Annotated in this window: 51 protein-coding genes and 2 pseudogenes (1 of these 53 only partly in view); 25 read left to right on the top strand and 28 right to left on the bottom strand. The window is 43.4% G+C overall.

Features of this window, described 5'->3' with window-relative positions; all coding sequences use genetic code 11:
- Positions 1-23 precede the first annotated feature (23 nt).
- Positions 24-1,532, top strand: coding sequence for a carboxylesterase/lipase family protein (locus ACQKC9_RS12725; protein WP_427622118.1), 1,509 nt, complete (start codon positions 24-26; stop codon positions 1,530-1,532).
- Between the two features lie 319 nt (positions 1,533-1,851).
- Here ACQKC9_RS12725 and nirD read toward each other — a convergent pair whose 3' ends face one another.
- On the bottom strand, positions 1,852-2,202 hold the full coding sequence (gene nirD, locus ACQKC9_RS12730) for a nitrite reductase small subunit NirD (protein WP_427622120.1): 351 nt from the start codon (positions 2,200-2,202) through the stop codon (positions 1,852-1,854).
- 136 nt (positions 2,203-2,338) lie between these two features.
- Positions 2,339-4,939 carry a nitrite reductase large subunit NirB gene (gene nirB / locus ACQKC9_RS12735; protein WP_427622122.1) on the bottom strand — a complete coding sequence of 867 codons (2,601 nt, stop codon included), beginning with the start codon at positions 4,937-4,939 and terminating at the stop codon, positions 2,339-2,341.
- A gap of 641 nt (positions 4,940-5,580) precedes the next feature.
- Here nirB and ACQKC9_RS12740 point away from each other — a divergent pair.
- The 5 genes from ACQKC9_RS12740 (at position 5,581) to cobA (ending at position 15,344) form a co-directional block, all read left to right on the top strand.
- Entirely contained in the window at positions 5,581-7,089 is a 1,509-nt protein-coding gene (locus ACQKC9_RS12740) for a NarK family nitrate/nitrite MFS transporter (RefSeq protein ID WP_427622124.1), read from the top strand.
- 16 nt (positions 7,090-7,105) lie between these two features.
- Positions 7,106-9,241 (top strand): protein kinase domain-containing protein, encoded by a 2,136-nt coding sequence (locus ACQKC9_RS12745; protein WP_427622126.1) that lies wholly within the window; start codon positions 7,106-7,108, stop codon positions 9,239-9,241.
- 52 nt (positions 9,242-9,293) lie between these two features.
- Positions 9,294-10,772 (top strand): NAD(P)/FAD-dependent oxidoreductase, encoded by a 1,479-nt coding sequence (locus ACQKC9_RS12750; RefSeq protein ID WP_427622128.1) that lies wholly within the window; start codon positions 9,294-9,296, stop codon positions 10,770-10,772.
- A complete protein-coding gene (locus ACQKC9_RS12755) occupies positions 10,769-14,275 on the top strand; it encodes a molybdopterin-dependent oxidoreductase (RefSeq protein ID WP_427622130.1) in 3,507 nt (1,168 codons plus the stop codon). The genes ACQKC9_RS12750 and ACQKC9_RS12755 overlap by 4 nt, the downstream gene beginning before the upstream one ends.
- Positions 14,276-14,432: 157 nt before the next feature.
- Positions 14,433-15,344: a uroporphyrinogen-III C-methyltransferase gene (cobA, locus tag ACQKC9_RS12760; RefSeq protein ID WP_427622132.1), complete on the top strand. Its 912-nt coding sequence runs from the start codon at positions 14,433-14,435 to the stop codon at positions 15,342-15,344.
- Positions 15,345-15,492: 148 nt separating this feature from the next.
- Here the strand turns inward: cobA and ACQKC9_RS12765 are convergent.
- A pseudogene (locus ACQKC9_RS12765) lies at positions 15,493-15,726 on the bottom strand (LysR family transcriptional regulator); the annotation flags it as partial.
- Between the two features lie 138 nt (positions 15,727-15,864).
- On the opposite strand from ACQKC9_RS12765, the gene ACQKC9_RS12770 reads away from it, so the two are divergent.
- Positions 15,865-16,077, top strand: a complete 213-nt coding sequence (locus ACQKC9_RS12770; protein ID WP_427622134.1) for a hypothetical protein — start codon at positions 15,865-15,867, stop codon at positions 16,075-16,077.
- Positions 16,078-16,112: 35 nt separating this feature from the next.
- Here the strand turns inward: ACQKC9_RS12770 and ACQKC9_RS12775 are convergent, their stop codons facing one another.
- The 7 genes from ACQKC9_RS12775 to ACQKC9_RS12805 all read right to left on the bottom strand — a co-directional run bounded on the left by ACQKC9_RS12775 (position 16,113) and on the right by ACQKC9_RS12805 (position 21,905).
- Complete coding sequence (locus ACQKC9_RS12775) at positions 16,113-16,580, bottom strand: DUF305 domain-containing protein (protein WP_427622136.1); 468 nt, start codon at positions 16,578-16,580, stop codon at positions 16,113-16,115.
- Between the two features lie 43 nt (positions 16,581-16,623).
- Entirely contained in the window at positions 16,624-17,733 is a 1,110-nt protein-coding gene (locus ACQKC9_RS12780; RefSeq protein ID WP_427622138.1) for a copper resistance protein B, read from the bottom strand.
- A 25-nt stretch (positions 17,734-17,758) separates the two neighbouring features.
- Entirely contained in the window at positions 17,759-19,459 is a 1,701-nt protein-coding gene (locus tag ACQKC9_RS12785) for a copper resistance system multicopper oxidase (protein ID WP_427622140.1), read from the bottom strand.
- A 123-nt stretch (positions 19,460-19,582) separates the two neighbouring features.
- Complete coding sequence (locus ACQKC9_RS12790) at positions 19,583-20,236, bottom strand: DUF411 domain-containing protein (protein WP_427622142.1); 654 nt, start codon at positions 20,234-20,236, stop codon at positions 19,583-19,585.
- A 140-nt stretch (positions 20,237-20,376) separates the two neighbouring features.
- On the bottom strand, positions 20,377-20,970 hold the full coding sequence (locus ACQKC9_RS12795) for a c-type cytochrome (protein WP_427622143.1): 594 nt from the start codon (positions 20,968-20,970) through the stop codon (positions 20,377-20,379).
- Between the two features lie 194 nt (positions 20,971-21,164).
- Entirely contained in the window at positions 21,165-21,443 is a 279-nt protein-coding gene (locus ACQKC9_RS12800) for a hypothetical protein (protein WP_180958077.1), read from the bottom strand.
- Between the two features lie 177 nt (positions 21,444-21,620).
- Positions 21,621-21,905, bottom strand: a complete 285-nt coding sequence (locus ACQKC9_RS12805; protein WP_427622146.1) for a hypothetical protein — start codon at positions 21,903-21,905, stop codon at positions 21,621-21,623.
- Between the two features lie 220 nt (positions 21,906-22,125).
- Between ACQKC9_RS12805 and ACQKC9_RS12810 the strand changes: the two genes are divergently transcribed.
- The 3 genes from ACQKC9_RS12810 (at position 22,126) to ACQKC9_RS12820 (ending at position 25,733) form a co-directional block, all read left to right on the top strand.
- Positions 22,126-22,848, top strand: a complete 723-nt coding sequence (locus ACQKC9_RS12810; RefSeq protein WP_427622148.1) for a heavy metal response regulator transcription factor — start codon at positions 22,126-22,128, stop codon at positions 22,846-22,848.
- A gap of 1 nt (position 22,849) precedes the next feature.
- Positions 22,850-24,397, top strand: a complete 1,548-nt coding sequence (locus tag ACQKC9_RS12815) for an ATP-binding protein (protein ID WP_427622150.1) — start codon at positions 22,850-22,852, stop codon at positions 24,395-24,397.
- A gap of 208 nt (positions 24,398-24,605) precedes the next feature.
- Positions 24,606-25,733, top strand: a complete 1,128-nt coding sequence (locus ACQKC9_RS12820; RefSeq protein ID WP_427622152.1) for a M14 family metallopeptidase — start codon at positions 24,606-24,608, stop codon at positions 25,731-25,733.
- A gap of 191 nt (positions 25,734-25,924) precedes the next feature.
- On the opposite strand, the gene ACQKC9_RS12825 is transcribed toward ACQKC9_RS12820, so the two are convergent.
- The 4 genes from ACQKC9_RS12825 to ACQKC9_RS12840 form a co-directional block, all read right to left on the bottom strand.
- Positions 25,925-26,356: a DUF6789 family protein gene (locus tag ACQKC9_RS12825; protein WP_427622154.1), complete on the bottom strand. Its 432-nt coding sequence runs from the start codon at positions 26,354-26,356 to the stop codon at positions 25,925-25,927.
- A 421-nt stretch (positions 26,357-26,777) separates the two neighbouring features.
- Positions 26,778-28,208 (bottom strand): patatin-like phospholipase family protein, encoded by a 1,431-nt coding sequence (locus tag ACQKC9_RS12830; RefSeq protein WP_427622156.1) that lies wholly within the window; start codon positions 28,206-28,208, stop codon positions 26,778-26,780.
- 277 nt (positions 28,209-28,485) lie between these two features.
- Positions 28,486-29,472, bottom strand: a complete 987-nt coding sequence (locus tag ACQKC9_RS12835; protein WP_427622158.1) for an EamA family transporter — start codon at positions 29,470-29,472, stop codon at positions 28,486-28,488.
- A gap of 255 nt (positions 29,473-29,727) precedes the next feature.
- Positions 29,728-31,107, bottom strand: coding sequence for a PLP-dependent aminotransferase family protein (locus tag ACQKC9_RS12840; protein WP_427622160.1), 1,380 nt, complete (start codon positions 31,105-31,107; stop codon positions 29,728-29,730).
- Between the two features lie 265 nt (positions 31,108-31,372).
- Between ACQKC9_RS12840 and ACQKC9_RS12845 the strand changes: the two genes are divergently transcribed.
- Positions 31,373-32,554, top strand: a complete 1,182-nt coding sequence (locus ACQKC9_RS12845; RefSeq protein WP_427622162.1) for an MFS transporter — start codon at positions 31,373-31,375, stop codon at positions 32,552-32,554.
- A gap of 96 nt (positions 32,555-32,650) precedes the next feature.
- Positions 32,651-32,959: pseudogene (locus ACQKC9_RS12850) on the top strand (acetamidase/formamidase family protein); the annotation flags it as partial.
- A 133-nt stretch (positions 32,960-33,092) separates the two neighbouring features.
- On the opposite strand, the gene ampC reads toward ACQKC9_RS12850, so the two are convergent.
- On the bottom strand, positions 33,093-34,268 hold the full coding sequence (gene ampC, locus ACQKC9_RS12855) for a class C beta-lactamase (RefSeq protein ID WP_427622164.1): 1,176 nt from the start codon (positions 34,266-34,268) through the stop codon (positions 33,093-33,095).
- 608 nt (positions 34,269-34,876) lie between these two features.
- On the opposite strand from ampC, the gene ACQKC9_RS12860 reads away from it, so the two are divergent.
- Both ACQKC9_RS12860 and ACQKC9_RS12865 read left to right on the top strand, forming a co-directional pair.
- Positions 34,877-37,234, top strand: coding sequence for a sensor histidine kinase (locus ACQKC9_RS12860; protein WP_427622166.1), 2,358 nt, complete (start codon positions 34,877-34,879; stop codon positions 37,232-37,234).
- Positions 37,235-37,267: 33 nt separating this feature from the next.
- Positions 37,268-38,206: a response regulator gene (locus ACQKC9_RS12865; RefSeq protein WP_427622168.1), complete on the top strand. Its 939-nt coding sequence runs from the start codon at positions 37,268-37,270 to the stop codon at positions 38,204-38,206.
- Between the two features lie 99 nt (positions 38,207-38,305).
- Here ACQKC9_RS12865 and ACQKC9_RS12870 read toward each other — a convergent pair whose 3' ends face one another.
- Complete coding sequence (locus ACQKC9_RS12870) at positions 38,306-38,611, bottom strand: hypothetical protein (protein WP_427622170.1); 306 nt, start codon at positions 38,609-38,611, stop codon at positions 38,306-38,308.
- Positions 38,612-39,077: 466 nt separating this feature from the next.
- Between ACQKC9_RS12870 and ACQKC9_RS12875 the strand changes: the two genes are divergently transcribed.
- The 3 genes from ACQKC9_RS12875 to ACQKC9_RS12885 all read left to right on the top strand — a co-directional run bounded on the left by ACQKC9_RS12875 (position 39,078) and on the right by ACQKC9_RS12885 (position 41,519).
- Positions 39,078-39,941: an SDR family NAD(P)-dependent oxidoreductase gene (locus ACQKC9_RS12875; protein ID WP_427622172.1), complete on the top strand. Its 864-nt coding sequence runs from the start codon at positions 39,078-39,080 to the stop codon at positions 39,939-39,941.
- A 130-nt stretch (positions 39,942-40,071) separates the two neighbouring features.
- Entirely contained in the window at positions 40,072-41,121 is a 1,050-nt protein-coding gene (locus ACQKC9_RS12880; protein ID WP_427622209.1) for a zinc-binding alcohol dehydrogenase family protein, read from the top strand.
- Positions 41,122-41,213: 92 nt separating this feature from the next.
- Positions 41,214-41,519, top strand: coding sequence for a putative quinol monooxygenase (locus ACQKC9_RS12885; protein ID WP_427622174.1), 306 nt, complete (start codon positions 41,214-41,216; stop codon positions 41,517-41,519).
- 166 nt (positions 41,520-41,685) lie between these two features.
- On the opposite strand, the gene ACQKC9_RS12890 is transcribed toward ACQKC9_RS12885, so the two are convergent.
- A complete protein-coding gene (locus ACQKC9_RS12890) occupies positions 41,686-41,853 on the bottom strand; it encodes a zinc-binding dehydrogenase (RefSeq protein WP_427622176.1) in 168 nt (55 codons plus the stop codon).
- 79 nt (positions 41,854-41,932) lie between these two features.
- Complete coding sequence (locus tag ACQKC9_RS12895; RefSeq protein ID WP_427622178.1) at positions 41,933-42,406, bottom strand: winged helix-turn-helix transcriptional regulator; 474 nt, start codon at positions 42,404-42,406, stop codon at positions 41,933-41,935.
- 102 nt (positions 42,407-42,508) lie between these two features.
- Between ACQKC9_RS12895 and ACQKC9_RS12900 the strand changes: the two genes are divergently transcribed.
- Positions 42,509-43,237 carry an SDR family oxidoreductase gene (locus ACQKC9_RS12900; RefSeq protein WP_427622180.1) on the top strand — a complete coding sequence of 243 codons (729 nt, stop codon included), beginning with the start codon at positions 42,509-42,511 and terminating at the stop codon, positions 43,235-43,237.
- A gap of 64 nt (positions 43,238-43,301) precedes the next feature.
- Complete coding sequence (locus tag ACQKC9_RS12905) at positions 43,302-43,889, top strand: 2-hydroxychromene-2-carboxylate isomerase (RefSeq protein ID WP_427622182.1); 588 nt, start codon at positions 43,302-43,304, stop codon at positions 43,887-43,889.
- Positions 43,890-44,007: 118 nt separating this feature from the next.
- Here ACQKC9_RS12905 and ACQKC9_RS12910 read toward each other — a convergent pair whose 3' ends face one another.
- A complete protein-coding gene (locus tag ACQKC9_RS12910; protein ID WP_290177275.1) occupies positions 44,008-44,883 on the bottom strand; it encodes an MBL fold metallo-hydrolase in 876 nt (291 codons plus the stop codon).
- Between the two features lie 147 nt (positions 44,884-45,030).
- Here ACQKC9_RS12910 and ACQKC9_RS12915 point away from each other — a divergent pair, with 147 nt between their 5' ends.
- Positions 45,031-45,924, top strand: a complete 894-nt coding sequence (locus tag ACQKC9_RS12915) for a LysR family transcriptional regulator (protein WP_427622184.1) — start codon at positions 45,031-45,033, stop codon at positions 45,922-45,924.
- A gap of 253 nt (positions 45,925-46,177) precedes the next feature.
- On the opposite strand, the gene ACQKC9_RS12920 is transcribed toward ACQKC9_RS12915, so the two are convergent.
- The gene (locus tag ACQKC9_RS12920; RefSeq protein WP_427622185.1) at positions 46,178-47,326 is read right to left on the bottom strand and encodes a DUF1624 domain-containing protein; all 1,149 of its coding nucleotides are present in this window, start codon (positions 47,324-47,326) and stop codon (positions 46,178-46,180) included.
- Between the two features lie 160 nt (positions 47,327-47,486).
- Entirely contained in the window at positions 47,487-48,461 is a 975-nt protein-coding gene (locus tag ACQKC9_RS12925) for a hypothetical protein (protein ID WP_427622187.1), read from the bottom strand.
- 175 nt (positions 48,462-48,636) lie between these two features.
- On the opposite strand from ACQKC9_RS12925, the gene ACQKC9_RS12930 reads away from it, so the two are divergent.
- A complete protein-coding gene (locus ACQKC9_RS12930; protein ID WP_427622189.1) occupies positions 48,637-49,551 on the top strand; it encodes a LysR family transcriptional regulator in 915 nt (304 codons plus the stop codon).
- Positions 49,552-49,630: 79 nt separating this feature from the next.
- Here ACQKC9_RS12930 and ACQKC9_RS12935 read toward each other — a convergent pair whose 3' ends face one another.
- The 6 genes from ACQKC9_RS12935 to pqqA form a co-directional block, all read right to left on the bottom strand.
- A complete protein-coding gene (locus tag ACQKC9_RS12935; RefSeq protein WP_427622190.1) occupies positions 49,631-50,686 on the bottom strand; it encodes a dipeptidase in 1,056 nt (351 codons plus the stop codon).
- The gene (gene pqqE / locus ACQKC9_RS12940; protein ID WP_427622192.1) at positions 50,683-51,855 is read right to left on the bottom strand and encodes a pyrroloquinoline quinone biosynthesis protein PqqE; all 1,173 of its coding nucleotides are present in this window, start codon (positions 51,853-51,855) and stop codon (positions 50,683-50,685) included. Before pqqE ends, ACQKC9_RS12935 begins: the two co-directional genes overlap by 4 nt.
- Positions 51,852-52,148, bottom strand: a complete 297-nt coding sequence (pqqD, locus tag ACQKC9_RS12945) for a pyrroloquinoline quinone biosynthesis peptide chaperone PqqD (RefSeq protein WP_427622194.1) — start codon at positions 52,146-52,148, stop codon at positions 51,852-51,854. Before pqqD ends, pqqE begins: the two co-directional genes overlap by 4 nt.
- Positions 52,145-52,903 (bottom strand): pyrroloquinoline-quinone synthase PqqC, encoded by a 759-nt coding sequence (gene pqqC / locus ACQKC9_RS12950; RefSeq protein ID WP_427622196.1) that lies wholly within the window; start codon positions 52,901-52,903, stop codon positions 52,145-52,147. The genes pqqD and pqqC overlap by 4 nt, the downstream gene beginning before the upstream one ends.
- 44 nt (positions 52,904-52,947) lie before the next feature.
- Complete coding sequence (gene pqqB, locus ACQKC9_RS12955; protein ID WP_427622198.1) at positions 52,948-53,859, bottom strand: pyrroloquinoline quinone biosynthesis protein PqqB; 912 nt, start codon at positions 53,857-53,859, stop codon at positions 52,948-52,950.
- A 71-nt stretch (positions 53,860-53,930) separates the two neighbouring features.
- Positions 53,931-54,005, bottom strand: a complete 75-nt coding sequence (gene pqqA, locus ACQKC9_RS12960; protein WP_082894360.1) for a pyrroloquinoline quinone precursor peptide PqqA — start codon at positions 54,003-54,005, stop codon at positions 53,931-53,933.
- A 364-nt stretch (positions 54,006-54,369) separates the two neighbouring features.
- On the opposite strand from pqqA, the gene ACQKC9_RS12965 reads away from it, so the two are divergent.
- Both ACQKC9_RS12965 and ACQKC9_RS12970 read left to right on the top strand, forming a co-directional pair.
- Positions 54,370-54,621: a hypothetical protein gene (locus ACQKC9_RS12965; protein ID WP_427622200.1), complete on the top strand. Its 252-nt coding sequence runs from the start codon at positions 54,370-54,372 to the stop codon at positions 54,619-54,621.
- A 260-nt stretch (positions 54,622-54,881) separates the two neighbouring features.
- A complete protein-coding gene (locus ACQKC9_RS12970; protein WP_427622202.1) occupies positions 54,882-55,127 on the top strand; it encodes a hypothetical protein in 246 nt (81 codons plus the stop codon).
- A 164-nt stretch (positions 55,128-55,291) separates the two neighbouring features.
- Here the strand turns inward: ACQKC9_RS12970 and ACQKC9_RS12975 are convergent, their stop codons facing one another.
- Entirely contained in the window at positions 55,292-56,188 is an 897-nt protein-coding gene (locus ACQKC9_RS12975) for a 3-hydroxyacyl-CoA dehydrogenase (RefSeq protein ID WP_290176895.1), read from the bottom strand.
- Between the two features lie 677 nt (positions 56,189-56,865).
- Here ACQKC9_RS12975 and ACQKC9_RS12980 point away from each other — a divergent pair.
- Together ACQKC9_RS12980 and ACQKC9_RS12985 are read left to right on the top strand one after the other, a co-directional pair.
- Positions 56,866-57,066: a glutathione S-transferase family protein gene (locus tag ACQKC9_RS12980; protein WP_347162403.1), complete on the top strand. Its 201-nt coding sequence runs from the start codon at positions 56,866-56,868 to the stop codon at positions 57,064-57,066.
- Positions 57,067-57,642: 576 nt separating this feature from the next.
- Positions 57,643-57,671, top strand: the 5' end (the start) of a protein-coding gene (locus ACQKC9_RS12985; RefSeq protein WP_427622204.1) for an OmpA family protein. It continues 934 nt past the right edge of the window; the window shows 29 of its 963 coding nt (coding positions 1-29); its start codon is at positions 57,643-57,645; its stop codon lies off the right edge, out of view.

The following is a 57,671-nucleotide window of genomic DNA, read 5'->3' on the forward strand; positions in this document are numbered from 1 at the left end:
CAGTCATAATTTTAAGCTTTAATATGGCGTCTTCATTTGCAGCGAATAACGATATAGAAGGACAACAGATGACGGTTTCTGTTCATCAAGGCGAAGTCCAAGGTAAAGTGAATGCCGACGTTACGTCATTTTATGGTATTCCTTATGCTCATGATCCTTTTACAAAAGCGCGTAGGTTTAAAGCTCCTCAGGCGTATGAAAAGTGGGAAGGAGTCTTGGACGCCACAAAAAAAACAGCGCCAGTTCCGCAGCCAGGCAGAGAGCAGACGGTTGAGCTTGTCGGTGCTGCAGGAGACCTTACCTTAAACATATGGGCGCCAACGGCTGCTCTACAATCAAATAAGCAGCTACCTGTGATGGTTTGGATACCTGGCGGCGCTTTTATTCGGGCAGATGCAGGAGAAGAGGCGTACAACGGTACTGGCTTTGCAAGAAACGACGCGATTGTCGTCACTGTGAATTATCGAGTTGGTGTTGATGGGTTTATGCATTTAGATGGTGCGCCAGATAATAGAGGTATTCTCGATCAAATTGCGGCATTACAATGGGTACAGAAAAACATTGCCAATTTTGGCGGTAATCCAGAGAACGTTACTCTGTTCGGTCAATCGGCAGGTGCTGAAAGCGTCGCCATACTGTTGGGCACAGATAAAGCAAAAGGTCTCTTTCAACAAGCAATCATGCAAAGCCCACCAATGCAATTCATGACCATGGAGCAAGCAGATCGAGTTAGCCAAACTTTTGCCAAAGAGCTGGGTGTATCAGCAACGATAAGCGATATCTCTCAAATTCCTCTTGAAACGTTAGTCACTGAAGTTATTGATATTGGTAACACTATAAAGAATCGAGACCAGTGGGGCATGATGTCTTGGGGCGGCACAGCGTTTTTGCCTGTCGCTGATGGAGATGTCATCAAAGAGTCACCTATGAGAGATCTGGCGAACAATACAGATCCAGCCATTCCCGTTATCGTGGGTAGTACGGATCAAGAAGCCAGACTGTATTATGTTCCAGGCGGTGCTATCGACCAAATTCCTGCAACACAAAGATCGCAGTTGTTGAGTGATTTATCTTTGAGTGGTGCATCGCGTGATGTTTACGCGCCAATTAAGAATGAAAAATCTATTGGCGATAGCTTTGCTGACATTCAGTCTGATTACACCTTTCGGATGCCTGCAGTCCATATTGCTGAGCACTTGGTTAACAACGGCAATAAAGTCTGGCATTATAACTTTTCGTGGTTTTCACCAGCTTTTGATGGAAAGTTAGGCGCCGCGCATTTTGTGGATGTACCTTTTACCTTTAATGCTCTTGATAGTGAGCAAGCCAAAAGCTTTATTGGCGATCAACCATCGCAAAAGCTTGCCGATACCATGCATCAGAACTGGATCGAGTTTGCTCGTTCTGGACAAGCACCATGGGATAACTATCGACTAGCAGATCGAGCAACGATGGTATTTGATACTGATTCTAAAATTGTTAACGACCCTGAGCGAGACGTTAGAGTATTATGGAAAGATTATTCGTTCTAGAACGATGATGCCAAGTATATAGCCTGAAGCGCAACTCACAAGCATAAAGCTCTATACGCGGCATGAGCTATCATAACAGCCACTTATGATAGCCATGGATGCATAAGGATTGAAATAAGGCGTAAAGTCTACTTCTAATAAAACTAAAAACGCAAATATCAGCCTTTCAGTTTGGTAGAATATATTGAAACGTTTAATGCGTGGTATTTCAGCGTAGTTGTCAAAAATAAAACATCCTTTGAATCTCAGATTCAAAGGATGTTTTAGATTAATACAGCAATTATTAATGGCATATCAAAATAAGAGATAACGCCGCTTATTATTCGTAGTTTGCCACCACATTGTTTCCATCAAGTTTGAATTTATAAGTATTGAGCACAATACTCTCATCATCTAAACACTGACCAGTAGCTAGGTTAAAGCGTTGCTTATAGATGGGCGAGGCCACATAAAGGACCTCTTTTGCTGTTCCTGTATCATCTGTAATCGTGGTGCCACCAATCAACCCTCGAGACAATACATTGGCTTGACTGAATGGATCGTAGTTATCAAGAGCAAATAAATCGTTTTGTTTGGTGCGAAAAATAGCAATTTGTTTACCATTTATCAGTGCACACACACCAGTTTCAGGAATGATATCGTCAAGTGTACAAATAGTCTGTTGGTTCATGAGGCGGTATCCTTAGTGATGATAATATTGCTCTGTATGAGTGGTAAGTCATGAGTAACAAGTTACGAGTTGCAAAACATGATTCGAAAAACAGCGCCTTGCTTTTTGTGATAACTAACAAGGCACTCATCATTGGCTAGGCCAATTCAACCAGGTTGATGGTTGCTTTTTCCGCATCAGTCGCTGGGCGAATCTGCTCACGATCGGTCACGAAAACGACATTGTCATCGCCTTTCTCACTGTTTACAAAATGACGGAAACGTTTGAGTTTTTCGGTGTCATTAATCGTCGCTGCCCACTCACACACGTAATTGTCGACCAATAACTGCATTTGTGCTTCGAGCTCATCTGCTATGCCCAAACTGTCTTCAATAATGACGGCTTTCAGATAATCAAGCCCGCCATCTAAGCTTTCACGCCACTTTGAGGTGCGCTGTAGCTTGTCCGCTGTTTTGATATAAAACATAATGATGCGGTCGATATATTTGACCATAGTTTCGGTGTCCAGATCGGTGGCGAACAGCTCGCCATGACGTGGGGTGATACCACCATTACCGCAGACAAATAGATTCCAGCCGTTTTCAGTCGCAATCATGCCAAAGTCTTTACTTTGCGCTTCCGCACATTCGCGCATACAGCCTGACACACCCATTTTGATTTTGTGCGGTGAGCGCACGCCTTTATAACGATCTTCTAATCTCAAGGCGAGACCAATACTGTCATCGACGCCGTAGCGGCACCAGTTGTTACCGATACAAGATTTCACGGTACGTAAAGATTTACCATAGGCATGGCCAGTCTCAAAGCCTGCTTGTACCAGTTGCGTCCAAATATCAGGTAATTGCTCCATGCGCGCGCCAAATAGATCGACTCGCATCCCACCAGTGATTTTGGTGTACAAATTAAACTGCTTCGCCACTTGACCCAGTACGATGAGCTTGTCTGCAGTGATTTCACCGCCCGGCACACGCGGTACGACGGAATAAGTACCGTCTTTTTGGATATTACCTAAGTAGTAATCGTTACTGTCTTGTAGTGGTGTCAGCTCGGTTTTGAGTACGTAGTCATTCCAGCACGATGCCAAAATAGAGGCGACTGTCGGTTTACATATCTCACAGCCATGGCCGCTTCCATGTTCAGTCAATAATTCATCAAAGGTTTTGATACCGTGCACGCGAATTAGGCTATATAAATCTTGACGAGAGTAAGCAAAGTGCTCACACAAGTCATTGTTTACTTCAAAGCCCATGGCAGTGAGTTGATAGCTGACCGTATCTTTGACCATAGGGGCACAGCCGCCACAGCCACTACCAGCACTGGTCATGGTTTTTACATCGCTGACGGAGTATGCGCCGTTTTCGACGGCGGAGCAGATAGCGCCTTTGGTCACGTTATAACAAGAGCAGATCGTGGCGGTATCTGGCAGATTGTCGATGCCCATCACGGGTTTTTCAACATTGGGTAGTATCAGGCTTTCTGGGTGTGCGGGTAGGTCAATGTCATTTAAATACAATTGCAATAGGTTGTTATAGTCTTCGGTGTCGCCTACCAATACGGCACCAAGCAAGCGTTTGTTATCAGGTGTGGTGACCAGTTTTTTGTAGATGCCTTCAGCAGGATTTTGATACAGATAGCTTAAACTGCCGTCACTTGTGCCATGTGCATCGCCAATACTGCCCACATCCACACCCATCAGTTTTAACTTGGTACTCATGTCGGCGCCTGTAAATATTTGCTTGCTATCACCAGCGATTTGCGCGGCACAGATACTGGCCATGTTGTAACCGGGAGCCACCAGACCAAATACTTTATTGTCCCATACGGCGCACTCGCCTACGGCATAAACATGATCGGCATTGGTGCGACATTGCTCATTAATCAAGATGCCACCGCGCCCGCCCATTTCGATACCGCATTCGGGGTTGTTTTTGATGAGGCCATCTTGCGGTCTAATACCAGCGCTAAACACAATCATATCAGTCGTTAGAGAGGTGCCATCTGTAAACTCCATGGTTAAATGTTGTTCATCACCGCTGGTGTCATCAGAGTTCGGCGCAGTATTAGACAGAATCTCTTTGGTGTTTTTCCCCGTCAGTACTTTGACACCAAGTGCTTCTATTTTTCGCTTTAAAATCTCACCGCCAGCGGCATCAAGCTGAACGCCCATCAATTGCGGCGCAAACTCGACCACATAGGTATCCAGCCCTAGCGTCACGAGCGCTTTTGCGGCCTCAAGCCCCAGTAGACCACCACCAACCACTACGCCTTTTTTGACAGTGGGCAGCTCCGCAATCGCTAAAATCTCATCTAAATCCGCAATGGTTCGGTATACGTGGCAATGCGGATGCTCGCAGCCTGGGATGGGCGGCACAAAAGGATATGAGCCAGTTGCTAGCACCAACTCAGAGTACTCAATAATCTCGCCTGCCTCAGTAGTAATACGCTGCCTGGCCGAATCGATATCTACAATGCACTGATTCAAATGCAAATTAACTTTTGATAATTCGTAAGCCGTTAAATCTACTAGGTTCAGCTTACTGGCATCTTTATGTTCAAAGTAGCTCGACAAATAAACACGGTCATAAGCAGGGCGGTCTTCTTCAGCAAATACATGAATGTCAAATTGCTGGTGCAGTCCTTGCTCAATTGCTCGTTCAATAAAGTGATGACCGACCATACCGTTGCCAATCACCACTAAATTGCCTTTGTTTTCTGTGTTCAATGCAGTGCTAATCATGCGTCTGTCCTTAGTAATGGGGCTGGTTGAATGCGGACATCGTTTATTTTTTTATCACGCTATAAACGGCTCCGTCTCTCAACAACAGCTGATAAACAGCATTTAATACCTACTATTACAGAGTATTCAATAATCATGCCAGAGCACTTCGATTAGCTAGGTTTTTGCGCGTTGCTATTAGGCATAAAGGTATGCCGTATCGAGACCAGTCGCTTATATACTAAGGTTTTTATGTCAGCATGATTAGCGTTGCTATTTGCCAAAAATCAGGGTGAGCACGATTGTTAATGACAGCGATATCAAAAATTAATGCACCAAAATAGTTACTGCTGTGCCCCAAGTTGGATGTTATTGCTGTTTATAAGGGAGGCTGATGGAGTGTTTTAAATCTGCTTTATTAATGCTTTATTAGCATAAGTGTCAGGTGTGGTGATGGTTATAGACCCACCAGTAAAGGCGCTTGGATAATTAACGAGTGCTGATCTTTATATGGATCTGGCAGCGTACACAAATAACTGGCATAACCATTGCACTGCTTGAAACATTGCTACTTATCATATTTGAATACTGCATTTTTTGAACACTTAGTACCTTTAGTACGTTGTCAGAACCCTGAAGTTAATCATTTGAGGAAGTTGCCTATGTCATCATCAGCCCCCGTTGCATCTAGTAAAGACAAACTTAATGTTTTGTCATTTACGGGTAAAAATAAAATCCTTCATTTAGGTTGGATGGCATTTTTCCTTACCTTTTTTGTATGGTTTAACCATGCACCATTTTTATCAGCGATTGGAGAAACGCTCAATCTGAGTAAAGACCAAATCAAAACGTTACTCATTTTAAACGTGGCATTGACTATTCCGGCCCGCGTGATTATCGGGATGCTGACAGACCGTTTTGGCCCTCGTATTGTTTATACTGCCATTTTAGCCATTGGTGCTATTCCTTGTTTTACCTTTGCGTTCGCGCAGGATTACAACACCTTGGCACTGTCTCGGTTTTTACTGGGTTTTGTGGGTGCAGGCTTTGTGGTGGGTATCCGTTTGATGAGTGATTGGTTTCCAACCAATGAATTAGGGACGGCTGAGGGTATTTATGGGGGGTGGGGTAATTTCGGCTCAGCAGCAGCGGCACTGTTATTGCCGACTATCGCGATTGGTGCCGCAGCAGTGTTCGGTGGTGATGAAGGGTGGCGTTATGCAACAGCCACGTCAGGGGTAGTGATGGCGATTTATAGCATCATTTTTTATAAGATGGCGCGTAATACACCCAAAGGGGCTACTTATTTTAAACCCAAAAAATCAGGTGCCATGATGGTGACGTCATCAGGTGATTTTTGGTTAATGATGGTTTTTAAATTGCCTATGTATTTGGCATTGGCTCTATTGGCGTGGAAACTATCACCTGATGGTGTGAGCTTGCTGAGCCAGTCTAGTGTCATCATGGTCTATATTGGCCTTGCGATACTGTATGTTTACGAGTTCATCAGTAGTTACCGTTTTAATAAAGAGGTTTTCACCACGCCTGTACCAGTAGCGCATCGTTATGATTTTAAGCAAGTAGGTATCTTAAATATTTTGTATTTTGCCACGTTCGGCTCAGAGCTTGCTGTCGTGTCGATGCTTCCTTTGTTTTACCAAGAAACTTTTAGTTTATCGATTGTGATGGCAGGGGTATTGGCATCGAGCTATGCCTTTATGAATCTCATGTCACGCCCAGGTGGCGGTTGGCTAAGTGATAAGTTTGGTCGCAAAATTACTTTGTTGATTTTGACAGCTGGATTGGCCATCGGGTATCTATTAATGGGCTTACTTGACTCAACATGGCCACTTGCACTGGCATTGTTAATTACGATGTTTTGCTCGTTCTTTGTACAGGCAGGTGAAGGCGCTGTTTTTGCGGTGATTCCTCTGATCAAACGCAGTATGACAGGGCAGTTTGCAGGGATGACAGGTGCGTATGGCAATGTTGGATCAGTGGTGTATTTAACGGTGCTAAGCCTGGTGTCTTATCAAGTGTTTTTCTTTGTAATTGCCGCGACAGCAGTGGCTGGATTCTTTGCATTGTTTCTCTTAAAAGAGCCAGAAGGCATCATTATTGAAGAGATGCCAGATGGCACATTTGCCGAAATACAAGTGAGTCATAGATAGTATGGGGTGACGACAGATGACGATAACACATGCAGCAAATGCCAATAGAAACAATAGTCAAAATGCGGATGAGATGGCTGCTCATTTCAACACTTCGTCATCTTTGATAGAGTCAAGTCAGTTTGTTGCTATTGATGAGACTAATGAAAGTAAGAGTATAGATGATGGCAGCACTGCATTATGGTGGCTTGATTTTTTCACTATGGCAGGTCGCAAGACGGAAAATCAAGACAGTGTACTTATTACCACCTGCTTGCCCTATCAATATTCAGGTACAGAATCATCTAGTGCCAATCGCCCAATGCCTCATGCAGTATCTCACCCGCCATCATCAGCCCCATTATTGGTGTTGATGGCAGATGGGGTCAGCGCTTGTCAGTTTCCAAAACAGGCAAGTAGGCTGGTGGTGAATACCATTGCTCACAAAATCACATTGGGGTTGACCGCACTGGCACAATCACAAGATGAGACGTCATCCATCAGTTTTGACGATGATCAAGTCGCTAGTCTCATCAAAACAGCAGTCAATAAAGCCAACGATATCTTATATTTTCCTCAATCGTATCAACGGGTGCCGCCGTTGTTGTCTACGTTATCAGGCTTGCTCTGTATCGGTGACCGTATTCACCTGTTTCACACAGGCGATTCTCGAATATACCGCATTGGGGTAGATTGTCTGACAGTATTGAGCAAAGATCACCGCGTGCACCGCGGCCAAGATAAAGGAGCGCTTGCTGCAGCTATCGGCGCAGATAGCCAGTTAGAGCTACAACAATCAGTATTTACCCTTCATCAAAACGAGTGTTTGGCCATCATGACAGATGGGGTTTATGAGCATATAGAGCCCACAGAGTTGCAGTTTGAGCTGTGCAGCAGTGCGACTGATATATTTCAGTTGATGGCTACTACACACAAATTACCGCTAGGGTTTAACACCAGTCAAGCCGTGTGCGAGCAAGCCTTTAGTGCAGGCAGTCATGATAATCTAAGCATGGTCATGCTGAGTATGAACACACGCTTAGCCCATTTTACTTCTATCAATGGCTCAAAGGGTATTGGTCATTTTGATGGTATTGACTTTGATAATCTGGATACAGTCATACGTGATGTGAATCGCTACCAGCTGCCAACTGGTTTACAGATAGGCGATCATATTGATGGCTTTACTGTGATTGGTATCATTGCTCGTACTGCTCGCAGTCACGTGTACTGGGTACAAGATGAATACAACCATGACTTTGTTTTAAAATCACCCAGTTTAGACTCTGTGGATGATGGTCACTATCTGCGTGATTTTTTAAAAGAACGTAAAATTGGTTTGAGCCTATCAAAACATCGCCGCGCGGGCGAGTCGGCTTACAATCAAGCTGATCCCAATCGATTGTCTGTCAATCCTGCATCCAACAATATTGGTCATAACGTGGGTTCTGGGCTCAGTGAGTCGGGGCTGCTACGTTACTATCCAGTACCAGCAAGTACCACATACTTATATCATTTGACTGAATATATCGCCGGTGAGAGTTTACGGGACTTTATGGATCGTCATGCGCCTTGTGATGTGTGGCAAACCTTTGATTTGCTCACCAAAATTGGCATGGCGGTTCGGGTCATGCATCGCAACTATCTGCTGCATCAGGACATCAAACCCGAAAACATTCTTTTAACCAAATCAGGTGCCGTCAAACTGATTGATTTTGGTTCCGCCAGTTCCTCTATCTTAAAAGACAGCACTCGACCACCAAATGGTGATTTGCACTATGCTGCACCAGAATATTACACCGATGCACCAAAAGGCGTGCATTCTGACTTGTTCTCGATTGCAGTGATTGGCTATGAATTGCTGACGGGGCAATTGCCATTTAATACTCAAACACTAATGATGCCAAACCAAACACTAATGATGCCCGCGCAGCCACTACGGCAACAGAACGTACCTGACGCCAGCCAACAGGCACTCATGCGTGCGCTGCATGTCAACACTAACGCGCGCTATCAAGCCATTGGTGAGTTTTTACAAGATTTTAACCCCGATAATAAGGCGCACAGCCGCGACCCAGAACCCCTCATTAAGCGTAACCCTCTATTGGTATGGCATGGCATTTGCTTCATAGAGTTTGTCATCATTTTATTGTTGTTGGCGTACTTTTCATGACACGCTGTTTTGCATTCAATGCTGCTCCGCGCGGCTAAGGAATTTTCTGTTTATGTCGCTATCTATGTCGCAAGCCTCCACTAGGGTAGATACTCATACCAACACTCACGCCTTAGCATCAGACCATCAAAAAAACGCTGGTATCGTTATTATCGGGGCGGGTATGGCAGGCAGTCGTTTTGCTATTGAGCTTGCTCGCACGCAATCAAATGATGACACCGCCCGTTTGCCAATTACGTTAATCAGTAAAGAGCCGCACGTGGGCTATAACCGAATTATGTTGTCACCTGTATTGGCTGGCGACACAGCGTTTGAAGATACTTATTTATATGATAACTCAGAGTATGAGCAGCTGGGTATTACCGTGTTGGCTGGGGTTGCGGTAGAGACAATAGATACCAAGTGCCAGTGTATTGAATTGGATGATGGGCAAACACTCAACTATGCCAAGTTAGTAATGGCTACAGGGTCAATTGCCCGAGTCATTCCGTTCCCCAACCACACGGCTAAAGGCGTGCATGTGTTTCGAGACCTTGCTGATGTGACCGCGCTGATGGACTATGCTAGCCAAGGAAAAACGGGTTTGGTGATTGGCGGTGGCGTACTGGGATTGGAGGCTGCCTGCGCATTGGCGGCACAGGGCGCGAGCACGACGGTCATTCATATGGATGGTTATGTACTCAATCGTCAACTAGATCTGCCAGCGGCCGAGCTTTTGCAAGCTGAGCTCAGTCGCCGAGGGGTTGGTCTCGCGGTTTCTGCACATACTGAGGCCATTGAGATGAATGATGAAGGAGAAGTATGCGGCTTGTCTTTAAAGGACGGGCGCACGTTAGTAGCCGATTTTATCGTGATGGCAGTGGGTGTGATACCCAATACAGCGCTTGCCAAGCAAAGTGGGATCGAGGTTAATCGCGGTATTGTGGTCGATGGTTTTATGCACACCAGTTGTCCCAATGTTTATGCCATTGGTGAGTGTATAGAGCGAGAGGGCGAGCTATTTGGAATGGTGGCGCCAGTCAATCAGCAAGTGGATACACTGGTCACAGTTTTAAAATATGCTTTGATAGAAAACGATACAAATGTGATAGATGGCAAAGCCACCGTGCCAGATCACTGGGTTCCTTTTGTGAGTAAACCGTTGTCATTAAAATTGAAAGTATCTGGTATGTCGGCATTTTCTGCAGGACAAATCGCTTTTGATGACGAAGCCGCTGATACTGTTGAGACCCTCGTATATCGTCAGCCTGACTTAAACCATTATCATTGTCTGTACCTCAAAGAAAACAAACTCATTGGCGCTGTACTTTATGGGGACACCAGCGATGGCAGCTTTTACAGTCAGTTGATTATAGATAACGTTGATATTACGCCTATCAAAGACACACTCATATTTGGCGAGGCATATTGTCATTTGGATGAAATCACGCTTAACAATTCGCCAACTACGGAAGTAGATATAGAGCTTGATGATACGGACAAGAACATCAACCATCATAAAGTGGCCGAACTGTTAGAGGATGCATTATGAATGATGCTACCGCCAATCAATCTGCTGCTAGCAAAGTAGTGTCAGCTAATAGCCTACTTAATGCCGTGCAAAAAAAAACAGACCGCGTCATTGAAACACATGATATAAGTGCTGCCAAAAATACAGAAAAAGCACCGTTGTCATCTGATGGTGATTTGATTAATAGCTCGATTGATGATTCGATTGATAGCTCGATCACTACCATCCGCACGACGTGCCCTTATTGCGGAGTGGGGTGTGGTGTTTTGGCGAGCGTGAATGAGACAGAGGTTCTGAGTGTCAAAGGAGATCCTGAGCATCCGGCTAACTTTGGTAAATTGTGCTCCAAAGGGAGTGCACTGGCACAAACATTGGGCACCGCGCGCCGCTTGACCGAGCCATATTATCAAAACAAGCAAGCAGTCATGCAACAGCATCAGCCTATACAATTGGGTAATGATTTCAATGCCAAATGTAAATCTGACAAGCCACTTATAGAGCAGACAGACTGGGACACCGTTTTAGATGACGTGGCCAGTCGTTTAAATAACACTATCGCCAAACACGGGCGAGATAGCATTATGTTTTATGTCTCAGGTCAATTGCTGACTGAAGACTATTACGTCGCCAATAAATTTATAAAAGGATTTATTGGTAATAATAACATCGACTCCAACTCTCGGCTGTGTATGTCATCTGCAGTAGCTGGGCACAAACGTGCGTTTGGTGCAGACCTTGTGCCGGGTAATTACGAGGATTTGGAGGCTTGTGATTTATTGGTACTGGTAGGCTCTAATATGGCGTGGTGCCATCCTATTTTGTTTGGTCGATTTTTAGCAGCCAAAAAAACCAATCCTAATAAAAAACTGATTGTGATAGACCCACGCCATACGGACTCTTGTGAATTTGCCGATTTGCATTTGCCAATTGCTGCGGGTACGGATACACATTTATATAATGGGTTGCTACATTACCTAGATCAACAAGGTTGCCAAGATGATGAATATGTTAGCCAAAGCTTGGGCGTTGATGATGCGGTGAATGCGGCCAAAGCATGGAGCATTGACGAAGTCGCTAGCGCCTGCCAAGTGTCTACGGACAGTATCCGCCAGTTCTATGAATGCGTTGCCGCCACTGATAAAACAGTCACTGCCTTTAGTATGGGCGTTAATCAATCACAAAGCGGAACCGATAAGGTCAATGCTATTATCAATACCCATTTGTTCACAGGCCGTGTGGGCAAAGTAGGGTCCAGTCCGTTTTCACTCACTGGACAGCCTAATGCAATGGGTGGACGAGAAGTCGGCGCCCTTGCTAATCTGTTGGCGGCGCATTTAGAACTAGACAATACCGATCACCGACAGCTCGTGGCAGATTTTTGGCAGTCACCTCAACCTATATCGCCCAACGTGGGTGTCAAAGCCTGCGATGCTGCCGCTGCCATATTGGATGGTCGTATCAAGGCCATTTGGATTATGGCCACCAACCCTGTGGTCAGCTTGCCAGATGCGGATAATTTTCGCCAAGCGCTTGCTGAATGTGATTTGGTGATTGTCTCTGATTGCTCGGTAGATAGTGACACGGTGAAGTGTGCTGATATTGTACTGCCTGCTCAGGGGTGGGGTGAAAAATCTGGAACGGTTACCAACTCTGAACGGCGCATCTCTCGGCAGCGGACATTAACACCTGCGGTGGGCGTTGCCAGACCAGATTGGTGGATACTGTCTCAGGTTGCCACACGCATGGGGTTAACAGGATTTGATTACCAACACCCAAGCGAGATATTTAATGAGCATGTAGCATTGACCGCTTATGGTAATACGCATAACCATAGCGCATCTCACTCCAATAAGTACTATCCTCGCTACCTCAATCTTAGCAAAGACTTGTCTGCTTTAATGACAGATGAGGTACCAGCTGATAAATCTGCTCAACAATATATTAGCCAACATGTTAACCAGAATGGCAATCAAACATATCAGCCAATCGCACTCAGTCAGCAAGCATACGAAGAGATGTTACCGTTTCAATGGGGTGGCACGCGTATCTCCATGGTTGATAAGATAAAGCCTTTAGAAAATGAGATCATTAATTCCACTGCTACTATTACTAAGTCACAGTTAATCGCTATTACACCCTCTGATGAAGCGAGCGTAGCCAATGTACATCGACGTCAAAGAAGGCAAAAATCCCAACTGATTGGTGAGAAACGACCACCCTCTAAACACGAGTTTGAGCATGATATTCAACCTGAAAACCAAGTGGTTCATTTACGCCTGATTACGGGCAGGCTTCGCGATCAATGGCATACCATGACTCGTACTGGCCTTGCACCGCAATTAAATCAACATCAGCCGATACCAACACTGACCATACACGCTAACGATGCACAGCAACTGGGCGTTCAAGACAATGACTTTGTGCAACTGCATCGCAGGTATAAAAACTACGAAAAGTATGAAAGCTATGAGAACGGCGTGACCAGTGATGGCATAGTCAGTGATACCGCGATGAGTACGGCTAGGAATGGCAACGAGCCCGCAAGTACCGTGATGGCGCAAGTTACCATTAGCGATACGTTGCGCGTTGGTGATGCATTTATGCCCATGCATTGGAGCGATGCTTTTGCTAGCTTCGCTCGTGTAGGTCCCCTTATTCCAACAGTCGTCGATCCGCATTCAGGGCAGCCAGAGCTCAAAAACTCGGCGATCAGTGTCACGCCCGTTCCTATGCAATCATTTGGCAAGATTTTGGTGCATCCTGAGTGGCAAGACGCCGTTATAGTGCAATTACGTACTATTTTGGCCAATTTTTCTGCCCAAGCGTCAGAGGAAGAATTGTCTGAGACAAAATGCGAAGCACGTTCAAATAATATTGTGCCAGAGGCATTACCTGCACTTACTTGGAGTTTGAGTCATCAAAATAATAGTGTATTGATTAATCTCGCTAGCCCGATGGTGGAGGCTAGCAGTACCTTAGCGTGCCCTGAGTTTTGGCAGCAGTTTATGGCCTCTATGCAATCATTATCACAGCCAAACTCTCAAGAGCGTGTCATGCATACAGCGTTTACGGTCGATAATGTACAGAATCAATTACGTTTTATTGTGACGCAATCTGCGCCTGAGACAGACTCAAATAACACTGCTATAAATCGTCAAGTATCTGATGATGAAAGGCTTAGTGCACAACTGATTATGGCTGTTTATGTTGCCCCAACGCAAAAGCTATTACCAAGTGTACGCTGGCTCGATAGCTGCTTTACGGATACTAGCCAAATACCTGTCAATCAACGATATAAATGGTTGCTAGCGGGGCGGCCTGCCAGTGGTTATGTTGATTCAGGCCCCTTGGTATGTTCATGTATGTCAGTTGGAAAAAATATCATTCTCAACGCTATCACACAGCATGGTTGTACTAGTGCGACGGCAGTGGGTAAGCAGTGCCGAGCAGGTACTAATTGTGGCTCTTGCGTGGGGCAAATCAATGCATTAATCGCAGAATGTGCCCCCTTGGCGCAAGCTTAGATAGTCGTGTGGCACGTCGCTTGCAACCTTTCATATGCAATTACTGGTTGAGTGTTGTGTTATGAACAATAAGCCATTTTAGATTAGGGGTTTATTGACAACTTTGCTTTTGGTTGCCCATTTTTCTGTATTCACGCTATTATCAGGAGTCACCATCATGACCAATATATCTGCCGCTACCTCAACGCATGAGACCTATCAGCTAATGGGCCAACACTGCGCAGAAAACGTGCAAACTTGCACCAAAAGAGGCACCGTGCATCTTATAGGCGCAGGATCTGGTGACCCTGAGTTATTAACCTTAAAAGCATGGCGAGTGATGCAGCGTGCAGAGGTAGTGTTGTATGACAGTCTGGTGTCTGAAGATATTTTGGATATGTGCGCGACTACGGCTGAAAAAATATTCGTTGGTAAGCGCCGCGCCAACCATGCATTGCCACAAGAGAGTATTAACGAGCTACTGGTCAAACACGCGCTGGCAGGTAAAATAGTGGTTCGCTTAAAAGGTGGCGACCCTTTTATTTTTGGACGCGGCGGCGAAGAGCTACAGGAAGTGGTACGTCATGGCATTCATTTTGAGTCTATTCCAGGTATTACTGCCGCCAGTGCCGCTGCTAGCCGTACAGGAATTCCACTAACGCACCGTGACCATGCTCAATCGGTCAAGTTTGTCACTGCTTGCAAAAAAAATGGCGCGCCTAATAACGATTATAGTGAGCTAATGGACAGCAGCCAGACAGTTGTGTTTTACATGGGTTTGCACCGTTTGCATGAGATGACACAAGGGTTGATAGCAGCGGGGCGCGACAGCGAAACGCCTTTTGCTATCATTAGTCATGCCAGTATGCCAACGCAGCAAGTACTTATCGGCACATTAAGTGATATCGCTGATCAGCAAGCTGAAGCAAAACTGCCAACCCCTGCACTATTGATTATGGGTGATGTGGTCACTTTATATCATGAGTTTGCAGACTATAATCTTGGCGCCATGGGTGAAGGTGAGTTTGTTGATGTTGATAAAGTGATAAGCAGTAATGAGTTAATACCCAATTTGGAAAGTATTGCGTAGGATAATTACTTTTAAGAAACTGTTACTAAGGTGATTATGTGCACCCGTCCAGAATTTTGTGTAGGACCATGTTTAGTCTAGATAATACTTACATCAAGTTTAAGAATGTTCGATGTCGTTTCAAAGTTGGCTATAGCTAAGTCAATTATTATAGATTTCGTAATTGCTCGATTAACCAACGATGTATGCCACTGTCAGCAGTACGTGGATGCCATGCTGCGATCACCTTAAAAGTAGGCGGCAATGCTTCAACCTTAAGCTCTTTGACCTTACTGCTCGGCAATAATCGCGAAGGATAAAACGCAATCATGTCAGTCGTGTGCAAAACATCTGGTACAGCCGAAAAGCTAGGAACCGACATCACAATATTTCGTTTTAGACCTTTTTCTGCAAACTATTGATCATGAAAGCCACGTAAGTTAGCACGCGAAGGTGACACGACGAGCTGCGCGTGTGCAGCCACTTGCGCCAGCGTTAATGGCTCTGTGGCAAAAATATTTTCACAACCCGTCACGCATAAATGTTGCTCTTCAAACTTATACGCATATTGGTAGGGTATGTTGGACTTTATCCAACGCTCCTAATCGTATTGACGTTATTGAAGCCTGTGACCCAAGGATTAAGCCTGCCAGTGGTGGTATTAATTGAAACGATAATACTTGTTCCACTGACACAGTTGGTGTCTTTCCCACTAGCAGGCTGGGTCATTGAGCGTCTGAGCAGAAAAGAGTGATCACTTTTCGCAGCGTTCACTGGTACACCATTCTCTTATTCAAGCTCGTCAATCAACTGCTTCATTTCATCAATTTCACGTTTTTGTGCTTTTATAATATCATCAGCAAGCTGTTGCACACGCGGATCTTTAATATCAGCGCGGCTACTGGTGAGAATGGCAATCGAGTGATGCGGTATCATCGCCTGCATCCAATCGACTTGATCGACAGTCGCTTGAGATCTAACGCCCCAGATACCAACTGCAAACATCAATACACTTAGACCATAGATCATCAAATTGACCTTGGTCTTCTTATACATATTGGTCATAAATACCAACATGACGACTGCCATACCGGCACCCATGTAGAGTGCCATATACGCTCGGGTTTCACTAAAGTAAATATGATCCCACTGGTAGGTATTAAAATACATCATGATATACATGACGACAGTCGATGTCAGAATCATTAAGGTAAATTTTACATAAGGGTTCATATTTTTTTGCTTAGCAGCTTCCATGATATGACCTCCATTGTTTTGTTAAATTAAAATGGGTAGACAGTTAAAACCAGAATTTAACGCCCGCAGTCAAACTACTGCTATCAACCGATTCATTTTCTTGACGTCGTTGACCACGAGCCTTGCCAAGCGCTGTCTCATAACTAACCCCCACATAAGGGGCTAGCTGGCGACTGAATGTCTCGTAAGTCAGCCTGACCTCAGTTTCCATCTCATTAAAGCCTTTGGTAATACCATTATCATGGTCATCTTTACTAAAGGCAGTCAGTCCAACCTCCGGTATGACTACCCAATGCTGATCCAAACGCCATTCGTACTCTGCGCCCAGATCAAGACGAAGTTGACCATCGGTATATAAGTAGGCTCTCGCATCCGTTTCTATAAAATAAGGCGCGGTACCGACAATACCTGCCATTACGGCAGCGTTGTCGTTTTCAGTATCGTAAGCGACACCAGCTTCACCATTCCAAAAAATACTTAGTGGTTTCCAATAAGCAAGGGAGCTTAAGCTAACGATTTCTTTATCATCTTTAGTCTGAGCACTACCTTCCGTGCGTAGTCTTAAACGATTGCTATCAGTACCGTACCAACCCGTCGCTTCGAAGTTGATTTGATCTTCGTCAAACTGATAGCCCAAGTCGTCTACTGAGACTCCCCATAATGGCATGCTGCCCATCATCATGGGCTTACCATACTGCCCGTATGGAACCCCATTTGAATAGTCTGGACTGCGAGCATCAGCTGGTGGCTGCCCACCTTGCATGCCCGACATATCCATACTGCCATGATCCATGCTACTGTGATCCATATCGGACATATCGCCTGATATGTCCATGCCGCTATGAGCCATACCTGACATATCGCCTGACATGTCCATGCCGCTATGAGCCATACCTGACATATCGCCTGACATGTCCATGCCGCTATGATCCATACCAGACATATCATCCGACATATCCATGCCGCTGTGGTCCATATCAGACATATTGCCTGACATATCCATGCCGCTGTGGTCCATATCAGACATATCACCTGACATGTCCATGCCGCTGTGATCCATATTCGACATCTCAGCAGCTGTTGCAAAAGAGGATGTGAGCAAGACTAGCGATGACAAACCAATGAATGACAGATTTTTCTTAGATGTTTTCATAATAAGCCTCATATTCGAAGGTTTGTTAAACGACGGCAACTTCTCTGAACATGCCGGCTTCCATGTGATACAGCAGATGACAGTGCCATGCCCATCGTCCAACTTCTCCCGTCACATCGAAGCTAATCTTTTGCGCTGGCTGAACCACAATCGTATGTTTACGTACCTGAAAGTCTCCAGATGGCGTGCGCAAGTCGCTCCACATACCATGCAGATGCATAGGATGATTCATCATCGTGTCATTGACTAAGGTGATACGCACGCGTTCGTTAGGTTTAATATTGACAGGCTTTGCATCCTTAAACATGACACCATCTAACGCCCAAATATAGCGCTCCATGTTACCCGTTAAATGTAGCTCGATCTCTCGGGTAGGCTTACGCTGCTCTGCAAATATGGCCTCATCGACAGAGTGCAGCTGACTATAATTCAGCACGTCACGATTGATATTACGCAGGTTAATACCGGGATCATCTAGGTTCATACGTGGACTGTCGACACGCATATCAGATTTAAAGTCATACTCGGTCTTGGCGTGTTTTGCTTTGTAGCCTTTATCACCCATCGCACCCATCATATCTGCCATGGTTAGCCATTCGATCTTGTTCATAGCAGGTATGGCAGCTCGTGCGCCTTTTTTAGTTGCAAGTGTGGTCGCGACATAGCCTGAACGATCGATGTTTTGGGCAAATATGGTATGTGCGTCTTGAGTAGGCGTGACGATGACATCATAGGTCTCAGCCACGCCAATGCGGAAATCATCAATCGCAACGGGTGCGACATCAATACCATCTGTTGCTACCACAGTCATCTTGAGACCCGGTATACGCACATCAAAAATGGTTTGCGCTGAAGCATTGATAAATCGTAATTTAACGGGCTGTCCTGCTTTCACTAGCTGCGTCCAATTGGCTGCTGTGGTCTTACCATTCATCAGATAGGTAAAGGTCTTTTCGCCAGATAAATCAGTAAAATCCGTTGGCATCATGCGCATCTGATTCCACATTTTGCGCTTGTCATAAGCGGCTTCTAGATCTGTTGCGGCAATATCAGACAATAGTTTTTTGAAGTCTGGCAAATGATAATTATCAAAGTCAGCACGCTGTTTGAGCAACTTCAAGAGGTTGTGTGGATCGCGGTGCGTCCAATCACTCAGCACGATTACATGGTCTTCCTCGACTGGATGACGCTCACGCCCTTTTGGTTCAATGACAATAGCACCGAGCATGCCGGTTTGCTCTTGAAAGCCACTGTGTGAGTGATACCAATAGGTGCCTGATTGCACCAGTTTGAATGTGTAGGTAAAGGTACTATTTGCGGGAATGCCATCGAAGCTAATACCTGGCACCCCATCCATCTCAAACGGAACGAGCAAACCATGCCAATGAATAGAGGTCGATTCATTCATCTGATTATGGACGCGGATGGTTACCGTATCGCCTTCTTGCATCTTTAGCGTTGGCGCTGGCAGTGAGTCATTAATCAGTGTCGCCATGCTCGAATTGCCATCGACGATAATGGGCTTCTTACTGACATAAAGGTCAAACTCGTTACCAGTTAGGATGGGTACGATATGGTCAGACTTATCACTGTTGACGGCTACATTTTGCTGCCCTTTACCGAGCGCACTATTCGCAATAGACGGTAGTGTGGATAGCATGGACGCGCCTAACAGAGTAGAAGACCCTGTCAAAAAACGTCTGCGATTAAGCATGTTCTGGTTCATAATGAGGTACCTACTGTCATCCATAAAATAGGCGTTGAGCCTAATATCGTATCTAGCCACCGAGCCTAGGGCCTATAAACTGCTCATTGATAAAACGGATAAGCTATTTAAACGTCAATCAAACTATAATTGCTGCTGCGGTGATTCAATGGTTGCATAAATGGCTGTTGAGCCATCTTTGTTAAGCTGCATCACTTTATATGGCATAAATTTATCTTGGTATTCCATACCTGGGCTACCGACTGGCATGCTCGGTACGGCAAGACCAATCGCATCACTTGGCGGGTTTTTTAGGAACTGCGCCATATATTTGGCAGGGACATGACCTTCAAATACGTAGCCATCAGTGGTAACAGTGGTATGGCAAGAGCGCATTTGCTGCGGTACGCTGTATCGCTCTTTAAATAAGGACACGTCTTCGACATTCTGTGCAGTTGCGTTTAGACCATGACCTTCGGCATAACCGACCCATTCTTTGCAACAGCCACAATTGGCATCTTTATAGACAGTGGCTGAGATGTTTTTTAGGATAGTTGATTGGGTATCTGAAGAAGCGCTGATAGGTGTCATTTCAGCTGTTGATTGCTCCGTGTACGTAGTTTGCACGTTTTGCGTAGCAATAGTTGGCTCATTTACTGGTGTTGAGTCAGCAGCAGCGGAGTTAGGTTGACTACAAGCGGCAATCGTTAACGATAATGGCAATACCACGATCGCCGAGAGCACACGGCCAGATATCTGATGATGATCATTAATAAATCTATTAGTATAGCGTCTCATAAAACCACTCCCGAGCGTCTGTATGACAATTAAATATTATAAAAATTAAAACTACATCACTGGATAAAATAGTGCTAGCAAAGCTTAAAACTCAAATCGCAAAAAGCAGCACTCCTTAGCACTGCATTTTTGACGAAGAATCAATGTTGCATTTCGGATCCATCACCAGACATATCCATCTCACCATCAAATGACATATCCAACATACTATCGTCTAACCGAGTCGTTAGCATGGTGTACTGGTTTTCATTTAAGTCAGGTAACGATCTAATAAAAGCGACCATCGCCCATATCCTGTCATCATCGTGAGTAGCGCCCCAAGCGGGCATGCCAGACGCCATAATGCCATGTTTAATCGCCCAAAAGCTTTGTCTGGCACCAGCTTCGGTTTGATAGCGCTTAACGATATCCGCCTGAGTAAAGTTAGGAGGCTTTGGGTACATACCGCTATTTAAATCTGTGCTGTTGACGCCGGGAGACAAATGACAGCCTGCACACATATCTTTGTAATCGGCACCGCCCGAGCTGATCATCTCCGCCTTCTTTAAATTGGGAACCAAAATATTCTTGCTGGCATGTTCAATTGAGCGTGTGCGGGCAGTTTCTAAAAAATCGTAAACCAGTGGGCTATGAGCTCGATCAGCACCGATATTTATCATGCCACTAGTCACCACAATAAAAACACCCGTAATAGCGACAAAGACAGTAAAAAGTATTCCTAACAAGAACTTCATAGGTTTGTCCTAAAAATCCATTTTCTTTAATGTCCCATTACTGCTTGATCAGCTTCTCTGACAATATAGTCAAGTCTATATAAATCCGCTACATCGTCATCCTCGCTAAGCATACTAATGTATAACTTGCACTCGGTTGCCTTGTAACGAAATTATATTGAACTGACTATAGTATTGAACTTATAAATTGATATTTAAGAGTCGCTATCGCTGCTCACACAGTGCTTTTGGTACATTGCTTTCATTTTGCTCATGTTAGCCATCATGGCTTTCATAGCAGGATCATTCATATCCATTTTGCTATGATCCATTTTTTGCATCATCTGCATATGCTTTTCCATTTTCTCACAGTTCATTTGGTCTTTTTCAGCATGCATTTTTGGGTCGTGTGCCAACGCAGAGGTTGAAACAACTAAGGCTATAGCAGTTGCTACGATTGATTTAGACAGTGGCATTGATTTGAGCAGTGGCATGGTAAATCCTTATTTGATTTAGTATGTAGTCGAAAAGACTTTAATATATTAAGTTACTTTAAAGCATACTTTAGTGATTCTGACAGAGAGATGACGGTAAGATTACAATTCTGTCATCTTAGTATTTATGGTTTTTAATGTTGTCAGTAATCCTTTAGTATGACATCAGAGCTGATATTACTTATCGCTACCATATTTATTGATAAAGTATTTTTCAGACTGTAGATGCTGATCTTTGTGTTCAATCTCACAAGCCACTCTTGCATCGATATAGCTTTTCATTTGTGAATTTGAGAGCTGAGCATCGTTATGATCCAAGTTTTTTGCAAACTCAGTCACAGCGTCGCAGTTATTGATGATTGAAGTGCTTAGATCCGTCGTATGCGCATTGGCAGTGGTAGTACCGATAAGTACAGATACCGACAGCAGTGCTACTTTTTTGAATGAACCGTGAATTTTCATATAAAACCTCTTTTGTAAGTTGTTTACATTGATTACCGATAAAAATAATTCATCGTAGCTAGGTATCGAAAACGAGCAGCTATGTACCGTTTATATAGATTAGCAAAATAAAACTGATAGTCTGATTACGAGCACATGACATCTTTGTCAGTTACCCCTCAATGTTGTCACCTGTGCTGGTTAGAACGTTAAACAATCATGACCGTATTGAGGAATTACAATGAAAGTACTACTGGTAGAAGATGAATTGAAGCTTGGCGAGTATATAAAAAAAGGCTTAACCGAAGCTGGGTTTATCGTGGATCATCAGCTAACAGGATTAGATGGCTATCATGCATTGATGACGGAAGAGTTTAGCGTGATATTGATGGATGTGATGCTACCTGATGTTAGTGGCTTTGAGCTGGTGCGTAATTACCGAGCGGCTGGCAAGCATACACCTGTGTTATTTCTAACCGCAAAAGATGACTTGAGTGACAAGATAAAGGGGATTGAGATTGGTGGTGATGATTATTTGACCAAACCTTTCGCCTTTGCAGAATTAATCGTCAGAATGAAAAGCTTATTACGACGTGCCAATCAAGCCGACTATCAAAGTACGATTATACAAATAGCGGATCTCAAGATGGACATTGCCAAACGCACGGTGCATAGAGGAGATAAGCCTATTAAGCTCACGGCAAAAGAGTTTTCCTTACTACAGTTTTTATTAGAGCGCCGCGGTGAAGTGCTTCCACGCTCAATCATCGCCTCCCAAGTATGGGATATGAACTTTGAAAATGATACCAATGTGATTGATGTGGCGATAAGGCGTCTGCGTATAAAAATAGACGATGATCATGACGCAAAGCTGATTCATACGGTGCGCGGGATGGGCTATCGGTTAGAAGCTGTTGATACAGCGCTTGATAGCAAACCATCTCACGAAGCTGGCAATGTCTAATATGAAATATAGGTTTGATAATCGGCGCTTGCCACTATTATGGCGTACTGTGTTGTTGCTCACGATATTTGTTGTTATATCGCAGGTTATTATTTATATATGGATACAGCGTTCTGTTAAAGGTCATTTCGAGCAAATGGACGCTGAGATTATGACACATGCTGCGTTTAACCTACGTAAACGAGTGATAGAACCTAGTAGCCCTATAACTTCTCAAACCCTACCTAGCTCTCAAAATCCATTGAATAGTCAACAGCTGCTAAGAGCGGCACCTGACATAAAGCTTGATGGAAATACTTCTACCGCAGCGATATCAGATGAAACTGATCATCAACATTCTTCTTGGCTAGATTACGATCTAAAAACCATTATCGCTAATAAAGAAGGGCAGATACTGTCTAGTACACCCAATAACTTTGCTCAAGAACTAGGAGAAGGATTTAATCTGTCATCACTGAAACAAGATAATGATAAGCAACAGTTTGTGATGAATATCAACAGCCGATACTATCGAGCAATGGTCATTGAAGACGACAAAATGCTCGCGCTTATCGCATTGCCTATAGATGTGCATCATCAGTATTTATTACAGTTCAATCGTCAGCTTAGTATGATTTTGTTCGCGATCACCTTGTTGCTCGTCTCAGTAGCGGCGGTGGGTGTGTACTGGGGTTTTGCACCTTTGGCGACCATCGTCCAAAAAATGAAAACAATGAATCCTGACAGATTGGATGATAGAGTCACAGTCAGTGATATGCCGTTAGAGCTGCGACCGCTAGCAGAGTCGTACAACTCAATGATGGCCAAGCTCGAGAGCAACGTTGAGTCGTTGTCTCGGTTTTCGGACAATATCGCCCATGAGCTGCGCACTCCAATAGCGACACTCAGCACGCAAACGCAAGTCATGTTAAACAAACCAAGAGCGGGCGATGAATATATTGAGCAGCTACACCATCAACATGACACGTTAGAGCAGCTGTCGGCCATGATAAATAATATGCTGCTGCTGGCAAAAACCCAAAAAGGATTGAGTGACTCGCAAATCAGTCATGTGGATACGGACCGTTTAATCACCAATCTCGTTGATTACTACGAAATGATTGCAGAAGATCGAAACATTAGTATTGAGACCAAAGGTGAGTTCAGCGCTGTCTTAGGAGATAAAAGTTTATTACAAAGGCTCTTTGCTAACCTGATATCGAACGCGATTTATTATGCTGCTCAAGATAGCGTTATAACCATTAGGGCAGATAGAATAAACTCAGATGAGATAGTGGACACAACAATAACCAGTCTTCAACAATTAAAACAAGATATTCTACGAATGACCATCACCAACCAATTAGATGAGCCATTGGCACAAAGTGAGGCGGATAAACTGTTTGAGCGTTTTTATCGACATGATAAGACCAGTAGTAAGCATTCAGGTACAGGGTTGGGGTTATCCATTGTTCAGGCTATCGTTGGGGCACATAACGGACATGTCAGTATTACTATAAAAGACGATTATCACTTTCAAGTGGCAGTCGAGCTATTGGCGGAAGTTTAACCTTTTATTAGTCAATGATAGATATTCAATCTGAATAGATAGATTTGGCAAGTGATTGCCTTGAAAACGAGCTGGTAATGACCAAGTAAATGTATATCTAATGCCCCATACAAAGTTAGAGATTATTAAAAGGCAATAGGTAAAAGAGTAAGTCGATAACGAACATAATACTTAAAACACAATCATAAAAACCAATTAGGGAATGACTATGCATATCACGGCTAATTTCGATGCAGGCAACATTGACATTATTAATGCAGATGACAAAAACGACATTCAATTAGCGATTCGTCCAGACGTTGGCGGCGAGTTTTTTCAGTGGTTTAACTTTCGTCTGTCAGGTCAAATAGGGAAGCAGTATGTTCTCAATATTCTGAATGCAGGAGAGGCCTCTTATCTGGAGGGTTGGGAGAACTACCAAGCGGTGGCTTCTTATGATCGTCAGCATTGGTTCCGTCTGCCAACGTCTTATAAAGATGGCAAGTTGACCATCGTGGCAGAGTTAGAATGCGAGACCATTCAGATTGCGTATTTTGCGCCTTATAGCTATGAGCGTCAGCAAGATTTATTGGCTGCCGTGCAAGTACATCCGCTAGTGACGTTGGAGCATCTAGGCGAAACGCTTGATAAACGTGACTTGACCCTAGTCAAAATAGGTGACGGTGCTGTTCACAAGCGTAATATATGGATTACTGCTCGTCAGCATCCAGGTGAGACGATGGCTGAATGGCTGATCGAGGGTTTGTTGTATAGCTTGTTAGATAGCGATAATGCGACTGGCAAACAGTTATTAGACAAGGCCAATTTTTATATTGTCCCTAATATGAACCCTGATGGCAGTGTGCGTGGACACTTGCGTACTAACGCTGTCGGAACCAATTTAAACCGTGAATGGCAAAATCCAAGCTTAGACAAAAGCCCTGAAGTATTTCATGTGATTAATAAAATGGAAGCGACAGGCGTCGATCTATTTTATGATGTGCATGGCGATGAAGCATTGCCATACGTATTCCTCGCTGGGTCACAAGGGACGCCAAGCTACAGTGACCGTCTTGCTAGACTACGTGATAAGTTTTCAGACGTATTAAAGTTAGCCAGTGCTGATTTTCAGTCTGAGATTGGCTATGAGATCGATGCGCCGGGTGCTGCCAATATGACCGTTGCCACCAATTGGGTAGCAGAGCGTTTTGATTGCCTCGCTAATACGTTAGAGATGCCATTCAAAGACAATGATAATCTGCCCGATGAAGAGATGGGTTGGTCACCCGAGCGTTCTATCAAATTAGGCGAAGCATCACTGGTAGCAATGCTAGCTGTCGTGGATGATTTACGATAACTATAGAAAAAAAGCTGCAGAAAATAAAAAGCTGCTATTGATGGCCAAGTGTTTTAGTGGTCATCGTTAGCAGCTTATTTCAAATACTTATAAAAGCACTTAAGTTTATACTTTTGATGTCATTTTCTAATGTTGATTTTTGATATCGAACTTCAATCAAATATTCTTATAGCTAATTGGTTTTCAAGTGTTTAGTGTGCGGCAACCAGTTTGACATAAACTTTGCCCAATACTACACCAAATACGAGATGTAGCATAAGAGTGGCGATTGGAATCATAATGCCGCTTGGCATAGATAAACCAAATAAGCCATTGCCCATCATAGGCATAATAGCAATCATCATCATAAACCAACCAATTGCACCTACCATTGCGCCAGTCAGCGTAAAGTTCTTACTTCTATCCGTACCTGCTATCAATGCCATGACGATACCATAGCCGATCGACCCGACCATAAAGTGAGCGATCCACGCTATTATGTGACTGCCACCCATCATCGATGCGAGCATCGCAATAATATCTAAATCAGGCATGAGACCTATTGCACTTTTTAGCATGAGAAGTAGCGACATAACGATGGTCGCGATAAAAGCAGCTATTATTCCAGCCATATATTTGTTCATAGTAGTCATTCCTTTTTCAGGTTTGAATCGTTATTATTTTTTTGATGTTTTTAATTTTGGTTATTATCCAGTCGTAATACATTGGAGGTAGATAGCTGTTTATATGTGCAGTAGAGATACGAAAGAGTATAGGTGCTTTTTAAAATTATTGTGTACTACCTGCCAATATTAAACACCCCAATATGTATCGTTTCTACGATAAAAGGTCTTGAACAGTCATTCAAGTAATTTTGAGTAATCGTTCAAAATTACTTGTAACCACAAGCACGTTATGAATGTTCAGTTCGAGAAGAAATGAGGCGGATATAGCAGGCAGAGATAGAAAAATGCGATAAATATAGGCTGGCATGCTATCAGTTATGATGCTGCTAAGGAATTTTGACAGTCACGCATACTTGATTATTGGCAAGCACGATGACGGTCATTGAAGGGCATTGCGGAAATTTTGAAACTCTTTAGATTGTTCAAGTAAATCACTGCCCAAATAGCGTAAGTCATCTACTTGTTCAGGTTGTAAATGAAAGGTGGTCGGCATGGCATCGAACTTTGCACGCTCTGTTTTATCTTCGACTTGATCGAAGGTTAATACGGAGAAATGCACTTCTACCTGAGGCGCATTTGCAGGTCGCTGAGCATTTACATGCTCTCCCCATTGTAAAAATTCTTTTTTGGCCAATGAGACAGTTTCGTTATTTAGTGTGCCTAGTGCGACTTCACTCGCCGCTGAAATGGTATCAAGAAAACTCGGGTCTTTATTTTCTACTGACCACTCATGCTCTGAATAGGTCTGAGCATTGGCTACAACGACCAGTACTTGTCTGACTTGGCGCAATTTCGCAGGACTGAAAGCGCCTGCCATGTTGGGCACATCACCATATTGGGTCACAGGACTCATCATTGAGCCGCGCACGCCAAGATTATCGGTTACCCCGCCATCTACCAAGCGCACTACTGGCATTCGATCTGGCTGCGAATACCTATCTAGTGCGCGAGCTATCGCATAACTACGCGGCAAATGACTGTCTTGATTTAGTGCGTCATTGACCCAAGGCTGCGAGCGCTGCGAACAATCAGAAAAGTTGTGTAGGGCAATAGGGGCAAAGATGCCAGGGACTGAGGAAGAGGCCATCACCGCATTGGCAACTGGGTAGCTTGATAAATCCGAACACAAAAAGTCAAACTGCTGCTGAGTAAATGAAAAAGTCATCGCGTTGTTTAGATCACTTGCATTTAGGATAACGTAAGGCAATTTTCCACGGCTCATATCAGCAAAGGTCTTTTGTTGAAATAGACTGTTGTCTAAATTGTCAGCCACCAAATCCCCACGATTGTATTCAGAACTGCTCATCGCTATTAGGCTTTGCGGACGTATCGCAAGTCTAATCAGTCGTGATTGCCAATCTTCATACAAGAATTCTGGAGCAAATTTCTCAAAAATGTCATCGCCAAATAGTCCGTAATATGCTGCCGTGTAGCTCCCGCCAGATACCGAAGAGATGACATCTACCTCATCTAATAATCGGCGCTCTACGCCATTGATAGTTACTGGTGTATCACGTAGCTTTTCTAGCACCCCGTAGCTGAGTGCTGCTGCCCGTGTACCACCACCAGAAAAGGCAAGTACAACAAAAACTTCGTCTGAGTTTTTTGGGAGGTTGTTATGAAAATCATAGCGAGCAGTGCTCTTCTCTACAATGGGCTTGTTCCAGACTCGTTTTGCGCAACCAGTGAATAACAGCGAGATAACAATGATGATGAATAGAAAAAACGCAAAGCATAATCGAGGTGAAACCATCAGTTTTGAGAGTTTCTGCAGCAGACGATCATAGTAAGTCGGTATGTCTATACGCATGCAAATCACCTCAAAGTTTGTAGACTACGGTGCGCTCTGTACTTTTTACTAATGACAGAGCAAACCACGTCAGTTTTCGACTTCCATGTCGGTTGTGACTTAACACTTAAGAGCAGTAAACTTAAGAGCAGGGGCCACCTTCTAAATATGACGTATATAAAACAAAGCTGATATAGATTGATTTCTTACTAGTATCAGTCACGGTGGGCAATTTAATTACTATGAATAAACCTTAACTGGACGGTAATAGCGAGTCAAGATAAAACTGAGTAACCATTCAAATAGCCTTTCTTTTCATTTTTATCTTCACATTCGCCAATAACAGCCCTGATAAGATCAACATCATGGCCAGCATCTTCCACCACGTCACTACTTCTCCTGTGAGTAGTACTGAGGTCACCATACCGAATACGGGCACCAATAGTGCAAACGGCATAACCTTGGAGGCGGTGTTTTGACTGAGTAAGTGTGCCCACAGGCCAAAACCAATTAAGGTTGAGATATAGACGATAAACCCAAGTGAGAGCCAAGACTTGAGTGATGCTTCAGTAAACGTCGCCAACTGCCATGCATCAGTCTCAAATGTAAGAGAAGATATCGTTAACATCACGCAAGCAATGAGACCGCCCCAGACTACCAGCGCTAGCGCAGACAAAGCAGAGGCTTTATTTTTTCCAGTGCTAGATGTGGCAACAGATACTCTTGTTCCTTGCTGCGTCGCTTTTAGAGCCGTTTGCTCTGACGCTTTTTCTGAGGCCTGTTTTGATGCTTGCTTGGAGGCTTGCTTGGATGCAATGTTACCAAAGCTCCAACCGATGGCCGCAATCAAAATACAGATGAACCCTGCCAAAGGCATATCACCGCCAAGGTTTAACGCAATCACGCTAAGTCCTAGCACACCGACCAACATACCGACGATTTGCATACGGCTGACTGCTTCACCCAATATAAAGTACGCTAGCAATACCGTGATAAAAATCTGAATTTGTAGCAGTAGTGCCGTCAGCCCCGGGGATGAACCCAGATGCATCGCCGTGAATACAAAGGCGTACTGCATGACAAATGTACCGATGGCATAAATAAACAAGGTACGGTTAAATTTAGGCGGCTTTAGAAACAATACCAGTGGTACAGCAGTAAAGAAAAAACGCAGGGCGGTAAGCATCAGTGGCGGAAAGCTCTCAAGACCCCACGCAATAAAAGTAAAATTTACGCCCCAGATAAAGGTAACCAGTACAGCCAATGCAGTATATATAGGGGACATATGAGCTATCCTAGAGAAATAGTATCCGTTGTCGGAAGTGATTAGATTTGATTGTGTTTGACTTATACTTGGCTGATATTTAGGCTTAGAATTATAGTCGAAAGGTCACTATATAATAGGACGGTACTAGCACTATAGTCGATTCAATTTAAAAGTAGTACAAGGCAACCGAGTGTAGATGTACATGTGATACTTCAAGCGAGGTTAACGCTGTAATACTTATATAGTGGAATGACTATATAAGTCTCTGATTGGTTAGTCTAACGATTGAGCCAATACCTCGAAAACTTTTGAATGACTCATCTGCGCCACATTGAACCGCATAAAGTTCTCAGCATTGTCCGATTGGCTAAAAACATTGCCCGGCGCCAATACCACACCTTTGGATAAACAGCGATTGGCCAATTCGGTCGCATTATTATTCTCAGGTAATCGGCACCATAGGAACATACCTGCTTGTGGGAGCAGCCACGGTACGATGCCTAATTTAGCCAATCGTGGTAGCGTATGAGTACGCGCGCTTGCCAGCCGAGTATGGATATCATTCATATGCTTACGGTAGCCGCTATCAGTCAATGCTGAGAACACAACCGCCGCTGCTAACTGACTGCCACCAAAGCCAGTCGCTATCTTTAAATCTACCAAACTCTCAACCCACTCTGTAGGCGCTGCAATATAACCACAGCGTAGGGATGCGGATAACGTTTTAGAAAAACTGCCGATATAGAATACGCGTGATAACCCATCCAAAGCCGCCAATCTCGCTGCAGGCTTGACTTCAAAATCTGCAAAAATATCGTCTTCGATAATGTACAAACCAGCCGCTTGAGCCAATTGTAATACACAGTATGCCGTGGCAGGTGATAACGTGGCGCCCGTAGGATTATGAATGGCAGCATTGGTGATGTACAGGCGCGGCTTATGCTCATCTAAAATCGCTGCAAAGGCCTCTACATCTGGCCCATTGGGCGTATAAGGGACACCAACCACTTTGACCCGATGGGCAAGCAGCTGTGCTCGAAAATTAAAGTAACAAGGATCATCGACGACAACCGTATCACCCGGCGTTAGTAAAAATCGAAAAATCAAATCTATCGCCTGAGTGCCTGAATCCGTCAATATGACCTGTGACGGTTCTGCATTGATACTCAATCCTGCCATACGCCGTGTGAGTAATTGGCGCAATGCTAACAGCCCTAACGGCGTTGCATACTCACTGATAATGGACGCGTCAGCTTTTGCCACATTTCGCAGACCACGGCGTATACCTGCCTCAAATAGCCAGTCCGCTGGCAACCACCCACAGCCTGGCTTTAGCGCACCATCGGGTGGCTCCAGCGACTGCCGTGATACCCACAATGGATCTACCACTCGATCAATTTTTGGTGCTATATCTGTCAATGATAGCGGCGCTGTCGTCTCTGCCACATAAAACCCTGCACCAGGACGGGAGTAGATGATTCCCTCAGTTTGCAGGCGTTCATAGGCTTCAACCACGGTCGATGGTGAGAATCCATAATCTTTGGCAGCGGCACGGACAGACGGTAGTCGCGACTCTGGCATGTAGATAACGGTTGCTATTTTCTCTTTTACGTCAGCCATGACAACTTCGATGCGTGTTAGCTTCTTATTCATATTTTTTACAATTTTTGGTAAGGCGAATTTTGTGAAGGTTTTATCTTAAGGTTATAGCTAGGACAATATATGGGTAGGATATCCCAACTGTATGGGTTTTATAGACCAAACAGTTCTGTCTAATTGTACTGTATTGTATATAGATAACCTACTGTACTTTTGTTTTAATCATTGGACGTAAACGATGTAGAGGTTAGTGTCATTCTACTGTGAATCACACTAACCTCAGTCAATTCAACGATTATTATTCAAAAAGCAGCGATATATGACCACTAAAAAATATAATAAATATCTGGCCTTTGCCTTATGTGTGATAACGACAAGCGTCAATATCCAAGGGCCGCTTTATGCCGTTTATGCGCACAATGATGGCTATGGCGTGCTAGCAACTACGATAGCGTTTTCCTTTTATGTATTGGGTGTCATACCTGTATTGTTAGCTTTTGGCGGATTATCTGATCGCATCGGACGGCGCAAGGTGATTTTAATCTCTCTAGCCCTATCGGTAGCAGCGACGGCTCTTATGTTGTTTTATCCATATACGCGCGCGTTAGCAATAGCGCGATTCGTACTGGGTGTGGGAACGGCTCTGATGGCTGCTACGGCGACGGCCTATATGATTGAGCTGCTCGGCTCAACAGATACGATGCGTGCGACAGCGTGGGTGACGGCCAGTACAACGATAGGTTTTGGTCTTGGCCCTGTATTGACGACGGTTTCTTTGATGTTTTATGAAACTGATCAACCAGCCAGTTTTTTCTTACTGCTAGCGAGCGAGATATTCGCTATGTTTTTGTTATATCAATTACCAGAGACGGCACCTAAACGCACTAATTTTCCCACCTCTATGCTACGGCTACCTTATTTTAATCGTGAGGTCATCTGGTATGGCAGCGGTATCTTGATCTGTTGGGCGACGACCGGATTGGTGTTGTCAGTTATTCCCTCAGTACTGGCCACGCATGGACTGGCTAAATATGCAGGGGTATCCTCTATGTTAGCCATCAGTTGTGGATTGATCGTTCAGCCAATCGCCCGAAAGCTTGACCCTCAAGTTTCAAGCAAGCTAGGTCTTCTGATCTTACTACCAGCTTATGCTTTATTGGCTTGGGGGACGTTGAATGCCAATCTACCAGTGATTCTTTTGGCGGCATTTTTGGCCAGTACTAGTTGCTATGGTTTTGTCTATTTGGGCGGTATGTTAGGAGTCGCAAAATCTGCTAGAAATGAGCAGGCACGTGCAAGTGCAGGCTATTTTCTGATGGCATATATAGGGCTTAGTGTACCCGTCATCTTTACTGGTTTGATTGTGGATCGGTATGGTGCTGCTACTGCGTTCTACGCCTTTGGTGTGTTTTCTTTAGTTGGTGTGATTGTCTTATTTGCCAGCCAGCCTATGTTGAAAGTTAGGCGTCATTCGAACGCCAATTTGCATAGCGTGACTTAGAATAAAATTGATAGTACAGTTTTCTATCAATCATCTTTTCATTCAATATTTTTTAATTCAGTACCTTTGCATGCAGCATCTATGCTCTAAAATGACGCCACTTTTAAGTTGACACTGCTAAAAGCAGGTAAGGATAAGATCCCGGGTAAAGAGATTGTGCAACCTTTGGCAGAGAATGCTGAATTTTGGATCACGCCAGGGCTAGATGAAGATTTGGATGAGGCGATGAAGAAGTCTACTCGTGAAGCGATTCGTTTCTTAAATCAAGAGTATGGTATTGATGAGGCAATCGCTTATGCTTACCTAAGTGCAGCGACAGATTTTGAAGTATCGCAAGTCGTGGATAAGACCAAAGGTATCCATGCCAAAATTCGTAAAGCAGATTTCAAAGAGTTTGAAAAATAGTAAGAACTAACACTCTCAAGTTTAGAAAAAAAGTCCTTTATACTGATATAAAGGACTTTTTTTACATTCATTATATTAGTTTAAAAAAGGTGAATATCACTAGAGACACAGCAACGTTCTGTTTTCTTCTACTTCAATTAGCCATCGCACTTTGCAGGATGGTGTAAGCCGCTTTGACCCTCTCTGCGTTGGGGTAGTTCTTATTTGCCAAAATGACAATACCAGATTTTTTTGCGGGAATATAAGCGATATATCCACCGAAAGCATTGGTAGCGCCTGTCTTGTTCACCCATACATCGTTTAAAACAGGTGTCGGCTGATTGTTCGCTATGATGGGCTGTGGCTTGAGTACCACATCCGTTGAATTACCTTCAAGCAGTGTGTCTAGCTGAGTGGGGAATGGATACATCTCCCACGCCAATCCCTGTGTAACAGTGCTCGCTTGATAGTATCCCTTTCTAGTGTTTTGCAATGACTGTTGAATATTTTTATCCAAAGGGATTAACCCCATGTTAGCCGCCATGTAATGGGTCATATCCGCGCTGGTTGATTTAATACCATAAGCTTCGGCGTCCAAAATCCCAGGGTTAACTCTTATCGGCTCTCCAGCAGCGTTATAACCAAACGCATAATCGTCCATTTTGTCGTTAGGAACATTGACAAAGGTACTAGGCATATTGAGTAAGGGCAGTATTTTATCTTCCATCACCTGTGTGTAATCCGCGCCCATACTCAAGGCTGATATATGGCCGAATAGTCCTATACTGGCGTTAGAGTATAGACGTTTTGAGTTGATAGGGAAGGCAGGTTGCCACGACTTATAGTAGCGGAACAATTCCTTATTGTTTTTGACATCGTTAGGTACTTGAAGTGGTAGACCACCTGCCGAATAGGTGGCTAGGTTGATAAGCTTGGTGTTACCAATGGCGCTGTCTTGTAGATAAGGAATGTATTTATCAGCGGTATCCTCCAAGTCGAGTGTGCCATTGAGTTCGGAGTAACTGGCCAAAGTCGCGGCAAAGGTCTTACTGATAGAGCCCAACTCAAAGATAGTGTTTTCTGAAACAGCCTTGCCAGATTGTTTGTCAGCCAAACCGTAGTTATAAAAAGACGACTTTCCATCGACAATAATACCAAATGCCATACCTGGAATATCATGTGCTTTCATTAGCGACTTGGCTTGTGCATCTACTGTGCTTTTCAGATGACTGTCGCTGTCTGCTGCTTGCACTTGTCCAGATATCAATAAGGCGGCAACGACAGCAGTCAGACCAACTCGGCTAAAAAGTGTTCGCACTGATTTTTTCATGATTATATTACTTGTCCGTTTTGTTAGAAGTAGCGGAGGTCTATTCCTTTAGCGAGTCTGCAAATAGGTTACTGACTTCGAGAATGTCATTTCGTGTTTTCCTATTTTATTTTTACAGAACCTCCGTATTTTTACAGAATACCAATATTCCGGCAAGCTGAAATCGGTTTATTGAATATAGATTAAGGGCTAATTCATACTTCTACTATAAGTATTTAAGTGTATTTATCTCTCATTTATTGAGGAATTGTCGTGTGCGGGACAAACTTCTAAGCGCTGTTATGAAATTATAGTCTACAGGCAAGGGATGTCGTCAATGATAAACCTTAACTTATCACTAAATAAATTAATCAGGGATGAATGATGAATAGTAATAAAAATACTTATGGTATTGTCTACGCTGTTTTTTTGTTTGACGGCAAATTGGCGCATTTTTTTTGTTATGTTTAAAATGAGGACAAACCCTAAAAACACGACTTTTGTCATTATCTTGTCATAACCGCATCGTATCCTTGAGCTCACTATGAATGGTGGCTGCGTATGGCTGATGTCTTGACTTATTGTATGAGTCATTGATAACAGTAGGCGCATCAATACAAGGTTTGTTTATGAGTGTGACTAATCGGCTTGGTAGTATTTCCACGCGCATGCTGATTATTTTGGCATTGGCTTTTTCATTGATTATTCTGATAGTGTACTGGGTTATTGAAACCCAAGCGAAGCCGCGCCTACTAGAGATGACTTCAGAAACAGTGGTTGAAACGGGTAATGAAGCAATCAATAGCATTATGGCGAGTATCAGCCATGTCGATGGATTGGCAAAGGCGACCAGTACGATGGCTGGTGGCTTGCCAAAAGAAGACGTTCTTTATAAAGAAACCTTTGGAAATCTCATGCAGCAGACGGACCTGCGAATCGTGGGCGGCGGTGTATGGTTTGACCCCAATATGTATGAGCAAGGTCGAGAGCGTCAGTCGTTTGTGTGGGCGCGTGATGAGGCAGGCAACATGCAACCATCAGAACGCTATAATCAAGTGAGCCAAACGCCCAATCCTTATTATCGAGATTGGTGGTACATTCCAGCGATGTATGCGCGTCATGACCACTGTGTCTGGAGCCGTGCGTATGTGGATCCCGTGAGCAATCAGCCGATGATGACGTGTGCAAAGTCATTATATGACAGTCGTAACCAAGCTTTTGATGGCGTGGTGAGTTTTAATTTGTTATTGGATAATCTCGATGATGCCATGAAAAAATGGCAAGATAAGGTAGGTGGCTACGTCTTTTTGGTAGACTTGGACAATCGGTTTTTGACCTTTCCTGATCAGTCGATGGTCACTCAGGTGACGGAAGATAATCCTCAGGGCGAAATGGTAACCGCACATCAATTGGCCAAGAAAAACCCTAGCTTTGCACCTATTGCTGATCGCCTAGATAGTATCAATCGCACACTGATCGATGAAGCGACTGCTAAAGATGAAGGCCGTTTCACGCTCGCCGCCCGTAGTATTTTGAGCACGACCAATTTGGACAAAATCAGCGAACAAGAATCCCAATTACTCTCCGCATTATTGCTGTTGAACATCGATCAGACGTTTAACTTAGTCGGCAGTCATTTGGTCGATACCATCGCTGTGCCCAATGATTTTGTGTTGCAGCAGTCTGCCACCGCTTTTGTGTTTCGTATGCCATTTACGTATTGGAAGATGGTCATCGTTAAGCCTGATAATGACATGATGAGCGTGGCAAATGCACTGTCAAACCAGCTGATTCAAGCCATGCTATTGGGGTTTATTCCGATTTTATTACTGACTGCATGGGTATTTCGTCGCTACTTTACGCGTCCATTGAAGCACATGGCAATGGCCGTGGCTGATATGGGCACATTGATTGAGCAAAAACAATATCAAAAATTAAGCATGCATAAATTGCCACACTCAAATGTCAGTGAAATCCAAGTCATCAGCGAGCAGACCAATCAACTGATTGATCGTGTCGTCGAAAACGAAGGCGCGCTTGCTGAAATAAATGTCCATCTAGAGAGCCAAGTGACCGCCCGTACGAAAGATTTGCAGCAAGCCATGGACGAATTAAAAGCCTCACAAGTGCACCTAGTACGCTCCGAAAAAATGGCCACACTCGGTCAGATGGTGGCAGGCGTGGCGCACGAGGTCAATACGCCTCTTGGCTATGTGCGTAGCAATATGGAGCTGGTCGGTGATAACCTCATGCGTTTTGATGAGCTGATACAGCATACCGATCAATTATTGCATGCATTAAAAGAACCAGAGGCTGACCAAGCACAAGTGACTCAATTGATAGAGGAGACCTTGCAGTGTTGCGAGGCAATTAAAGAAGATGAAGTCAGTGAGGATTTGACAGATTTGATCAAAGACGGCCTGTATGGCGTCGATCAGATTGCGGAGTTGGTCGTGAGTTTGCGTGATTTCTCTCGAATTGACGAATCCAAGGTAAAAGAGGTCGATATCAATGACTGTATCAACACGTCTTTGGTGATGGCACGTAATAATCTAAAAACTCTAGATGTCAGCACCAGTCTGGCTGAGCTACCATTGATTCAATGCAATCCTTCGCAAATCAACCAAGTATTACTCAATCTATTTAATAATGCCGCCCAAGCCATGCCAATGGATTATAAAGGGACATTACAGATCCTCTCGTCTGTTGATGAGTCGCGACAATACGTGGCAATCAGCATTACAGATAATGGTGTTGGTATCAAAGAGAGTATTTTAACGCAGATCTTTGAGCCTTTTTTCACCACCAAAAAAGCCGGTGATGGCACAGGGTTGGGATTGGCTATCACAGCACAAATTATCGAACAACATAGCGGTCGCATCGAGGTCAGCTCAATCGTTGGCACTGGAACGACGTTTACCATCCTGCTGCCGATACAGTCTATCGCTCATAAAACCGAATCTTCGCAGGCCTTATTTGAAAGTTGAGAGATTTCCAACTACTTATTTAAAGAGAGCCTCATGCAAAAACCAAAAATTGCCTTTATCGATGATGAACCACGCATTTTACGCAGTTTAAAAATGCACTTTCGACAGTCACACGATGTGTTTATCACCACCGATGCCATTGAGCTGATGGAATATATCAGCGCGAATGAGGTACAAGTGGTCGTCAGCGATCAACGCATGCCAGACAAGCAAGGTACAGAAGTGTTGCGTGATATCAAGTCGGCATCCCCGAACACTATTCGTATCTTATTGACGGGGTATGCAGATCTGAATGCGGTGATTGATTCTGTGAATGAAGGCGAGATTTATCGCTATATCACAAAGCCTTGGCAAAATGATGAACTCAAAAAAACCATTAATAAAGCCACAGAGATTGCTCAGAAAACCCAAGAAATCACCCAAAATGCCACTGAAAATCATGATATTCAAAACCGTATTCATGCCAGAACTGATAGCAAGCGTAGTATATTGGTGTTAGATGATGATGAGAGTGTTTATCAGCAAATAAAAAGTCATTTTAAGAGTGCTTATACCGTGAGCTGGGCAAGCAATATTGAGCAGGCTGCAAGCTTATTACAAAAAAAACGCTTTGGCGTCACTATTACGGATTCGACGCTCAATAAAGAAAATATCACTCCCATTGTTTATGCGCTAAAAAATATTCAGCCTGATCTGATGGTGCTCATGTTGACCGAGTTCAAAGATGCACATATGGTGATTGATTTGATTAATAAAGGTCAGGTATATCGCTGCCTACCACGACCGACCAATTTTTCTATGATGAGTATCAGTCTTGATCGCGCGTTTGATCATCACGAAAGATTGGTACAGCAGCCGATATTGGCAGCTCGCCATCATGTTGAAGCAGTGCCGGAATCAGAGACGTTGAACTTTTCTGACAAAATAAACCGTTTTTTTGCCAAATTTAGAGATTGGCGTATTGGAAGGTGACGTCAATCCAACATAAATTGGCTGCACAATATTTACCCCAGTAGAACCGTATGCACTTTAGGAGGAATCGACTGTATTTTGTTTAAGGTCGAACGCTATTTAAGCCAAAACATTTTGCACGCAGTCGATTAAATACTCTTTTGCGGCATTGAACAGTGGGTCAATCAATCGTCGTTCAGGAAAGATCAAATATAGTGGATAGGGGGTAACTTGCCAACCCCCTAGTTTAATTTCAATGTGCTGTCCTTCTTTTATATCAGAACTAATGTCCAAACGAGATTCTAGTGCAACACCATGTCTCATTATTGTCCAACGCCTGACCACGTCACCATCTTTTGCCCGATACAGCGACGCTCGTTTGTTTGCCCAAGCCTTCAAACGTTCATTGACTAAAATATTTGTCATTGTGTCCCAGACACAGACAATTATGTTCAGCCAATGCTGAGGGTGTCTTAGTTTCACCAAACTTCTCTAAGTACATAGGCATTGTCTAAGATGCCCAGTGCATCCTTACAGTGCTGCAAAAACTGCTTACCCTTGTTAGTAAGGCGGAGCTTGCGCGTCAAGCGGATGAACAATTTATCCTATTGAGATACGCTGATGGAGGGCAGACCCTAGTTTGAAAAACATCAGACTAAATAGGATGGTTGGGTTGACGGTTTTATTGTCTCAAATACAACAAACAATCGCTTAGATAAGGCTCTACATAACCCCTTAAATAAAACTCACTTTCAAAATTATATTGAAAGTGTTTTAGGTGATGGCTACTGTTTGACCCACAACACTTTCATTACAATGAGCGCTATCACGATGGATAAAATAGAACAGGTATCCAAAACTGAAACAATAATTCAAACAATAAGGGCGGTTTATGACTCTGAATACCACTAAAACAATTTTAATTACTGGCAGCACAGATGGCATTGGCAAATTGGCAGCGTTAAAACTGGCAGAAGCTGGGCACCAAGTATACCTGCATGGCCGCGATGCTGACAAACTTGCTAGCGTCATTGCAGAGGTTCAAGCAGTCGCGACAGGCGCAGCAGTAGATAATATTGATGGGTTTGTGGCTGATTTTTCTGATTTAACGGATGTGCTAAAGATGGCAGCAGACGTCAATGAAAAACTGCCAAAGCTTGATGTGCTCATAAATAATGCAGGGATTTATACCACGGCATCAGCAATGACTAAAGACGGTTTGGATGTACGTTTCGTAGTCAATTACCTAGCGCCTTATGAGCTGACCAATGCTTTATTACCTTTGCTCAAGCAGTCTGATAAAGCCCGTATCGTGAACTTAAGCTCAACTGCGCAAGCATCAATATCTTATCAAGCACTTGCAGGCCAGACTCGCCTCGATGATAAGGATGCTTATGCCCAAAGCAAGCTGGCATTAACCATGTGGAGTATGGCATTAGCTGACACCGTCGCTAGCAACGATATCAATGTCATCGCCGTCAACCCAGGTTCGCTGCTGAACACAAAAATGGCCAACGAAGCGTATGGTCAGCATTGGTCATCAGCAGACAAAGGCGCAAATATCCTAACGGAGTTGGCCATCTCGGATGAGTTCGCTGACGATACTGGTAAATACTTTGATAACGATATAACAGATGGTGCACATGGCGATGCAAGAGGGGCGTTTGGTCGACCACATGCTGATGCTCTAAACAAAGCAGCCATTGCAGAGCTTGAGCAGCAGACTCAGACAGTATTACAGTCAATTTTTGCATAACATGCATAAGACTTATTTTTAGCCCATTTAGATAACTATCGAGTGAATTGAAGACACGCCCTAACTATATTTTCAAATTTTATTATTAAAAACTTTCTCATTAAAAACAGGACACAATATTATGCAAACTATCAAAGCCATTGGTTATCAAAACAATCTACCTATTGATAACGAACAGTCGCTACAAGATATCACCCTTGATAAACCAGTTGCTTCAGGCCGCGATATTCTCGTAGAAGTAAAAGCCATATCAGTCAATCCTGTAGATTATAAAATCCGTGAAGGGCGTCCTGCCGCAGAGGGTGAGTATGCTGTTATTGGTTGGGATGCTGCTGGTACTGTGACGGCTGTCGGTGAAGACGTCAGTTTATTCTCAGTAGGCGACAATGTCTATTATGCTGGAGATTTGACCCGTTCAGGCAGCAATGCTGAATATCAGTTGGTCGATGAGCGTATCGTTGGGCACATGCCAGCCTCTTTGTCTTTCGCTGAGGCAGCAGCATTACCACTGACGACGATTACGGCTTGGGAAATGTTATTTGACCGTTTACAAGTGCCTGTCTCTGATAGCGTAGCGAATGACAGCGATAGTAGCGAGAATGCTAATAACGTCTCAGTATTGGTCATTGGCGCAGCGGGCGGCGTTGGATCCATCCTAACTCAGTTATTAAAAACAAGAACGTCTGCTACGATTATCGGTACAGCTTCGAGAGATGAGAGCGTGCAGTGGCTCAAAGATTTGGGTGCTGATCATGTTATCAATCACCGCAACCCATTGTCTGATGAACTACAAAAAACAGGTATTGCTGAAGTAGACTATGTGGTGAGTCTCAATAATACTGAAGATCATTATGAAGAAATCATTAAATGCTTAAAGCCGCAGGGTAAGCTTGGACTGATTGATGATCCAAAATCATTAGATGCCAACCCTCTTAAAACCAAGAGCTTAAGCCTGCATTGGGAGTTTATGTTTGCACGCTCAATGTTCAATACGCCAGACATGATTGAACAGCATTATTTATTAAATGCAGTGGCAAAATTGATTGATGCAGGCGAGATCAAAACCACGGTCGCTCACAATCTTGGGGCTATCACCGCTGAACATCTACGTAGTGCGCACCAAATGCTAGAAAAACAGCAAGCGCATGGCAAGATTGTATTAGAAGGCTGGTCTGCATAACGGCATTTAGATTAATAGGTCCAATGTGACGCTTTTAGCAGATACGTTGGACCTATTTAAATCAATGATAATAATAAACATAGGATAAATAGATGAGCACGCAAGCAAACAAACCACTTACCATCGTCGCCACTATCAAAGCCAAACCTGAGCACGTTGAACAAGTCAAAACTGAGCTGCTTAAACTGACGGCAGCATCACAAGATGATCAAGGTTGTATCCAATATGATTTGCATCAAGAAAATGCAAATAGTAACGGTTTCGTGGTTTATGAGATTTGGGAAAACAACGAGTGTCTTCAGCAACATGTACACAGCCCGCATTTCCAAAACTATGTACAAGTAACAGATGGGATGGTCGATGAATTTGTCGTTACTGAAATGACAGTTATCTCATAGGTTTAATCTATATTCTGCTGCTAACAATAAAACGAATGGTTGAAAGTCATGACTGATAAGGTTGACTTTCATGCTTCAAAATAGTAGCTATTGATTTAGATATGAATGGCTTTGAATAAAATATTCAAAGCCATTCATACGCTATTTATTTGCTATTGAACGATGATTATTCTTGAGCAACGTTCAAAACGATTTTACCGACATGTTTCTTTTCTAAGAAAACCGCTTGAGCAGTATGTATCTCTTTTAATGGAAAGGTACACGCCACGATTGGATTCATTTTACGTTGTTCGATACAGTTAACGAGGTTTCGGAATACTTTAGGCTGAAGCACAATACAGCCGTAAAAGGTTAAGTCTTTTAAATAAAGTGTTCTGATATCTAGCTCTAATGGCTTATAAACCGCTACTATATTAAATACTCACTTCATCATTACCGATCCATTTGGGTCCTATTTCAACCTCAATATCACGTGCGGTAACGGCCACAGCGCACTCGGAGCATACTGTCATAGGATGCATAATGTGACCACATGCCTTGTGTCTATGTAACAGCGGTGCCCCGCGTTCATCAGCCATATATTTATCACCCCAACTGACCAATGCCAGTACGACAGAGTGCAAATCTAATCCACACTCTGTCAGTCTATATTCCTCACGTAGCGGCCGCTGCTGATAGGCGACTTTTTTTAAAATATCGTATTCAACCAGTTTGCGAAGACGGTTAGATAGGACATGACGTGTAATGCCCAAGCGTTGCTCAAATACGTCGAATCGTCTGACTCCCAAAAAACAATCACGTAAAATCATGAGCGTCCAACGATCACCAATGACTGCTAAAGTGCGAGCTATCGAGCAAGACTGTTGGTCCAGTTCATCCCAGCGCATAGGTTATCTCCTTTATCGTTAAGTCATAGGTTAGCTTGACAGGTTCCAAAAATAAAGCTATGTTTTTTTTAGTTCTAAAAAGGAACCTATAAGGAAATAGACATGAACAGAGCACCCGTAGCAGTTGTAATCGGCGCAGGCGATGCCACTGGCAGTGCTGTTGCCAGACGTTTTGCGCGAGAAGGTTTTACTTTGTGCGTGACCAGAAGGACTGTTGAGAAGCTAGAGGCATTAGTCCGTGATATCGAAGCGGCTGGAGGAGTGGTCAAGCCATTTGGTTGTGATGCACGTGTCGAGCAAGAGATGGTTGAGCTGTTTGCTCATATTGAAAAAGACATTGGCCCGATTGAAGTAGTGGTGTTTAACATCGGAGCAAACGTTCATTTCTCCATCTTAGATACGACAGAAAGGGTCTATCGAAAAGTGTGGGAGATGGGCGCCTTGGCTGGATTTTTGACAGGTAGAGAAGCGGCAAAAGTTATGATTCCACGTGCGAGGGGGACAATTATTTTTACGGGTGCAACAGCGTCTTTACGCGGTAGTAAAGGTTTTTCGGCTTTTGCTAGTGCTAAGTTTGCTCTACGGGCTCTGGCACAAAGCATGGCGCGCGAGTTGGGACCTAAAGGCATACATGTCGCACACCCTATCATTGACGGTGCTATTGATACTGACTTTATTCGTGACAACTTTCCTGAGCGCTATGAGCTGAAAGACCAAGACGGTATTTTAAATCCAGAACATATCGCTGAGCAGTATTGGCAGTTGCATTGTCAGCCAAGAGATAGCTGGACACATGAGCTGGATTTACGCCCATGGATGGAAACTTTTTAATCCTATCTGGTTAATAACCATCAAAATTTTAATGGACTTTTAATCTATTGCAAGGAATGCCAAGATGAGTAAACAAGTAGAGTTTTTCTTTGATGTGGGTAGCCCAGCCAGTTACTTGGCATGGACTCAATTAGCGAGTATCGCGCAGCGCCACAATGCCGAGGTCGTTTGGCGACCTATGTTACTTGGCGCAGTGTTTCAAGCCGTTGGTAATACCTCACCAGCTGCCGTACCTGCTAAAGGCGCTTATATGCTCAAAGACCTTAAGCGTTTTTCAGCCATCTATGACGTGCCTTTTCGCTTCAATCCATTTTTCCCAGTCAATACGATGCAGCTTATGCGCGGTGTTACCGCTTATTTGGGGACACCTAAATTTGAGAGTTATTTATCCGCTGTCTTTAATGGGCTATGGGCTGAAAAGTTAAATATGGAATCACCAGAAGTCGTGGCTGAGGTTTTGTCGAAAGTAGGCATTGATGTGACTGATTTTATGGCGCGTATTAGTGAGCCAGAGGTTAAGGCGCGTTTAAAATCTAGTACCGAAGAAGCAGTAGCACGAGGGGTGTTTGGGGCACCAAGCTTCTTTGTAAATGGTGAAGTGTTCTTTGGTCAGGACCGTTTGAGCTTTGTTGAAGATGCTTTGAGAGACTGAGATCATTAAAAGTACTGGCGTATGCTGATTGACCAAGCATTCATACGCCAGCACTTTGACACCTGTATTTTGCTAACAGACTTATCAAATAATGATATTTCTATCTAATAGTCCGTATTTACCACTTCATTTCACCTGTATTTACTTTACTGCCTATTTGTAAATTAGTATCCCCAGATAACGCGGGATAAGCTGCTTCCATAGTAGAAATCACTTTTTCTGACTGTTTAGAGTCTTGCTTTTTTGCCTCATCCAGTGCTTGCTCAAAGGTTTTTAGATAACTGAGAGTGAAATCAACAGCATAGTCTTTTTTGAGTAGGTTGCCCGAATAGTGACCTGGTATCACAAGGTTTGGCTCTAATTGCTTCATTTGTTCCAATGATTGCATCCACTCGCTACGAGCTTCTTTAGTTTGGGTATCAGCAGTCCACACATGCATACCTGATGTTACCGACACACCGCCGAAAACGGTTTTTGACTCTGGTACCCACATATATGCTTGATGGGTTCCCATCTCCTTGATTTCAATTTTGTGACCTTCTAGGGTCAGTGTAGACTGATCAAGTGTTTGCGGTACTGTGATCTTGGTAGGCGCATGCTTGCCAAGGATTGGACCCCAATGCTTTAATTTTGCATCTTTAGTCGCCTCAATGTGTTCAATAATCGAAGGGCTAGACATAACCTTCACATTAGGGAAGGCTTTGACTAAAGGCTGAAGACCAAAATAGTAATCTGGATCGCCTGCCGTGATATAAATCATTTTTAGGTCTTTATTGCTTTTTTTGATCATATCAACCAATGCTTCACCATCTTTAACACTAAACTGTGCATCGAACAAAATAGCATCTTTCTCGCCACTTGCCAGCACAGAAACCACTGGGAAAATAGCATTTTGATCAGGTTTATATGCTTGTAGTTGTAGATCGGCTGCGTTTGTTTGGGTTGCAAGCAGTAGCACACTGGCCGCCATAGAAGCTGTCATTAATTTTTTCATAATCTACCTGTATTTTCATTTGAGTAAATAGACCGCGTTAATGGCGGCATTCGTTGTTAGTAGCTATTCTATTCGATTGTATTTCGTTTAAATACGCTATAATTCGGTATTTACTGTTTCAGTTTTCGCGCAAATAAGGATGAAGAGATGGATAGGCTGACCGCGTTGCAGGTGTTTGTCACGATCGTTGAACAAGGTAGCTTGAGCCGTGCCGCGGACAATTTAGACATGTCTAGAGCTAAGGTAACGCGCTATCTGACAGAGCTTGAGAGCTGGATGGATATGCGCTTATTACATCGCACGACTCGAAGTCTGAGCCTCACTGCACCTGGTGAGCAGACCCTTGAGGTGGCGTACCAGTTGCTTGAATTGACTGACTCGTTGGATCAGATACGCAATAAAAACACTTTGGAGCTAAAAGGTCAGCTGCGAATCACGGCCAGCTTTTCGCTGATTGATAGCCTTTTGATGGATGTGGTTGGTCGCTTTGTTTCTCACTGGCCGCAAACAGCGATTGATATTCTTACCACTGATGATTCGGTCAATTTAGTTGATGCCCGTATTGACTTGGCGATTCGTATCACCAATGACTTGGAGCCAAATGTCGTTGCCAGACGTATCGGTGAGTGCCACTCTATCGTATGCGCTGCACCTGAGTATTTACAAAGGCGTGGCAGACCTACAGATGTACAGTCGCTTGTACATCACAACTGTCTATCGTTTGCGTATTTTGGGCGGTCTGCATGGGTGTTCGATGGGCCAAATGGTCCAGAGTCTGTTCCTATCTCTGGCAATATCAGCGCCAATATCTCTGAAGTCTTGCTCTCTGCCACGTTGCGTGGACATGGGATTAGTTTACAACCATCTGGCGCAGTCAAGTCTTTGATTGCATCTGGACAACTTATTGAGTTATTGCCTGAATGGAAACCCAAAACCTTGGGTGTTTATGTGGTTTATGCCAATCGAAAGCAGGTGACACCACTACAAAGAAAATTTATTGACTTTCTCGCTGAAGAAATAAAGTGTTCGCCTTATTGGTAGCAAGTAATGGATGGACCGATCGGAATGTTTATTTATACTATTTTAAAAACAATACAATAGATCAATAAGAAATTTTATTAAAAAACGTCAGAAAATCTATAGCAGAAACTCAAACGGTCAATAGCAACGTTACAATGATGCTTATTGACCATCTGATAATGTCTAGACTTCGCTATATCCCATATAGGCTGGCCAAGCCTGCTTATAGAATTGTTGGTTTTTTATATAGTCGCTATATCGTTGGGAACTATGGCTATAAATATTTGAGGATAGTAATGTGCTTATTACTATGTTTGAATTTAGCAAAAGCACGCATTAAGGGATACAGTAAAATGCTCAGTGCAATCGCAATGAACCAAAGTGTACTGACGTCATTTACTCCAAAATACTCTCCACGCGTCATACCGAACTGTTGAACGGCAAATACATACAGCAGTTTCAATACATAGAGATGTACGATATAAAAAAACATTGGCACAGAACCGATGACTACCAGTGGCTTTATCCATGATTTGGTTTCAATCTTTTGAAGCGTCACTAATAAAACCAGTCCTATACCCACATTCCACAATATAAAGAGCAACGATGGTGGATATTTGGTGAGATTCATAAAGCTCATGAAGGTTTCACTCAGAGTGGGCATCATCAGCCATGCTTGATCGCCGTATATATTGGCCAGTCGCAGTACCACAAATAACGCGATACTCACCATGCCAAATGTAAGTAACGTACGATTTCTCTTTTGAACAGACGTAGAGTGACCGAACACAGAGGTGCCGATGCAGTAGCCCAGTATGATAACACCAATCCAAGGCAGTACAGGATAAGAGGTTCTAAAACGAATCACCTCACCAAACTCAATCCAGCCGCGTTCATGAAGTATCAGCCACAGTGGATGGACGATAGGAATGTCGGCAAAGGAGACGGTATCTAGTAAGTTATGACCAAATATAATCACCAAGCTGAGTAGCCACAGCCATTTTTTAGGCAGACCAATAACTGCCGAGAGCGCAATCATACTGAAGCCAATCGCCCATATCACTTGGAGATACACCACGTCAGGTGGAAATTGTGCTGTCCAAGCAAAATTAATGACAATCAGCTCCAAAAACACCAAAAAAAGCCCACGTTTGATTAAAAATTCGCGGGTCATTTGAATACTATTGTGCTTGTGTTGGTATAAATAAGCAGATATTCCCGTCAGTAACACAAAAACAGGCGCACATAAATGGGCAATCATCCGGCTGAAAAACAGGGGTTCATCCGTTTCTGGTATCAGCATTGGATCAGGAACTTGATGGTGTAAGTAAAAGGTCTCTCGAACATGATCCACCATCATGATGAGCATCACAAGCCCTCGAAGTGCGTCGATCGCTTGCAACCGTTGAAAAGGTGTCGCCATACAATAGACTTCTTATAATTAAAATGAAACATTATAACATATCAATTGACGGCTATTATTCATTTAAGTGCGAATTTTCGCAGAGGTGCTCAATCATTTGGATGTTTATGCTTGTCTTAACTTTTTATGCTGTGTCTGACCTAACGATAGCGTACCGCTGTTAAAACGGTACGAAATTATCAGGCTGACTGTGCGTAGCAGTCCAACGTTGATTGGCATCAATATGACTATTAAGCCCAACTCCTCGTGGTACTTGCATATTATCGCCATACAGCCAAAGCACCATATTGGTACGTTTGCCACTGGTGATTGGATGTGCGGCGTGTGGCACCGAGCCTCTATGAATAATCGCCATGCCAGGCTTAAAAATGGCACGTTTGGTTTGCCCTAAATGGCGATCGACAAAGTCGACTTCTGATCCAGTAAAGTCTTCGCCTGGCAGATTTAGGTTAATATTCATAGTCACCGCTGAAGCATCAGTATGAAGTTGTAGCGATGTGTCGCCTGTCGGCTGGTATTGAATTGAGAACCCAAAGGTCTGAGTGTCATAGCCATAAACATTGGCAAATAACAACCGAGCGATAGGGCGCATATATTGATTCATGACTTTATGATAAAACGCCTGAAAATTAGGGGTGGCCAAATAGCCTAGCGAGCGCGCATCTAGCATGGCGCCATTACTGTTCAATGCGATACCATAAGGAGGACGTATTGGGATATTAGCGTCTGCGATTGCTTGCAGATAACGGCGCAGCGTTGACAGTTGTGTTGGGTCAAAGAGTTGCCCCTGATATACGTCAGGTAGTATCTCTTGCCATAAATTTTTAACAGCCATCTCCGTAGAAGGAGTGCGCCATGCTTGCGTCACTGCATCACGTAGAGTTGGATCAAATAATGAGTCATCAAGTACAGGCAAGTCATGCTCAGTGGTTTCCCACTCTGCCCATGCTTGCTCTAGTAACTGGCTGTTTTGATTCCAGAAATGCTCTACCGATGGTGCACGTCTAAGCATGTCTGATTTTGAAGGTAGTGGTAAGTTGCGTGCTTGCTGTAGTGCGCTCTGTTGATTATCTCCATCATGGTCGCTATGGTGTTGAGTATCCTGTGTGCTCGTAGGCCGTATTATAGTATCCATCGTGTCTCTCCAAATGTGTGAATAAACCTTGTAGGTGCATGCTACTATAATTAATGATTTTGATAATCAGCAGGTTTAGAGAAACAGTTTCAATAATTTTTATATAATGATGAGGCTAGCAGCAGCAAGCGATGGTGGTTGCTAAGTTAGACGCTAATTGAACGAAGGCATGACGATGAAAAATTTGCAGGATTTACGTATTTTTATTGAGACCGCTCGCTTAGGCAGCCTATCTGCCTGTGCTCGGCACTTAGATCTGTCGCCTGCAGTTGTGAGTGCAGCGGTCAAGCGATTAGAAGCGGAAATTGAGACGGTATTATTTGTTCGCTCTACTCGTAGGCTGCGTTTGACTAGCAAGGGTGAACAATACTTAAAGCATTGCCGAGATGCGGTGGCTATTTTGGACAATGCTTATGCAGGACTGCATGACAATGATGCTGAGCTGACGGGTACAATTCGGCTGTCGGCATCATCAGATTTGGGACGAAACCTAATTTTGCCTTGGTTGGACGATTTTATAGACATTCACCCAAAAGTGACGGTGCAGCTACATATGTCAGACAGCTATGTGGACTTGTACGGTCAGCAGATTGATTTGGCACTACGTTACGGCGCACCCAAAGATTCATCACTGGTCGCATTACCTATTGTATTGAATAATCGCCCTATACTGTGTGCATCAAAGGAGTATTTGAGCAAAATTGATAAGGATATTGGTATCCCAAAAATGCCGGAAGATTTGTCGCAGCATAACTGCTTACGTTTGGGTCATGATGAAAAGTATTTGAGCGAGTGGACCTTTGAAAAAGAGGGCAAGACTAAACGTGTGGCAGTGGATGGGAATCGTAGAAGTAAAGACGGTGACGTTGTGCACCGCTGGGCAGTGGCTGGTAAAGGCATCGCATTAAAGTCTCAGTTAGATATCGCCGGTGACTTAAAGGCAGGGAGACTGGTTGAGGTAGAGTTGGACGGCTGGCAAGTGGCCAACTATCCACTGTATTTGATTTGTCCAGAACGGCGCTTAATCGATCCATTGTTTAATGCGGTCAAAGAATACTTGATTGAACGGGTAGAGCAGGTATTAAGGTAAAACGAAAACTGATGGTTACCCTGTTTGATCAGACGAGCAAGACAGTAGTCCCTAGACAGTAATTGCTTGATTATTATGACTATTGCCATACCTTATCAAGCACCGTAAACCAGTTTTTTGACGTCACCTTTTCAATCAGTTGATTTGAGAAGTGACGTTGTTGCATCCGCTCAATCAACATGGAGATTTGACTGATATCAGATAACTCATCAGGTAGTAGGCAACCATCGAAATCAGAACCAAACCCAACATGATCTTCGCCTAGATGGTCGATCAGATAATCAAGGTGGTCGACAATCACATCGAGTGATGTTTGTGTATTACGTTGCCCATCCGCACGAAGAAACGCCACATCAAAATTCACCCCAACCAAACCATCGCTTTGTTTAATAGCAGCCAGCTGCTGATCGTTCAAGTTCCGTGCTTGTTGACAGAGAGCATGTGCGTTTGAATGTGTCGCAACAATCGGCTGGTAGGCAATCTCTAGCGTATCCCAGAAAGCGCGTTCATTCATATGCGACACATCGATCAGCATATGCTTGTCATGACAGGCCAAAACAAGCGCTTTGCCCTGAGCGGTCAAACCAGATCCTGTATCTGGAGAATGCGGAAAAGACGCATTTAAGCCATCACCGAAGAGGCTCTTTCTATTCCATAGCGGGCCAATGCTTCTGAGTCCTGCCTCATAAAACACATTCAGTAGGTCAGGCTGTATGGCCAAAAACTCAGCACCTTCCAAATGCAATACAATGCCCAGTTGCTTATTCTGCTGACAGGCTTGAATTTGCGCCAGGGAGGTGCAAATCTGAATCTGACCGTTTGATCTTGCCTGTAGTTGTTGTGCGAGTTTCAATTGCGCGCAGCAAATATCGACGATTTCTTGCGGAGTAAAATCTGAATTTGAAGGGTTGGCTAATTTGTCAGGATGGTTGTTTTTCACATAAGTGTAGGGCGGCAGGAAAATAGAAAATAATCCACCCATCCAATTCGCGTCTTTGCAACGTTGTAAGTCTAAATGTCCCGGTAACGTACCATAAATGAAATCATGTACCGGATCGGCAGCTGAACTTAGCCAAAGGCGAGTCAATAGATCGTTATGTCCATCAAATATCACAGGCTTAGTATTAGCATTCATATTTCACCTGTCACCATACGAGTAGGAATCAGTTTGTCTTTATTCAGCTGTTTATTGCTCAGTGACTTAGAATTTTTTGGATTGCGAAAGCGCAGTTCTTCAAAAGGTACAGGCGTCTCGCTATTGATACGTGCCTCCTCAATCAGGTAGTGATAAGGCGATTTGCCACAGACAGGATCGGCGTTTTTGGCATCCCCAGTTAGCATAAACGCTTGGCAACGGCAGCCGCCATAATCGCGCTCTTTATCTGGGCAGCTTTGGCAGATATCGGGCATCCAATCGTCACCGCGAAACTGATTGAAGCTCGCAGATTCATACCAAATATCCGACAGTGGTGTATGTCGTACATTAGGAAACTGTATTGGCATCTGTCTGGCAGCATGGCAAGGCAGGGCTGTACCGTCTGGTGCCACTGTTAAGAAAATCTTGCCCCAGCCATCCATACAGGGCTTTGGACGTTCTTCATAATAATCAGGCACCACAAAAATAAGTTTGCATTTGATACCACGCTCTTCAATCTGCTTGCGGTATTCATTGGTAATGCGTTCAGCTCGGACCACTTGCGCTTTGGTTGGTAGCAAACCCTCGATGTTCTCAAACGCCCAACCATAAAACTGACAAATAGCCAGCTCGACCGTGTCGGCTTCAAGCTCTAAGCAGAGGTCAATAATCTGGTCAATCTGATCGATGTTTTGCCGATGAATGACAAAGTTAAGTACCATCGGGTAATCATACTGTTTGACCAGACGTGACATCTCATACTTTTGCTCAAAGGCATGTTTTGAACCTGCCAAGGCATTGTTGACCGTTGGATCACTGGCTTGAAAGCTAATTTGAATATGCTGAAGACCTGCTTCTTTTAAACGCGCAATCCGAGCTTCAGTCAATCCCATACCCGACGTGATTAAGTTAGTATAAAAACCTTGATTGTGCGCATAAGCGACCAGCTCTTCTAGGTCTTGACGAACCAGTGGTTCACCGCCAGAAAAGCCAAGCTGCACCGCACCCATTTGCCGCGCCTGATCAAAGACATCAAACCATTCTTGTGTGGTTAGCTCATCTTTATACTGAGCATAGTCAATAGGGTTTGAGCAATAAGGGCATTGTAAGGGGCAGCGATAGGTCAGCTCAGCAAGCAGCCATAGCGGTAGTCCGACTGGCGCAGTCATACTAAATCAATCCAATGTTCACGCTGGGCGACCAGCATATATTCAATGATGTCTTGTTCGATTTCGGGCACATCGCCAAACATAGCCTGTACTTTTTGGATAATATCAGCAATAGACGCTTGACCATCTATATGTTGCCCAATGATGCTGGCACTGTCATTGAGCTTAATCATACCCTCAGGGTAGAGTAAGACATAGGCGTTTTGCGCTGGCTCAAACTGAAAACGATAGCCGTGACGCCATACCGGTACGATGGATTGATCCAGCTCAGGTAAATTAGCAGGTATACTCATTTGAACAATCCTTTATGCCAGACATTGTCAGTGGTAACGCTTTGGTAAGGAGCTTGATTATGCACATAAGCCAAGCTCAAGGCATCCAAGATCGTCCATAAGATATCGAGCTTAAACTGCAATATCTCTAGCATTCGCTCTTGTTGCTCGGCTGTTTTGAATGAGTCGAGTGTGATAGTCAGACCATGCTCAACATCGCGGCGCGCTTGACTCAAGCGTGAGCGGAAATAGGTATAGCCTTGCTCCTTTATCCAAGGATAATGCTTGGGCCAAGACTCTAAACGCGACTGGTGAATTTGCGGGGCAAACAGCTCAGTCAGTGAGCTACTGGCGGCTTCTCGCCATGAGGTGCGCCGCGCAAAATTCACATAAGCATCGACGGCAAAACGCACACCCGGTAGCACCAGCTCTTCAGAAATCACCTGCTCACGAGTCAAACCAACTGCTTCTGCCAGACCCAACCATGCTTCACGACCGCCGCCATCAGGATAGACGCCATCTTGATCAATCATGCGTTGAATCCATTCTTGACGTACGCGCTGATCAGGACAGTTTGCCATAATAGCTGCGTCTTTCAATGGGATGTTGATCTGATAATAAAAACGGTTGGCGACCCACGCTTGGATTTGCTGCTGTGTCGCTTTGCCTTCATGCATCATGATATGAAAAGGATGGTAAATATGATAATACTGACCCTTAGCCATAATCGCTTGTTCAAACGCTTCTGGGCTTAGCGCTGTGTCTTCTTCTTGCATTGTGTTCTCACCTTACGATTGCTATCTTTGCCTTACCGTTTGTCTTAAAGCTCAATCTGCATACCATCAAATGCTACTTCAACACCATGTTGTTTTAATGTCGCGGCTTGTTCAGACTGTTCATTCAATATCGGGTTGGTGTTATTGATATGGATCAGCACCTTACGAGCGTCATCGAGCTGATCTAGATAATGCAATGAGCCATCTTTACCACTAATATGTAAATGCCCCATGTCTTGGCCGGTCTTCGTACCGACACCGCACTCTTGCATTTCATTGTCAGTCCAGAGCGTACCGTCAATCATTACGCAATCAGAGCTTTTCATAATCTGCATCACTTGATCATCAATCTTACCGAGACCTGGTGCATAAAAGAGTTGTTTCTGTGTTTTTAAGTCTTTTACAATCAGAGCAATATTGTCGCCATCATGAGGGTCATTGCGATGCGGAGAGTAGGGCGGTGCAGAGCTTCTAATCACTAAAGGCGTCAATTCTAAATTGTCAAATCCTTCAATCTTAAACGTCTTTTCTGGATCAATTTGATTATATTGCAAACCACCATTCCAGTGCTTCAACATGTTAAAGAGAGGAAATCCTGTTGTTAGATCTTGATAGACCATGTCAGTACACCAAACAGGCATTGGACAACCTTCACGCAGGGTCAATAGCCCCGTCGTATGGTCAAGCTGACTGTCCATCAAGACCACATTGGTGATGCCTGTATCTCTCAATTGACGTGCTGGCTGTGCTGCCTTGAACTCAAATAATTGTTGGCGGATATCAGGTGACGCGTTGAATAAGATCCAATCCACACCATTTTCTGATATGGCTATCGAAGATTGGGTGCGGGTTTTTGCCTGAATCGTGCCTTGACGGACACCGTGGCAATTATCGCAGTTACAGTTCCACTGCGGGAAACCACCACCAGCAGCTGAGCCTAAAACGTGAATATACATAAATCAATATTTCCAAAAAAATAAAAGCCCTAATCATCTAGGGCTTTTAATGGATTGAGTGCTAATGAGTTTTAGCGTGCTTCGAAATACATAGTAACTTCGAAACCGATACGAATGTCTTGAAAAGCTGGTTTGGTCCACTGCATGGGATTACTCCGGAACGATCTTACTATTTAAGAAGTAAGATTAATAAAGTGAATGAGTGATAAAGGGTAGTATAAGCTGCCCCCCGCTGTCAATTTCTTAGATGTTAGTAAAGCGTTAACGAGCATCGATTAAGCAGTCTTTTATAGCATAAATGAAAGCCGATTTATCATACCGAAAAGACAGTATATCGAGCATAAGATTAAAAATATCTTTGAATAGTTTGAGCATAAATTCTAACTATAAAAAATCTGCTTGAGAGGAGTCAGGCGTATTTCGAGAACTTATAAGTTATACAGATATATTGCAAAAACCGAATTAATCTATAAAGTAATAGATTAACTTGATAGATACTGGAGCCTAAAGATGATTGCTGAATTACAAGGTAGTGAGTTAACCAAAGCCATCTTGGAAAATGTTAGCAACTATGTATGGTGTGCTGTCAGCAACGTCAGCGATGATTATGCTATAGCAACCATAGATAATGGTTACTACGAATTATTGGTTCCTATTGTAGCTTTCAATAACCACCAGTTCGTTTGTGATAAAGGTGAGCTATGGGAATATGCTGTCTCAGTAAAGAGAGTGGCGCTTACTCAAGATAATGTGGGGCTATAACTTACTATTAATATAATGACTGTTATACTCTGCTCTGCATGCAGATTAGTTTTGCAGCCTATGCATGAAAATCTACCATCTGTCTGCAACTTCTTGTTCTAGTTGACATTACATCTGTACTATCTATTTATAAGCTCATCTGTCTAGCCACCAATATTTTGCAACGATAGATAAAACAGGTTCGAAGATGCTCAAGTAATTGCTGTTATGAAGCCACTTGTTTAGCTTACTAATCATTGTCATTGAATAGGAGTAACAACATGGATACGGTAATTGTTGGAAGCGAATTGACTCGTTCAATGCTTGAGGATGGTCATCAAAATATATGGTGTGCTGTAAGTGACGAGAGTGATGAGAACGCTTTAGAAGATCAGGTAGGTAATGACTTCACATCTCGCATTGTGGCTTTTGAAGATGGCCAGTTCTATTGTACGGGCGGTATGCCTTGGAAGTATGCAGTGCCAATTGAAATAATTGCATTGACGCGATATGACTTTTCTTTTTAGTTAACAATATAACTTAGATAGGTTTGGATAGTTATCGCCGAAAGTAAATCCTAATATTAAGATATTTAGTTAGATAAAATGCGCGACTGACAAGGCCATTCAAGCGATGCAATATACAGCTTGAATGGCCTTTTGTGTTTTAGAGCCAGTTTGAAAGCTATTTATTATTTTAAAAAATCAGGTTGCATAAAGGCAGGGTTTGGATACGTATAAAATCCTTCACCAGTCGCGAATCCTAGTTTGTTTTGATCGATTAATTGCTCTTTTAAATATTGAGCAGCCTTGAACCTCACAGGATTTTGAGTTTTTTCAGCAGATAGCTTTGTGATGTTGTAGGCAGTGTTGATACCGATAGTGTCCAATATGGCAAAGGGACCTGACGGCGCGCCAGTTACTATCATCCACGTTTTATCTATCGTATGTGGATCGGCAACCTCTTTTGCAACCAATTGCAAAGCTGCATCTATAAAAGGCGCTAACAAACTGTTCATGATATAGCCGGGTTGCTCCTTATCCAGCGGCATTGCCACCATACCGATGGCAGTAGCAAAAGCAACAACCTCATCAAATACTTTAGGATCTGTGCCAGGATGTCCCATGATTTCGGCGACATTATGCATCCAAATTTTATTGGCAAAGTGTAGCGCTAAAAACTGCGCAGGTCGTCCTGTTGATTCTGCAAACTGACTAGGAAGCAAGGTGGAGGTATTGGTCGCAAAGATGGTTTTCTCTGGCGCTAGTTTGGCAAGTTTTTCATAAAATTCGATTTTAATTTCAGGAATCTCGGGAATGGCTTCAATCATGAGGTCAGCATCTTTGACCGCTTCTGCTAAGTCTGAGGTGTAGCTGAGATTATCAAAAGCCTTATCCAACTGCTCTTGAGTTGCTCTCAAATCCTTTCGAAAAGCCTTGCACATCAATTGAAATTTTGACTTTGCTTTTTCTAAAACCTCATCATTGATGTCATAGACACTGACATTGAAACCATGAAATGCGGCTTGAAAAGCAATTTGGTAGCCTAGGATGCCGCTTCCAGCGACAGTTACATTTTTATACGTCATTGTATTTATTTCCTAATGGTAATGGATATAAGTTGCTAGATAAATGTCTAGAACTTATAGACCTATTATTAGATGGTTTTACTTCATTATTCAACCTTCATTTTTATAAAAACATTTAAGAGAACCCAGAAATATTGCTATGTAAGTATCAGATAATTTCATACTACTTGACTTCTTATATTGTTAATTAATTCAATAACTTAATGACAATATTATTAGCTTCATACCTGAGGGTTTTGTGATAATTGAAGGCTAATTTCATATCATAACGACATTTTTAATGACTGTTGATGTCAAAATCTTGTCGACGAGGTTGTAAAGGAGGACGTAAGCAGTAATGTAGGAATACTCAACGGACCCTAGTACGTTCTAAAAATATCAGTAGACGCGACAACCTGTTTCCTAAACTGCTGATGCTTAGGGTCTTTTTGATATTTTTTGTGCCACAGCATCTGCATGGTAATCGGTGTAGGTTGATAAGGTAATGCCACGCTGTCTAGATGCTCAAATTATAAATTGAGTGCCACGGGTCTTAGCGAAGAATAACTAGAAGAACAACTAATAGAGTGCCGCAAAAACCAAACTTACGACAAAGCACTGTTAGTGTTTCACGAGCACCGTAGTACACATGGTTTTAGTCAAGAGGATGTTGATAAGGCAACCGCAGTTCTTGACGACTGTTTGCAAAAATGGACGCGCGTCTCAAAGATCATGATTGGCTAGTTGGCGATGCCTTTTCATTGGCGGATATTGCTTGGATTCCGCAACTGGTTGTTTTAGGTAGAGCAGGCTATCCTTTTGCTCAGTATGCACATTTTGAGCGCTGGAAAAATACAATTATGGCACGCCCTAGTTTTAAACAAGCAATTACTGATTAGTTGAAGTCGAGATGATTGATGACAGCAGTAAGACTATAATAAGATGCAATTATAATAGTAAAACCTTAGGGTAAAAACTAATCTTAATAGCATTGTCTGGAAAAAATAAACTTCACATACTTGCATAAACTTCGCTTCTTTATAAAAGAGTATCTCAAACAAAAAAATCACCCTAACTTGAAAAGTGCGGGTGATTTTTTTGTCTGCGTATCGACATAAACTTATAACGTCTGTAAATCTATCGACGCGAGATGAGTTAATAGTTTTTTGAGCTATTAGTAGTAATCATTAATCATTGTTAAAAGATAAGTGTGAGTTGAGGTATCTAACACAAGCCACTGGTTTTTTGATTCCACTATAGCTAGCCTAGTAAAACCTGATGAGTGGTCGAAAGTAGGTTATAAATAGTCAAAATGGACATAATAGTTCACTATAAATATAGTAAACTAATAATTAACGCTAAATTAATTCTTAGTTTATAAACATACATACTATTATTAAACTTTTAATTTGTAGAGAGTTTGACTGCTAATAAAGTATCAACAGACACATCAAACAAGAAGTCGGGATAAGACTATGAAGTTATTACTAAAAAAGAATATGGT

It is taken from the genome of Psychrobacter sp. NPDC078409, from assembly GCF_050268505.1.
Lineage (GTDB): Bacteria > Pseudomonadota > Gammaproteobacteria > Pseudomonadales > Moraxellaceae > Psychrobacter.

Excerpts from the sequence above, each read along its gene's own strand:
- cobA (WP_427622132.1), top strand. The coding sequence starts at position 14,433 with ATGACCAATATATCTGCCGCTACCTCAACGCATGAGACCTATCAGCTA.
- ACQKC9_RS12910 (WP_290177275.1), bottom strand. The coding sequence starts at position 44,883 with ATGAAAAAATTAATGACAGCTTCTATGGCGGCCAGTGTGCTACTGCTT.
- ACQKC9_RS12930 (WP_427622189.1), top strand. The coding sequence starts at position 48,637 with ATGAAAAATTTGCAGGATTTACGTATTTTTATTGAGACCGCTCGCTTA.
- ampC (WP_427622164.1), bottom strand. The coding sequence starts at position 34,268 with ATGAAAAAATCAGTGCGAACACTTTTTAGCCGAGTTGGTCTGACTGCT.
- ACQKC9_RS12770 (WP_427622134.1), top strand. The coding sequence starts at position 15,865 with ATGTTGCTCTTCAAACTTATACGCATATTGGTAGGGTATGTTGGACTT.
- pqqB (WP_427622198.1), bottom strand. The coding sequence starts at position 53,859 with ATGTATATTCACGTTTTAGGCTCAGCTGCTGGTGGTGGTTTCCCGCAG.
- ACQKC9_RS12915 (WP_427622184.1), top strand. The coding sequence starts at position 45,031 with ATGGATAGGCTGACCGCGTTGCAGGTGTTTGTCACGATCGTTGAACAA.
- ACQKC9_RS12965 (WP_427622200.1), top strand. The coding sequence starts at position 54,370 with ATGATTGCTGAATTACAAGGTAGTGAGTTAACCAAAGCCATCTTGGAA.
- ACQKC9_RS12935 (WP_427622190.1), bottom strand. The coding sequence starts at position 50,686 with ATGAATGCTAATACTAAGCCTGTGATATTTGATGGACATAACGATCTA.
- ACQKC9_RS12790 (WP_427622142.1), bottom strand. The coding sequence starts at position 20,236 with ATGAGACGCTATACTAATAGATTTATTAATGATCATCATCAGATATCT.
- ACQKC9_RS12775 (WP_427622136.1), bottom strand. The coding sequence starts at position 16,580 with ATGGAAGCTGCTAAGCAAAAAAATATGAACCCTTATGTAAAATTTACC.
- ACQKC9_RS12795 (WP_427622143.1), bottom strand. The coding sequence starts at position 20,970 with ATGAAGTTCTTGTTAGGAATACTTTTTACTGTCTTTGTCGCTATTACG.
- ACQKC9_RS12785 (WP_427622140.1), bottom strand. The coding sequence starts at position 19,459 with ATGAACCAGAACATGCTTAATCGCAGACGTTTTTTGACAGGGTCTTCT.
- ACQKC9_RS12815 (WP_427622150.1), top strand. The coding sequence starts at position 22,850 with ATGAAATATAGGTTTGATAATCGGCGCTTGCCACTATTATGGCGTACT.
- pqqC (WP_427622196.1), bottom strand. The coding sequence starts at position 52,903 with ATGCAAGAAGAAGACACAGCGCTAAGCCCAGAAGCGTTTGAACAAGCG.
- ACQKC9_RS12860 (WP_427622166.1), top strand. The coding sequence starts at position 34,877 with ATGAGTGTGACTAATCGGCTTGGTAGTATTTCCACGCGCATGCTGATT.
- ACQKC9_RS12800 (WP_180958077.1), bottom strand. The coding sequence starts at position 21,443 with ATGCCACTGCTCAAATCAATGCCACTGTCTAAATCAATCGTAGCAACT.
- ACQKC9_RS12975 (WP_290176895.1), bottom strand. The coding sequence starts at position 56,188 with ATGACGTATAAAAATGTAACTGTCGCTGGAAGCGGCATCCTAGGCTAC.
- pqqE (WP_427622192.1), bottom strand. The coding sequence starts at position 51,855 with ATGACTGCGCCAGTCGGACTACCGCTATGGCTGCTTGCTGAGCTGACC.
- ACQKC9_RS12845 (WP_427622162.1), top strand. The coding sequence starts at position 31,373 with ATGACCACTAAAAAATATAATAAATATCTGGCCTTTGCCTTATGTGTG.
- nirD (WP_427622120.1), bottom strand. The coding sequence starts at position 2,202 with ATGAACCAACAGACTATTTGTACACTTGACGATATCATTCCTGAAACT.
- ACQKC9_RS12970 (WP_427622202.1), top strand. The coding sequence starts at position 54,882 with ATGGATACGGTAATTGTTGGAAGCGAATTGACTCGTTCAATGCTTGAG.
- ACQKC9_RS12900 (WP_427622180.1), top strand. The coding sequence starts at position 42,509 with ATGAACAGAGCACCCGTAGCAGTTGTAATCGGCGCAGGCGATGCCACT.
- ACQKC9_RS12865 (WP_427622168.1), top strand. The coding sequence starts at position 37,268 with ATGCAAAAACCAAAAATTGCCTTTATCGATGATGAACCACGCATTTTA.
- ACQKC9_RS12905 (WP_427622182.1), top strand. The coding sequence starts at position 43,302 with ATGAGTAAACAAGTAGAGTTTTTCTTTGATGTGGGTAGCCCAGCCAGT.
- ACQKC9_RS12740 (WP_427622124.1), top strand. The coding sequence starts at position 5,581 with ATGTCATCATCAGCCCCCGTTGCATCTAGTAAAGACAAACTTAATGTT.
- ACQKC9_RS12870 (WP_427622170.1), bottom strand. The coding sequence starts at position 38,611 with ATGACAAATATTTTAGTCAATGAACGTTTGAAGGCTTGGGCAAACAAA.
- ACQKC9_RS12840 (WP_427622160.1), bottom strand. The coding sequence starts at position 31,107 with ATGAATAAGAAGCTAACACGCATCGAAGTTGTCATGGCTGACGTAAAA.
- ACQKC9_RS12805 (WP_427622146.1), bottom strand. The coding sequence starts at position 21,905 with ATGAAAATTCACGGTTCATTCAAAAAAGTAGCACTGCTGTCGGTATCT.
- ACQKC9_RS12820 (WP_427622152.1), top strand. The coding sequence starts at position 24,606 with ATGCATATCACGGCTAATTTCGATGCAGGCAACATTGACATTATTAAT.
- ACQKC9_RS12745 (WP_427622126.1), top strand. The coding sequence starts at position 7,106 with ATGACGATAACACATGCAGCAAATGCCAATAGAAACAATAGTCAAAAT.
- ACQKC9_RS12755 (WP_427622130.1), top strand. The coding sequence starts at position 10,769 with ATGAATGATGCTACCGCCAATCAATCTGCTGCTAGCAAAGTAGTGTCA.
- ACQKC9_RS12725 (WP_427622118.1), top strand. The coding sequence starts at position 24 with ATGGCGTCTTCATTTGCAGCGAATAACGATATAGAAGGACAACAGATG.
- ACQKC9_RS12920 (WP_427622185.1), bottom strand. The coding sequence starts at position 47,326 with ATGGCGACACCTTTTCAACGGTTGCAAGCGATCGACGCACTTCGAGGG.
- pqqD (WP_427622194.1), bottom strand. The coding sequence starts at position 52,148 with ATGAGTATACCTGCTAATTTACCTGAGCTGGATCAATCCATCGTACCG.
- ACQKC9_RS12780 (WP_427622138.1), bottom strand. The coding sequence starts at position 17,733 with ATGAAAACATCTAAGAAAAATCTGTCATTCATTGGTTTGTCATCGCTA.
- nirB (WP_427622122.1), bottom strand. The coding sequence starts at position 4,939 with ATGATTAGCACTGCATTGAACACAGAAAACAAAGGCAATTTAGTGGTG.
- ACQKC9_RS12925 (WP_427622187.1), bottom strand. The coding sequence starts at position 48,461 with ATGGATACTATAATACGGCCTACGAGCACACAGGATACTCAACACCAT.
- ACQKC9_RS12835 (WP_427622158.1), bottom strand. The coding sequence starts at position 29,472 with ATGTCCCCTATATATACTGCATTGGCTGTACTGGTTACCTTTATCTGG.
- ACQKC9_RS12825 (WP_427622154.1), bottom strand. The coding sequence starts at position 26,356 with ATGAACAAATATATGGCTGGAATAATAGCTGCTTTTATCGCGACCATC.
- ACQKC9_RS12810 (WP_427622148.1), top strand. The coding sequence starts at position 22,126 with ATGAAAGTACTACTGGTAGAAGATGAATTGAAGCTTGGCGAGTATATA.
- ACQKC9_RS12750 (WP_427622128.1), top strand. The coding sequence starts at position 9,294 with ATGTCGCTATCTATGTCGCAAGCCTCCACTAGGGTAGATACTCATACC.
- ACQKC9_RS12885 (WP_427622174.1), top strand. The coding sequence starts at position 41,214 with ATGAGCACGCAAGCAAACAAACCACTTACCATCGTCGCCACTATCAAA.
- ACQKC9_RS12895 (WP_427622178.1), bottom strand. The coding sequence starts at position 42,406 with ATGCGCTGGGATGAACTGGACCAACAGTCTTGCTCGATAGCTCGCACT.
- ACQKC9_RS12830 (WP_427622156.1), bottom strand. The coding sequence starts at position 28,208 with ATGCGTATAGACATACCGACTTACTATGATCGTCTGCTGCAGAAACTC.
- ACQKC9_RS12875 (WP_427622172.1), top strand. The coding sequence starts at position 39,078 with ATGACTCTGAATACCACTAAAACAATTTTAATTACTGGCAGCACAGAT.